Source organism: Pseudorhizobium halotolerans (assembly GCF_902153235.2).
GTDB lineage: Bacteria > Pseudomonadota > Alphaproteobacteria > Rhizobiales > Rhizobiaceae > Neorhizobium > Neorhizobium flavum.
Genome location: NZ_CABFWE030000011.1, coordinates 142,235 through 197,164, shown reverse-complemented (window position 1 = coordinate 197,164; position 54,930 = coordinate 142,235). Strand labels below are relative to the sequence as shown.

General features: G+C 62.2%; 59 protein-coding genes and 1 tRNA gene (2 of these 60 only partly in view). 29 read left to right on the top strand and 31 right to left on the bottom strand.

All coding sequences use genetic code 11. The annotated features are described in order from the left end of the window. On the top strand, nt 1-430 hold the 3' portion of the coding sequence (locus FN060_RS16350; RefSeq protein ID WP_142589014.1) for a c-type cytochrome. It extends 353 nt beyond the left edge of the window; only the last 430 of its 783 coding nucleotides appear in the window; the start codon falls outside the window, past its left edge; its stop codon occupies nt 428-430. Nucleotides 431-516: 86 nt separating this feature from the next. On the opposite strand, the gene FN060_RS16345 is transcribed toward FN060_RS16350, so the two are convergent. Continuing rightward, nucleotides 517-1,461, bottom strand: coding sequence for an AEC family transporter (locus FN060_RS16345; RefSeq protein WP_142589013.1), 945 nt, complete (start codon nt 1,459-1,461; stop codon nt 517-519). 157 nt (nt 1,462-1,618) lie between these two features. Here FN060_RS16345 and FN060_RS16340 point away from each other — a divergent pair, with 157 nt between their 5' ends. Then, nucleotides 1,619-2,611: an adenosine kinase gene (locus FN060_RS16340; RefSeq protein ID WP_142589012.1), complete on the top strand. Its 993-nt coding sequence runs from the start codon at nt 1,619-1,621 to the stop codon at nt 2,609-2,611. Nucleotides 2,612-2,621: 10 nt separating this feature from the next. Here FN060_RS16340 and FN060_RS16335 read toward each other — a convergent pair whose 3' ends face one another. Beyond that, a complete protein-coding gene (locus FN060_RS16335; RefSeq protein ID WP_052642398.1) occupies nt 2,622-3,158 on the bottom strand; it encodes an SH3 domain-containing protein in 537 nt (178 codons plus the stop codon). Between the two features lie 174 nt (nt 3,159-3,332). Here FN060_RS16335 and FN060_RS16330 point away from each other — a divergent pair, with 174 nt between their 5' ends. Next, nucleotides 3,333-4,337 carry a 2-hydroxyacid dehydrogenase gene (locus FN060_RS16330; RefSeq protein ID WP_052641162.1) on the top strand — a complete coding sequence of 335 codons (1,005 nt, stop codon included), beginning with the start codon at nt 3,333-3,335 and terminating at the stop codon, nt 4,335-4,337. On the opposite strand, the gene FN060_RS16325 is transcribed toward FN060_RS16330, so the two are convergent. The 3 genes from FN060_RS16325 to recF are packed head-to-tail and all read right to left on the bottom strand — an operon-like array spanning nt 4,334 to nt 6,777. Then, the gene (locus tag FN060_RS16325) at nt 4,334-4,849 is read right to left on the bottom strand and encodes a GNAT family N-acetyltransferase (protein WP_052641164.1); all 516 of its coding nucleotides are present in this window, start codon (nt 4,847-4,849) and stop codon (nt 4,334-4,336) included. The two genes, FN060_RS16330 and FN060_RS16325, sit on opposite strands and share 4 nt — an antisense overlap. Continuing rightward, nucleotides 4,846-5,613 (bottom strand): molybdopterin-synthase adenylyltransferase MoeB, encoded by a 768-nt coding sequence (locus FN060_RS16320; RefSeq protein ID WP_052641166.1) that lies wholly within the window; start codon nt 5,611-5,613, stop codon nt 4,846-4,848. The genes FN060_RS16325 and FN060_RS16320 overlap by 4 nt, the downstream gene beginning before the upstream one ends. A gap of 42 nt (nt 5,614-5,655) precedes the next feature. Continuing rightward, entirely contained in the window at nt 5,656-6,777 is a 1,122-nt protein-coding gene (gene recF, locus FN060_RS16315; RefSeq protein WP_142589011.1) for a DNA replication/repair protein RecF, read from the bottom strand. Between the two features lie 153 nt (nt 6,778-6,930). On the opposite strand from recF, the gene FN060_RS16310 reads away from it, so the two are divergent. The 3 genes from FN060_RS16310 to FN060_RS16300 all read left to right on the top strand — a co-directional run bounded on the left by FN060_RS16310 (nt 6,931) and on the right by FN060_RS16300 (nt 8,150). Continuing rightward, entirely contained in the window at nt 6,931-7,218 is a 288-nt protein-coding gene (locus tag FN060_RS16310; protein WP_052641168.1) for a hypothetical protein, read from the top strand. Between the two features lie 40 nt (nt 7,219-7,258). Continuing rightward, a complete protein-coding gene (locus FN060_RS16305; protein ID WP_077548519.1) occupies nt 7,259-7,468 on the top strand; it encodes a SlyX family protein in 210 nt (69 codons plus the stop codon). Between the two features lie 97 nt (nt 7,469-7,565). Then, nucleotides 7,566-8,150 carry a LysE family translocator gene (locus FN060_RS16300; RefSeq protein WP_142589010.1) on the top strand — a complete coding sequence of 195 codons (585 nt, stop codon included), beginning with the start codon at nt 7,566-7,568 and terminating at the stop codon, nt 8,148-8,150. A gap of 69 nt (nt 8,151-8,219) precedes the next feature. Here FN060_RS16300 and dnaJ read toward each other — a convergent pair whose 3' ends face one another. From dnaJ to FN060_RS16285, 3 genes are all read right to left on the bottom strand, one after another. Continuing rightward, a complete protein-coding gene (gene dnaJ / locus FN060_RS16295; protein WP_142589009.1) occupies nt 8,220-9,359 on the bottom strand; it encodes a molecular chaperone DnaJ in 1,140 nt (379 codons plus the stop codon). 92 nt (nt 9,360-9,451) lie between these two features. Then, on the bottom strand, nt 9,452-11,359 hold the full coding sequence (gene dnaK, locus FN060_RS16290; RefSeq protein ID WP_052641174.1) for a molecular chaperone DnaK: 1,908 nt from the start codon (nt 11,357-11,359) through the stop codon (nt 9,452-9,454). Nucleotides 11,360-11,563: 204 nt separating this feature from the next. Continuing rightward, nucleotides 11,564-13,867, bottom strand: coding sequence for a transglycosylase domain-containing protein (locus FN060_RS16285; protein ID WP_142589008.1), 2,304 nt, complete (start codon nt 13,865-13,867; stop codon nt 11,564-11,566). A 345-nt stretch (nt 13,868-14,212) separates the two neighbouring features. On the opposite strand from FN060_RS16285, the gene FN060_RS16280 reads away from it, so the two are divergent. After that, nucleotides 14,213-15,118, top strand: coding sequence for a purple acid phosphatase family protein (locus FN060_RS16280; protein WP_142589007.1), 906 nt, complete (start codon nt 14,213-14,215; stop codon nt 15,116-15,118). Nucleotides 15,119-15,210: 92 nt separating this feature from the next. On the opposite strand, the gene FN060_RS16275 is transcribed toward FN060_RS16280, so the two are convergent. Further along, nucleotides 15,211-15,462, bottom strand: a complete 252-nt coding sequence (locus FN060_RS16275) for a glycine zipper domain-containing protein (RefSeq protein ID WP_052641180.1) — start codon at nt 15,460-15,462, stop codon at nt 15,211-15,213. A gap of 155 nt (nt 15,463-15,617) precedes the next feature. Here FN060_RS16275 and FN060_RS16270 point away from each other — a divergent pair, with 155 nt between their 5' ends. The 4 genes from FN060_RS16270 (at nt 15,618) to FN060_RS16255 (ending at nt 16,950) form a co-directional block, all read left to right on the top strand. Further along, the gene (locus tag FN060_RS16270; RefSeq protein WP_142589006.1) at nt 15,618-15,818 is read left to right on the top strand and encodes a hypothetical protein; all 201 of its coding nucleotides are present in this window, start codon (nt 15,618-15,620) and stop codon (nt 15,816-15,818) included. A gap of 110 nt (nt 15,819-15,928) precedes the next feature. Further along, a complete protein-coding gene (locus FN060_RS16265; RefSeq protein ID WP_142589005.1) occupies nt 15,929-16,126 on the top strand; it encodes a hypothetical protein in 198 nt (65 codons plus the stop codon). A 216-nt stretch (nt 16,127-16,342) separates the two neighbouring features. After that, nucleotides 16,343-16,561, top strand: coding sequence for a hypothetical protein (locus FN060_RS16260; protein ID WP_052641186.1), 219 nt, complete (start codon nt 16,343-16,345; stop codon nt 16,559-16,561). Nucleotides 16,562-16,638: 77 nt separating this feature from the next. Further along, the gene (locus FN060_RS16255; protein WP_142589004.1) at nt 16,639-16,950 is read left to right on the top strand and encodes a hypothetical protein; all 312 of its coding nucleotides are present in this window, start codon (nt 16,639-16,641) and stop codon (nt 16,948-16,950) included. A 15-nt stretch (nt 16,951-16,965) separates the two neighbouring features. Here FN060_RS16255 and FN060_RS16250 read toward each other — a convergent pair whose 3' ends face one another. Then, complete coding sequence (locus FN060_RS16250) at nt 16,966-17,430, bottom strand: YbaK/EbsC family protein (RefSeq protein ID WP_142589003.1); 465 nt, start codon at nt 17,428-17,430, stop codon at nt 16,966-16,968. A gap of 431 nt (nt 17,431-17,861) precedes the next feature. Here FN060_RS16250 and FN060_RS16245 point away from each other — a divergent pair, with 431 nt between their 5' ends. Then, nucleotides 17,862-18,071, top strand: coding sequence for a cold-shock protein (locus tag FN060_RS16245; RefSeq protein ID WP_052641191.1), 210 nt, complete (start codon nt 17,862-17,864; stop codon nt 18,069-18,071). Between the two features lie 363 nt (nt 18,072-18,434). On the opposite strand, the gene FN060_RS16240 is transcribed toward FN060_RS16245, so the two are convergent. Together FN060_RS16240 and FN060_RS16235 are read right to left on the bottom strand one after the other, a co-directional pair. After that, nucleotides 18,435-19,826, bottom strand: a complete 1,392-nt coding sequence (locus FN060_RS16240) for a dipeptidase (protein WP_142589002.1) — start codon at nt 19,824-19,826, stop codon at nt 18,435-18,437. A 76-nt stretch (nt 19,827-19,902) separates the two neighbouring features. Further along, a complete protein-coding gene (locus FN060_RS16235; RefSeq protein WP_142589001.1) occupies nt 19,903-20,334 on the bottom strand; it encodes a MarR family winged helix-turn-helix transcriptional regulator in 432 nt (143 codons plus the stop codon). 363 nt (nt 20,335-20,697) lie between these two features. Here FN060_RS16235 and polA point away from each other — a divergent pair, with 363 nt between their 5' ends. Then, entirely contained in the window at nt 20,698-23,667 is a 2,970-nt protein-coding gene (gene polA / locus FN060_RS16230; RefSeq protein ID WP_142589556.1) for a DNA polymerase I, read from the top strand. On the opposite strand, the gene phnN is transcribed toward polA, so the two are convergent. The 10 genes from phnN to phnG form a co-directional block, all read right to left on the bottom strand. Next, entirely contained in the window at nt 23,664-24,260 is a 597-nt protein-coding gene (gene phnN, locus FN060_RS16225; RefSeq protein ID WP_142589555.1) for a phosphonate metabolism protein/1,5-bisphosphokinase (PRPP-forming) PhnN, read from the bottom strand. The genes polA and phnN overlap by 4 nt on opposite strands. Next, nucleotides 24,260-25,399, bottom strand: coding sequence for an alpha-D-ribose 1-methylphosphonate 5-triphosphate diphosphatase (locus tag FN060_RS16220; protein WP_142589000.1), 1,140 nt, complete (start codon nt 25,397-25,399; stop codon nt 24,260-24,262). Before FN060_RS16220 ends, phnN begins: the two co-directional genes overlap by 1 nt. Further along, nucleotides 25,396-26,109, bottom strand: coding sequence for a DUF1045 domain-containing protein (locus tag FN060_RS16215; RefSeq protein ID WP_142588999.1), 714 nt, complete (start codon nt 26,107-26,109; stop codon nt 25,396-25,398). The genes FN060_RS16220 and FN060_RS16215 overlap by 4 nt, the downstream gene beginning before the upstream one ends. Nucleotides 26,110-26,222: 113 nt before the next feature. Then, the gene (locus FN060_RS16210; RefSeq protein ID WP_142588998.1) at nt 26,223-26,873 is read right to left on the bottom strand and encodes a DapH/DapD/GlmU-related protein; all 651 of its coding nucleotides are present in this window, start codon (nt 26,871-26,873) and stop codon (nt 26,223-26,225) included. Further along, nucleotides 26,870-27,577: a phosphonate C-P lyase system protein PhnL gene (gene phnL / locus FN060_RS16205; RefSeq protein ID WP_142588997.1), complete on the bottom strand. Its 708-nt coding sequence runs from the start codon at nt 27,575-27,577 to the stop codon at nt 26,870-26,872. Before phnL ends, FN060_RS16210 begins: the two co-directional genes overlap by 4 nt. Nucleotides 27,578-27,586: 9 nt before the next feature. After that, nucleotides 27,587-28,363 carry a phosphonate C-P lyase system protein PhnK gene (phnK, locus tag FN060_RS16200; RefSeq protein WP_142588996.1) on the bottom strand — a complete coding sequence of 259 codons (777 nt, stop codon included), beginning with the start codon at nt 28,361-28,363 and terminating at the stop codon, nt 27,587-27,589. Beyond that, entirely contained in the window at nt 28,360-29,259 is a 900-nt protein-coding gene (locus FN060_RS16195; RefSeq protein ID WP_142588995.1) for an alpha-D-ribose 1-methylphosphonate 5-phosphate C-P-lyase PhnJ, read from the bottom strand. Before FN060_RS16195 ends, phnK begins: the two co-directional genes overlap by 4 nt. A gap of 135 nt (nt 29,260-29,394) precedes the next feature. Continuing rightward, nucleotides 29,395-30,504 carry a carbon-phosphorus lyase complex subunit gene (locus tag FN060_RS16190; protein ID WP_142588994.1) on the bottom strand — a complete coding sequence of 370 codons (1,110 nt, stop codon included), beginning with the start codon at nt 30,502-30,504 and terminating at the stop codon, nt 29,395-29,397. Between the two features lie 10 nt (nt 30,505-30,514). Then, nucleotides 30,515-31,111 (bottom strand): phosphonate C-P lyase system protein PhnH, encoded by a 597-nt coding sequence (gene phnH / locus FN060_RS16185; protein ID WP_142588993.1) that lies wholly within the window; start codon nt 31,109-31,111, stop codon nt 30,515-30,517. Further along, complete coding sequence (phnG, locus tag FN060_RS16180; protein WP_142588992.1) at nt 31,111-31,587, bottom strand: phosphonate C-P lyase system protein PhnG; 477 nt, start codon at nt 31,585-31,587, stop codon at nt 31,111-31,113. The genes phnH and phnG overlap by 1 nt, the downstream gene beginning before the upstream one ends. Before the next feature lie 81 nt (nt 31,588-31,668). Between phnG and phnF the strand changes: the two genes are divergently transcribed. After that, nucleotides 31,669-32,406, top strand: a complete 738-nt coding sequence (gene phnF / locus FN060_RS16175; RefSeq protein WP_142588991.1) for a phosphonate metabolism transcriptional regulator PhnF — start codon at nt 31,669-31,671, stop codon at nt 32,404-32,406. Nucleotides 32,407-32,432: 26 nt separating this feature from the next. Here phnF and FN060_RS16170 read toward each other — a convergent pair whose 3' ends face one another. From FN060_RS16170 to mepA, 6 genes are all read right to left on the bottom strand, one after another. Then, complete coding sequence (locus FN060_RS16170) at nt 32,433-33,068, bottom strand: 2,3-bisphosphoglycerate-dependent phosphoglycerate mutase (RefSeq protein WP_052641219.1); 636 nt, start codon at nt 33,066-33,068, stop codon at nt 32,433-32,435. Nucleotides 33,069-33,089: 21 nt separating this feature from the next. Then, on the bottom strand, nt 33,090-33,911 hold the full coding sequence (gene dapB, locus FN060_RS16165) for a 4-hydroxy-tetrahydrodipicolinate reductase (protein WP_142588990.1): 822 nt from the start codon (nt 33,909-33,911) through the stop codon (nt 33,090-33,092). A gap of 19 nt (nt 33,912-33,930) precedes the next feature. Then, a complete protein-coding gene (locus FN060_RS16160) occupies nt 33,931-35,715 on the bottom strand; it encodes an ABC transporter ATP-binding protein (protein WP_142588989.1) in 1,785 nt (594 codons plus the stop codon). A 111-nt stretch (nt 35,716-35,826) separates the two neighbouring features. Further along, complete coding sequence (locus FN060_RS16155) at nt 35,827-36,849, bottom strand: glucokinase (RefSeq protein WP_142588988.1); 1,023 nt, start codon at nt 36,847-36,849, stop codon at nt 35,827-35,829. Between the two features lie 12 nt (nt 36,850-36,861). Then, nucleotides 36,862-37,230 (bottom strand): methylglyoxal synthase, encoded by a 369-nt coding sequence (locus FN060_RS16150; RefSeq protein WP_425312183.1) that lies wholly within the window; start codon nt 37,228-37,230, stop codon nt 36,862-36,864. A gap of 74 nt (nt 37,231-37,304) precedes the next feature. Continuing rightward, nucleotides 37,305-38,327: a penicillin-insensitive murein endopeptidase gene (gene mepA, locus FN060_RS16145; protein WP_244665834.1), complete on the bottom strand. Its 1,023-nt coding sequence runs from the start codon at nt 38,325-38,327 to the stop codon at nt 37,305-37,307. Between the two features lie 196 nt (nt 38,328-38,523). On the opposite strand from mepA, the gene FN060_RS16140 reads away from it, so the two are divergent. The 7 genes from FN060_RS16140 to pncB all read left to right on the top strand — a co-directional run bounded on the left by FN060_RS16140 (nt 38,524) and on the right by pncB (nt 47,207). Then, entirely contained in the window at nt 38,524-40,368 is a 1,845-nt protein-coding gene (locus tag FN060_RS16140) for an extracellular solute-binding protein (protein WP_142588985.1), read from the top strand. A gap of 138 nt (nt 40,369-40,506) precedes the next feature. Then, a complete protein-coding gene (locus FN060_RS16135; RefSeq protein WP_142588984.1) occupies nt 40,507-41,601 on the top strand; it encodes a microcin C ABC transporter permease YejB in 1,095 nt (364 codons plus the stop codon). Further along, complete coding sequence (locus tag FN060_RS16130; protein ID WP_413037885.1) at nt 41,601-42,743, top strand: ABC transporter permease; 1,143 nt, start codon at nt 41,601-41,603, stop codon at nt 42,741-42,743. Before FN060_RS16135 ends, FN060_RS16130 begins: the two co-directional genes overlap by 1 nt. A gap of 4 nt (nt 42,744-42,747) precedes the next feature. Continuing rightward, nucleotides 42,748-44,376 carry an ABC transporter ATP-binding protein gene (locus FN060_RS16125; RefSeq protein WP_142588983.1) on the top strand — a complete coding sequence of 543 codons (1,629 nt, stop codon included), beginning with the start codon at nt 42,748-42,750 and terminating at the stop codon, nt 44,374-44,376. A 15-nt stretch (nt 44,377-44,391) separates the two neighbouring features. Further along, nucleotides 44,392-45,345, top strand: coding sequence for a 2-hydroxyacid dehydrogenase (locus FN060_RS16120; RefSeq protein WP_142588982.1), 954 nt, complete (start codon nt 44,392-44,394; stop codon nt 45,343-45,345). 81 nt (nt 45,346-45,426) lie between these two features. After that, nucleotides 45,427-45,738: a hypothetical protein gene (locus tag FN060_RS16115; RefSeq protein WP_142588981.1), complete on the top strand. Its 312-nt coding sequence runs from the start codon at nt 45,427-45,429 to the stop codon at nt 45,736-45,738. 164 nt (nt 45,739-45,902) lie between these two features. After that, nucleotides 45,903-47,207 (top strand): nicotinate phosphoribosyltransferase, encoded by a 1,305-nt coding sequence (gene pncB / locus FN060_RS16110; protein WP_142588980.1) that lies wholly within the window; start codon nt 45,903-45,905, stop codon nt 47,205-47,207. Between the two features lie 62 nt (nt 47,208-47,269). On the opposite strand, the gene FN060_RS16105 is transcribed toward pncB, so the two are convergent. The 3 genes from FN060_RS16105 to FN060_RS16095 form a co-directional block, all read right to left on the bottom strand. Continuing rightward, nucleotides 47,270-47,668 (bottom strand): DUF1236 domain-containing protein, encoded by a 399-nt coding sequence (locus FN060_RS16105; protein ID WP_077548551.1) that lies wholly within the window; start codon nt 47,666-47,668, stop codon nt 47,270-47,272. A gap of 119 nt (nt 47,669-47,787) precedes the next feature. After that, a complete protein-coding gene (locus FN060_RS16100; protein ID WP_183949751.1) occupies nt 47,788-47,949 on the bottom strand; it encodes a hypothetical protein in 162 nt (53 codons plus the stop codon). A gap of 172 nt (nt 47,950-48,121) precedes the next feature. Next, nucleotides 48,122-48,211 (bottom strand) — tRNA-Ser (locus FN060_RS16095). 208 nt (nt 48,212-48,419) lie between these two features. Here FN060_RS16095 and FN060_RS16090 point away from each other — a divergent pair. The 8 genes from FN060_RS16090 to FN060_RS16055 all read left to right on the top strand — a co-directional run. After that, nucleotides 48,420-48,737 (top strand): hypothetical protein, encoded by a 318-nt coding sequence (locus tag FN060_RS16090; RefSeq protein WP_142589554.1) that lies wholly within the window; start codon nt 48,420-48,422, stop codon nt 48,735-48,737. A gap of 53 nt (nt 48,738-48,790) precedes the next feature. Further along, nucleotides 48,791-49,441 carry a peptide-methionine (S)-S-oxide reductase MsrA gene (gene msrA / locus FN060_RS16085; protein ID WP_142588979.1) on the top strand — a complete coding sequence of 217 codons (651 nt, stop codon included), beginning with the start codon at nt 48,791-48,793 and terminating at the stop codon, nt 49,439-49,441. A gap of 240 nt (nt 49,442-49,681) precedes the next feature. Next, nucleotides 49,682-50,674 carry a BMP family lipoprotein gene (locus tag FN060_RS16080; protein WP_077548553.1) on the top strand — a complete coding sequence of 331 codons (993 nt, stop codon included), beginning with the start codon at nt 49,682-49,684 and terminating at the stop codon, nt 50,672-50,674. A 69-nt stretch (nt 50,675-50,743) separates the two neighbouring features. Beyond that, on the top strand, nt 50,744-52,267 hold the full coding sequence (locus tag FN060_RS16075) for an ABC transporter ATP-binding protein (RefSeq protein WP_244665833.1): 1,524 nt from the start codon (nt 50,744-50,746) through the stop codon (nt 52,265-52,267). 7 nt (nt 52,268-52,274) lie between these two features. After that, a complete protein-coding gene (locus tag FN060_RS16070; RefSeq protein WP_052642415.1) occupies nt 52,275-53,378 on the top strand; it encodes an ABC transporter permease in 1,104 nt (367 codons plus the stop codon). A 10-nt stretch (nt 53,379-53,388) separates the two neighbouring features. After that, entirely contained in the window at nt 53,389-54,360 is a 972-nt protein-coding gene (locus FN060_RS16065; protein WP_077548555.1) for an ABC transporter permease, read from the top strand. A gap of 3 nt (nt 54,361-54,363) precedes the next feature. Continuing rightward, entirely contained in the window at nt 54,364-54,756 is a 393-nt protein-coding gene (locus FN060_RS16060; RefSeq protein ID WP_052641345.1) for a cytidine deaminase, read from the top strand. After that, nucleotides 54,753-54,930 carry the beginning of a purine-nucleoside phosphorylase gene (locus FN060_RS16055; protein WP_142588978.1) on the top strand. It continues 623 nt past the right edge of the window, so 178 of the gene's 801 nt are visible here — the first part of the coding sequence; it begins with the start codon at nt 54,753-54,755; the stop codon falls past the right edge of the window. The genes FN060_RS16060 and FN060_RS16055 overlap by 4 nt, the downstream gene beginning before the upstream one ends.

The following is a 54,930-nucleotide window of genomic DNA, read 5'->3' as shown; positions in this document are numbered from 1 at the left end:
GATGAAGGATTTTTCTGAGGGCGGTTCTGTCGTCTGGGATTACGATCATCTCAACGGCTTCCTGCTGGCGCCGAAGCAGCACGTTCCTGGTACGGCCATGGGCTTTGCCGGCCTGAAGAAGGACGACGAACGGGCGAACGTCATTGCCTACCTGCGGTCGCTGTCTGACAACCCGGCTCCGCTGCCGGAGGCTGAAGCCGCTCCCGCCGAGGGTGAAGCCGCTGCTCCCGCTGCTGAAGGTGCTGCTCCTGCGGCGGACGCTCCTGCCGCTGGCGAAGGCGAAGGCGCTGCTCCGGCCGAAGCTCCTGCCGCTCCAGCTGCCGAGGCGCCCGCAGCCGAAGGTGCAGCACCTGCAGCCGAAGCGCCGGCCGCTCCTGCCGCGGAAGAGCCAGCCCCGGTAGGCCAGCAGCCTGCACCGGCCAACAACTAATTCTCTTTCACCAGAGATCAGTTTGAAGCCCGGCCTTGAGCCGGGCTTTTTCGTGGCAAGCCGATCTCCGCCCTATGATTGCTCGCCTAGGCGAGAAGCCATGCCCAGAAACTGACCGAAATGACCCCAAGCGCCGTGGTGACGCTGATGGTGGAGGCGGCGATGTTTTGTCCTGCCCGGAACCGTTGGGCGATCAGCCACGCATTGATGCCGGTCGGCACCGACGAGGTCAGCACAAGGGCCGCCGCCCATGCCGGGCTGAGGCCGAGCGCCTTGCCCATCAGGAACACGGCAGCAGGCAGGAGTAGCAGCTTCAGGGCAGCGATCGCGCCCGTCAGCCCGATATTGCCGCGTACCGGATAACGTGTGAGGGCCATACCGATCGAAATCAGCGCGGCCGGTCCTGCCGCGCTCGACAATTGCGTCACCACGGTAGAGAGGACCGGCGTTAGCGTCAGCCCGGAGAGGCTGAAGGCGAGGCCGGCGCCGAGTGCTATCACCAGCGGGTTGCGGACGAGGTTCCAACCGACCTGAGCGAGAATGGCCTTCAATCCGCGCCCCTTGCCCCCATCGACGATCACGGTGGCCCGTTCCATCAGGATGGTGCCGACGATCATCATAAGCGGCAGGTGGATCGCAAGGAGTATGGAAAGGGCGAGCAACCCCTCGGCTCCGACCGAGCGCCCCACGAGCGGCAGGCCGATGAACACATTGTTGGCGAAGGCAGCCGACATGCCGGCGATCACGCCGATCTTGTCATCTCGCTTGAAGACATGCTTTGCGACCAGATGACCGGCGGTCCAGGTGACCGCCACCCCTGCAAAATAGGCGGCCCACAGGCGGAAGGGGGAGACTCCGTCGAAATGGGCGTTAGCCAGGGTGCTGAAGATCAGCATGGGCACCGCGATCTTGAAGACGAATTCTCCAAGGGCATCCCCCGTCGCCTCGTTCAGGACTTTCGTTCGGGCAAGAATCCAGCCGATAAGGATGAGCAGGAAGACAGGGGCTACGTTGATGAGAACTGCGGACAAGTCACTGGCTTTCGAGGGATTGAATATGATCTAGAGGCTGGCCCCGTTTATGCCGAAAAACATCTGAGGCCGACAAGGAATCGACACCGAGCTCTGGGGTTTTTCCTTCGCCTATGCAAAAAGGTGCCGATGACGAGTTCGAGAAAGGTCTGGCAGCATGCCGCAGTTTGATGTTTTGACGGTAGGAAACGCGATCGTAGATATCATCGCCCGATGTGACGACCAGTTTCTAGCCGAGAATAGCATCATCAAGGGCGCGATGAACCTGATCGACGCCGATCGCGCAGAACTCCTCTATTCCAGGATGGGTCCTGCGGTCGAAGCTTCTGGAGGATCGGCTGGCAATACCGCGGCAGGCGTTGCCGGTATCGGTGGCAGGGCTGCCTATTTTGGAAAGGTTGCCGACGACCAGCTTGGCAGCATCTTCCAGCACGACATCCGCGCACAGGGCGTGCATTACGCGACGAAACCGCAGGGAACCAATCCTCCCACCGCGCGCTCGATGATCTTCGTCACCCCGGATGGCGAGCGGTCGATGAATACCCATCTCGGCGCCTGCGTCGAATTCGGTCCCGGCGACGTAGAGCCTGCGGTCGTTGCCGAATCCGCTGTCACCTACTTCGAGGGCTACCTCTGGGATCCGCCACGGGCCAAGGAGGCTATCCTGGAGTGCGCCCGGATCGCCCATGAGAACGGGCGGGAAGTCTCCATGACGCTGTCGGACCCGTTCTGTGTTGATCGTTATCGCTCCGAATTCCTGGACCTGATGCGCTCGGGAACCGTCGACATCGTCTTCGCCAACAAGCAGGAGGCACTGTCGCTCTACGAGACGGATGATTTCGAACTGGCGCTGAAGAACATTGCTGAGGACTGCAAGCTTGCCGCCGTCACCCTCAGTGAGGAAGGCGCCGTCATCCTTCGCGGCGAGGAGCGCGTGAAGATCGATGCCTACAAGGTCGACGACTTGGTCGACACCACCGGTGCAGGCGATCTCTTCGCTGCCGGCTTCCTCTACGGATACACGCAAGGCCGCTCGCTTTCCGATTGCGGTAAGCTCGGATGCCTCTCGGCGGCGATCGTCATCAAGCAGATCGGCCCGCGCCCCATGGTTTCACTGCGCGATGCCGCGGTCGGCGAGGGTCTGCTGTAGCCCGAGGCGGCTACCTGAACGCCTCTCCGGGATATGCTCCCCATATTTCCGCCTGGCTGACCCAGCCTTCGGCGCCATTAACCGACGCATGGCACCAGTCGCCATTGCACTCGTCGATCGAGATGACGACGCCGGGCTGGAGCTTTGCTGTCACGGTTGCGGAGGACTGTGGTTCGCGGCGCATATTGACGAAGACGTCCTCTGCCTTGCCGCGCATCCAGGGAGCCGCCACCGCCGTTCGTTCACCCGACAGGAGCGCCTGGTTGACCCAGCCTTCGGTACCATCGGCGTCCCGGACGCGCCGCCAGTTGTCGTATTCCTGGATGATCTCCATCGGCGTGCCCGATTTCAGATACATCCACGCGACTGCATAGTCGGTGCTGGGGCCGATGCGGATATTCACCCGCTTGGACTTCAGGCTGACAAAGCGGGGCAGGGGCAGGCCGCTTGGCCCCTTCGCGCCTTGTGCAAGGGAAGGAGTGGAATGGAGCGCCGGGATCGCTCCGATGGAGACTGCCAGCAGTAGGGTAAGGATGACGCTGCGCATGCGGGTTCTTCCGAGAGTGGGCGGTGCCTGCGGGCCGGCCGCCAGCGAGTTGGGCGACATCGACAACCCGGCTCCTGCGAGGTTTTGTTTGTCTTCGCCGACGGGTCTGGTAGAAACGCCCTCTATGCTCAGACTATCGCGCGACTTGGTTAAGGACCTCTGAATACAACGCCCATGACAGCGAAGAAGAAACCCAAGGTCTATATCACACGCAAGCTGCCGGATGCCGTTGAGACCCGGATGCGCGAGCTTTTCGACGCGGAGTTGAATGTCGACGATGTGCCGCGCACGCGCGAACAGCTCGTCGAGGCGATGAGATCCTCGGACGTGCTCGTGCCGACGGTGACGGACAGGATCGACGAGGCCCTGATCAACGAGGCAGGGCCGGATCTCAGGTTGATCGCCAGTTTTTCCAACGGCACGGATCACATCGATATCGAGGCTGCCGCCCGCAAGGGCATTACGGTGACAAACACCCCGAATGTCCTCACCGAAGACACGGCCGACATGACGATGGCGCTGATTCTCGCGGTGTCGCGCCGGTTGCCCGAGGGTGCGCGGATACTGACGGACCATCCGGGCGATTGGGCCGGCTGGTCTCCCACTTGGATGCTTGGTCGTCGCATCTGGGGCAAGCGGATCGGCATTGTCGGCATGGGCCGAATCGGCACCGCCGTCGCAAGGCGTGCCAAAGCCTTTGGCCTGTCGATCCACTACCACAACCGCAAGAGGGTTCATCCTGCGACGGAGGAGGAACTCGAGGCGACCTATTGGGACAGTCTCGACCAGATGCTGGCGCGCGTCGATATTGTCTCCGTCAACTGCCCGTCGACACCAGCCACGTTCCATCTTCTGTCAGCACGGCGCCTCGCGCTGCTGCAGCCCACCAGTCTCATCGTCAACACCGCGCGTGGCGACATCATCGACGAAGCGGCGATGATCCAGCTGCTGCGCGACGGCAAGATCGCCGGCGCCGGACTTGACGTCTACGAGAATGAACCTTCTGTGAATCCCAGGCTCGTGAAGCTGGCTAATGAGGGGCGCGTCGTTCTGTTGCCCCACATGGGATCAGCGACGATCGAAGGCCGGATCGACATGGGTGACAAGGTCATCATCAACATCCGCACCTTCTTCGACGGGCACAGGCCGCCGAACCGGGTTCTGCCGGGCCGAAGCTAGTCCCGCAGCAACTGGCTGGCTTCCGCTACCGGGGCGGCCAGCGTCTTTACCATCTCGATGAACGTGACGCGATCATAGCCGGGGTGAGACCTCTCCGCTGATTTGACGAAGCCCCAGCGTGAGAAGGTCGCGTGGTTGCCCGCAAGCTCGATACGCGTCTCCAGGCGAAGCCGGCTATGGCCGCTTGCGAAGGCGACACTTTCTGCGGCCTCCAGCAACTGCCGCCCCAAGCCTTGTCCTTGCATCTGCGGCCGTACCGCAAGCTTGCCGATGTAGAGTTCATCGGGTGGTTCGGGCCGACAGAAGATGCAACCCGAGATCTCGCTGCCCTGCATGGCGATGAAGCAGATTTCGCTCGCAGCCTTTTCCTTCAGAGACTGCAGATTGAGACGGTGTGCAGACGAGGGCGGATCGATGACGCCGTCCATGTAGAGGAACGCTGTCCGGATGAGGTGAAGAAGCTCATTCCAATGGTCGAACTCTTCCGGGATAATGCGGCGAACCTCGGTCATTCTGCAGCGCTCTCGGCTGGGCGCCGGTTGTATCGGATGGTGTCGAACCTGGCGGCGAGCGCGTCATACAGCAGAAGCCGTCCGATCAAAGGTTCACCGACACCCGTGATGACCTTGATGGTCTCCATCGCCATCAGCGTTCCGATCACGCCCGCCAGAGCCCCGATGATGCCGGTTTCTGCGCAGGCAGGTATCAGACCCTGCGGCGGTTTCTCGGGAAACAGGTCACGATAGCTGGGGTTCTGCATTCCATCCATGCCGACCTCATAGGGCTTCAGGACCGTCAGCGATCCGTCGAAGCGGCCCACGGCACCGGTTACAAGGGGAACCTGCGCCGCAAGCGCCGCATCCGCACATGCATAGCGGGTATCGAAGTTGTCCGATCCGTCCACCAGGAGATCGAAGAGCGGCAGATGCTCGCCGGCCCACCGTTCGGAAAAGCGCTCTTCGTAGGAGAGGACCCGGATGGTCGGATTCAACTGCGCGAGTGCCGCCCTCGCACTCTCCGTCTTCAGCTCGCCGATCGTGCCCGTATCGTGGATGACCTGCCGCTGCAGGTTCGAAAGCGAGACGACATCATCGTCGATGATGCCGATTGTGCCGATGCCGGCCGCCGCCAGGTAGAGGAGGATTGGAGCACCCAGGCCTCCGGCGCCGACGACCAGCACCCTAGCGTTCTTCAGCCGCTGTTGCCCATGGCCGCCGATCTCCGGGAGCAGGATGTGGCGTCGGTAGCGTTCGATCTCTTCAGGCGTCAGTTGCATGAGGGCAATCTAGCAGCCTAGGAGGAGGCGGAAAAGCGAGGATCAGCCGTGGATGCCGCCGCCCTCGACGCTGAAGAACTGCGCACGCTCGGCAAGCGCCGAAAACATCGACCGATCCGTGCCGGTCATGAAAGCCTGACCTCCCAATCCATCGACCAAGTCGAACAGGGCCGCACGCCGGCCTTCATCAAGATGGGCGGCAATCTCGTCAAGCAGCAGGACCGGCGCAAAGCCGGTCATGTTCGCAGTCAGCCGGGCATGGGCGAGAATGAGCCCGATCAGCAGTGCCTTCTGTTCGCCGGTGGAGCAGCGTCCGGCATCCATATCCTTCTCGCGGTGGCGAACCAGAAGGTCGCTCCGGTGGGGACCCTCCAGCGTGCGGCCAGCCGCGGCATCGCGATGACGCCCTTCCTGCAGCGCCGCCAGATAGCGCTCTTCCAGCTCCGCTGCCGGCTGATCGGCCGCATCATCCAGGAAGCCTTCGAGGTTCAGCGCCGGCGAGGGAAACGGCGTCTCCTCCATGGCGGCGGCCAAGCGGCGCAGCAAGCCCAGCATTTCCAGACGGGCTGCGGCCATGGCCACGCCAAGACCCGCCATCTGAGCTTCGACAGCCGAAACCCAGGCGGGGTCGTAGCGGCCCTCCGAAAGCAGTCGGTTGCGGCTGCGCATCGCCCGTTCGAAGTCGCTTGCGCGGCGGCCATGGGCAGGATCGATCGACAGAACCAGCCTGTCGAGGAAACGTCGTCGTTCCGACGCCGCACCCGTGAAGAGCCCGTCCATCGATGGCGTGAGCCATATCACGTTCAAGTGCTCGGAGAGCTCCTCGGTCGACCGTGCCGGGGTGCCATTGATGCGCAGCTTGCGGCTGACGGTTTCACCGAGGGTATCAATGCCGGTGCCCAGCGAGACCTCACCTTCCATGCCCTCCATGTCGACAAAGATGGAAAAGCCGCCACTCGCCCCGACGCGTGTCACGTCTGGGAGAACGGCGCGTCGGAGCCCGCGCCCTGGAGAGAGAAAGGAGACCGCTTCCAGAAGGTTCGTCTTGCCGGCGCCATTGTCTCCGGTCAGCACGACATGACGGCTGTCCAGCGAAAGGCCTGCTTCCGCATAGTTCCGGAAGTCGGTGAGCTTGAGACGGGAAAGGAATGCTTTCTGGGCCATGGACATCCGTGTCTGATAGGCAGGAGCTAAGGCTTCCGGGTGGCGATGGCAAGCAAAGTTCGACGCCTTGGAACCAAAGGGCGGTTGGGCAGTTTGTCGCGCGCGACAAATGAAGGAACCTGCTATCGTGTGTCCTGTCGCCGGGAGGCAACCATGCCCATACGCAAAGATGAAATGACGCCGGACGAAGCTCGCCGGGACCACGTCGATATGCTGAGGTTCCTTGCCATCAATGCTGCCTTTGGCATCATGCTGGGAATAGGCATCGCCTTCGCCCTTTACTGGTTCAACCTCTATGGCCTGGGCACCCACATCGCCCGATCGCAGACACCGATCCTGTCTTTCGTGATGATCGCCGCGCCACTTGCGCTGACCTTCGGGGGTGCGGTAACGGCATCGGCGATCATGCTGATGCCCTACAAGCGAAAGGGCGAGCTCTGAGGCTCGCTTTATATCGTAGGGCCCCGAGGGAGTGCGCGCGTTGGCCGCTGATGACGAACGTATCGTAACGCTGGAGGAGACCGTTGCCCACCAGGCGAAAACGATCGAGGAGCTTTCCGATCAACTGGCCGAACAGTGGAAAGTGGTCGAACAGACCCGCGCAAAGCTCGAGCGGCTTACGGAGCGTTTCCTGACGCTGGAGGAAACGTCGCTTGATGCACCGGCCATCACCAGACCGCCGCACTATTGATACGAACGCTTATCCGCTTGATCGGTGTCAATTACAGATGACGTCCCTGTGTTAGCACAATCTGCCTCATCAGTGGGGCAGAACGGACCAACCTACGATGCACATCCTGTCTTTCACAGCTGCTCTCCTTCTCCTGCTGCTGACGCCAGGCCCTACCAACACGCTCATGATGCTGGCCGGCTATGAACGCGGCTGGCGCAGTTCGCTCAGACTTATCGGGGCTGAGCTGACGGGATATTTGGCCGTCGTCCTGACGGTGCTTCTGGTGCTGGCGCCCGCATTCGCGGCCTATCCCTTCGTGCTCCTCTGGGTTCGTGGTGCGGCTGTCCTCTGGGTCCTCTTCCTGAGCTGGCGGCTCTGGGGTGCCTCGGCCCGCTCCCCCGCCGCAAACGGAGAAGTGAGTGGCCGGCACGTCCTCCTCACCACCGTGCTCAATCCGAAGGCGCCGATCATCGCCTTGGTCATCATGCCTCAGGTGGAACTGAACGCTGCTTTGCCGTGGCTGGTGCTGCTGTCGGCGATCATTGTTCTGGCGGCCAGTTTCTGGCAGCTTGTGGGCGCGCTGAGCGCCAGGGGCGGGAGTGGGCGGCTGACGAACGGGACGATCAGAAAACTCGCGGCAACGGGCACGTTCGGGTTCGCGGTGATGCTGGCTGCCCCTTCGGTCAATGCGATGATCTGACCCTCCAAAAGGAAAAGGCAGCGGGATTCGCTGCCTTTCAATGCGCACCTCGGAGGAGGAACCCAATTCTCAACCTTCGAAAAACTCCTTCATCCGTGCAAAGAAGCCGGTCGACTCGGGATTGTTTTCCTTCGAAGAGATGTCCTCGAATTCCTGCAGCAGTTCGCGCTGACGCTTGGTCAGCTTCTGAGGCGTCTCGATCTGAATCTGGATATACAGGTCGCCCGTCTGCGACGAACGCAGTACTGGCATGCCCCTGCCCTTGAGGCGGAACTGCTTGCCGGGCTGCGTGCCTTCCGGCACCGTCACCCGTGACTTGGTCCCGTCCAGCGTCGCAACGTCAAATGTTCCGCCCAGTGCGGCGGTCGTCATCGAGATGGGTACGGTGCAGAACAGGTCTGCGCCGTCGCGCTGGAAGAACTGGTGCGGCTTCACCGACAGGAAGATGTAGAGATCACCGGCTGGTCCGCCGCGCATCCCGGCTTCGCCCTCGCCCTGAAGGCGAATGCGGGTGCCGTCCTCGATGCCGGCCGGGATGTTGACCGACAGCGAGCGCTCTTCCGATACGCGCCCCTGACCATGGCACTTGGTACACGGATCGGTAATTGTCTGGCCGCGCCCGTGACAGGTCGGACAGGTCCGCTCGACGGAAAAAAAGCCCTGGCTGGCGCGCACTCGACCGGAGCCGTGGCAGGTACCGCAGGTTTTCGGCTGCGTCCCTGGTTTCGCCCCGGAGCCCGAACAGACATCGCAGGTGATGGAGGTCGGGACGCGGATCTGGGCGGTCTTGCCGCTGAAGGCTTCTTCCAGCGTGATTTCCATGTTGTAGCGGAGGTCGGCGCCGCGTTCGCGACCGCCGGAGGAGCGTCGTGCCCGTCCACCGCCCATCATCTCGCCAAAGATATCCTCGAAGATATCCGAGAAGCCGCCGGCGCCTGCCGCACCGAAGCCACCGCCCATACCGCCGGGCCCCATGCCACCTGCTTCGAAGGCGGCGTGTCCGAACCGGTCATAGGCGGCACGCTTCTGGGGATCCTTCAAGGTCTCGTAGGCCTCGTTGATCTCCTTGAACTTCTTTTCGGCTTCGGCATCGCCCGGATTCTTGTCAGGGTGGTACTTCATTGCAAGCTTACGGAAGGCGCTCTTCAGCTCCTTCTCGTCAGCGGACCTGCCGACACCCAAGGTTTCGTAAAAATCAGCTTTTGCCATGGAGGTAACGGCTCCCGAAAGGATTCCGGCTGCACGATGGCAGCCGGAGTTTCTAGTCGACTATCTTCATGAGGGTCGTCAACAGACGAGCCTCAGGCCGACTTCTTGTCGTCCTTGATTTCCTCGTAGTCGGCATCAACGACACCGTCGTCATTGTTGCCGCCCTCGGAACCTTCGGAAGCTTCCGCCTGCTGGGCCTCATAGATAGCCTGGCCGAGTTTCATCGACACTTCCATCAGCGTCTGGGTCTTCGCCTGGATGTCGTCGGCATCCGGCTCGGAAGCCTCGACGGCGGACTTCAGCGAGGCGATCGCGTCCTCGATGGACTTGCGATCGGTCTCGGAGACCTTCTCGCCATATTCCTGCAGCGACTTCTCGGTCGAATGGATCAGGCTTTCGGCCTGGTTCTTCGCCTCGACGCCTGCACGACGCTTCTTGTCTTCCTCGGCATGAGCCTCGGCGTCCTTGACCATCTTTTCGATATCGGCGTCGGATAGACCGCCGGAAGCCTGGATGCGGATCTGCTGCTCCTTGCCGGTGCCCTTGTCCTTGGCCGAGACCTGTACGATGCCGTTCGCGTCGATGTCGAAGGTGACTTCGATCTGCGGTACTCCACGCGGTGCCGGCGGCAGGCCAACGAGGTCGAATTGGCCGAGCAGCTTGTTGTCGGCAGCCATTTCGCGCTCGCCCTGGCTGACGCGGATGGTCACGGCCGACTGGTTGTCCTCGGCGGTCGAGAATGTCTGGCTCTTCTTCGTCGGGATCGTCGTGTTGCGGTCGATCAGGCGGGTGAAGACGCCACCGAGCGTTTCGATGCCGAGCGACAGCGGAGTCACGTCGAGCAGCAGCACGTCCTTGACGTCGCCCTGCAGCACGCCGGCCTGGATGGCAGCGCCCATGGCCACCACTTCGTCCGGGTTGACGCCCTTGTGCGGCTCCTTGCCGAACAGCTGCTTCACGGTCTCCTGCACCTTCGGCATGCGGCTCATGCCGCCGACTAGAACGACTTCGTCGATTTCACCGGCGGTCACGCCAGCATCCTTGAGCGCTGCCTTGCACGGAGCAACGGTACGCTGGATCAGGTCATCGACCAGGCTTTCGAACTTGGCACGGGTCAGCTTCATCGTCAGGTGCTTCGGACCGGAGGCATCCGCCGTGATGAACGGCAGGTTGATTTCGGTCTGCTGCGAGGACGACAGCTCGATCTTGGCCTTCTCCGCAGCTTCCTTGAGGCGCTGCAGGGCAAGCTTGTCGTTCTTCAGGTCGATGCCCTGGTCCTTCTTGAACTCACCGGCCAAGTATTCGACGAGACGCATGTCGAAGTCTTCACCGCCGAGGAAGGTATCACCATTCGTCGACTTCACTTCGAAGACGCCATCACCGATTTCGAGGACCGAGATATCGAAGGTACCACCGCCAAGGTCGTATACGGCGATCGTCTTGCCGTCCTTCTTGTCGAGGCCGTAAGCGAGTGCGGCAGCCGTCGGCTCGTTGATGATGCGGAGAACTTCAAGGCCGGCGATCTTGCCGGCATCCTTGGTTGCCTGGCGCTGCGCGTCGTTGAAGTAGGCAGGAACGGTGATGACCGCCTTCTCGACCTTCTCGCCGAGGTAGGATTCAGCCGTTTCCTTCATCTTCTGGAGGATCATCGCGGAGATCTGAGCAGGCGAGTAGCCCTTGCCCTGAGCCTTGACCCAGGCATCGCCATTGTCGCCCTTGGAGATTTCGAAGGGAACGAGACCCTTGTCCTTCTCCACCGTCGGGTCTTCGTAGCGGCGGCCGATCAGGCGCTTGACTGCGAAGAGGGTATTGGTTGGATTGGTCACGGCCTGGCGCTTTGCCGGCTGGCCGACGAGGCGCTCCCCGTCATCGGTGAAGGCGACCATGGAAGGCGTGGTGCGCGCGCCTTCAGCGTTCTCGATGACCTTTGCGTCCTTGCCGTCCATGATGGCGACGCAGGAGTTCGTCGTGCCGAGGTCGATGCCAATTACTTTTGCCATTTTTTTCTCTCCTTTAAGCGAACCGTCGGAACCCCGGTCAGGCATTCCGCTGACAGTTCCTCGAATGGGATGGTCTTGTGTATTCCGGCAGCATTCGCTGCCTCATGCGGCGTATATAAGGACGTGATTTTTCGACTGCAAGGCGCGCCGCCATGCCGACGCCGGTAAAAAAACACGCAATTGTGAATGCGGGCGCTATCGACCTCACTGGCCCATGATCAGGTCGTAGAGGGTTGTCTGCCGCGACGATCCCCTCCCGCTCGGCGAACCGACTTCGCCAGGTGGTATCGGGCCTTCAGCATAACCCTCGCGCGGCATGGGTGCATCTTCGAACCCGTCATAGGGACCGCGGTACTCGCGATAATCGCGGACGGGAATTTCGCCCTCGGGTGGATAGGCGTCGTGACGCGCAGCAGAGGGTGAGGCTGGATAGTCATCGGGCGCGGAAGATCCGGGAAGGACTCCCGATATAATATCACCGATCGTCGTTGGCTCCCTCTCCGGCTCGGCAGCCGGTGGCAGCGCAAAGCCGCCATGGCTGCCGAACAGCGGTGTCGGCGAGTAGCCTGCGTGGGCGGCCGTCATGTAATTCTTCCACGCCCTTGCAGGCAGGCCGCCCCCCGTCACCTTTTTCATTGAGGTGCCGTCGTCGTTCCCGAACCATATCCCCGTGGTCATGATGCTGGTAAAGCCGACGAAGATCGCGTCGCGGAAGGATTGGGTCGTGCCCGTCTTGCCGGCTGCCTGCCAGCTATCGAGCCTCGCCGCCTTGCCGGTGCCTTCCTGGATGACCCGCGTGAGCATGCTGTTCATCGTGGCGACGATGGTTTCGCTGAGCACCCGCGGCGGGTTGTCATAGCTGCTCTCGTGAAGAACATTGTCGTCCGTGTCGAGGATGCGGCGCACGATGTGCGGGGTCGCCTTGTAGCCTCCGTTCATGAAAGGGGCGTAGGCGGCCGTCAGTTCCACGAGCGGCACTTCTGATGTCCCGAGCGCGATGGACGCGTTCGGCTGCATCTCCTGCTCTATCCCCATACGGTGCGCCAGGCTCACCACCTCGTCCGGTCCGACCTCCATCACCAGTTGGGCGGCGATAGTGTTCAGCGACTGGGAAAGCGCCGAAGAGACCGTCACCTGACCCCGGTACTTCTGGTCGTAGTTCTCCGGCGTCCACTTGCCGATCCGGACCGGTGCGTCGTTGCGCACGGAGTCCGGCCGTATCCCGGCTTCGAGGGCGGCGGCATAGACGAACGGCTTGAAGGCGGATCCCGGCTGACGCTTGGCGGTCACGGCGCGGTTGAACTGGCTCTGCGCGTAATCCCTGCCGCCCACCAGCGCGCGAATGGCGCCCGTGGCATCCATTGAGACCAGGGCCGCCTGGCTGGCATTGAGCTTGGCGCCCTCGTCGTCAAGAATATCCGTGAGGGCCTCTTCTGCCTTGCGTTCGAGCGAGAGGTCGATGGTCGTCTCGACCACGACGTCCTGCTTCACCTCGCCAAGCAGCTTCTTGACCTCGTCCATGACCATGTCGGCAGCGTAGTGTTCGGCACCCGACCAGTAGCTGCGGGCCTTTGTAGGCGGCTGGGACATGGCCGTCTTGATCTCGTCTTCCGTGACGTAGCCCTCCTCCAGCATCGCCCGGAGTACCACCTGGGCACGCTCTTCAGCCGCTTCCGGGTCACGCGCGGGAGACAGGCGGGAGGGCGCCTTCAGCAGTCCTGCGAGGAGTGCCGCCTCGCCCAGGTTCACGTCGCGAGCGGACTTGTTGAAGTACCGTCGCGATGCTGCTTCCACACCATAGGCGTTGGAGCCGAAGAAGACCCGGTTGAGATACATCGCCAGGATCTGGTCCTTGCTGAACTTGTGTTCCAGCCAGAAGGCGAGCAGCACCTCCTGGATCTTCCGCTCGAAGGTTCTTTCGGGGGAGAGGAACAGGTTCTTGGCAAGTTGCTGAGTGATGGTGGAGCCGCCCTGGATCGGTTGGCCGGTAACATTGTTGATGAAGGCGCGCGTCAGCCCCAGCGGGTCGACCCCGAAATGCATGTAGAAGCGGCGGTCCTCGATCGCCATGACCGCCTGCGGGATAAAGGGCGACATCTCCTCCAGCGCCAGTGCTTCGCCGCCCGTGGCACCGCGATTGGCGATCACGGAGCCGTCGGTGGAGACGATCTTGATGTTTGGAGGCCGGTCCGGGATCGCCCAGGTGCTCGCGGCGGGCATCTGCGCACCGAAGTACAGCACGAGGCCACCGACTCCGATCCCGACCCATATGCCGAGAACAAGGCACCAGTAGAGAAGGGAACGAAGAGGGGCGAGAAAGCCGCGAGACTGACGGGTGGGTTTGCCCTTGCGAGGTCGGCGCGGCGCGTCCTTCCTCGCTGGCGACGGGCGCTTCCTGCCACCGCCGGCTATCCGGTCTTCGGAACGAAGCCGGAAATCCTCGTCGACGTATTCGTCGTCGTCGAAGGAGGGCTCAACCCTTTGTCCCGATTTCCGTTTCGCCGCCATGTCGCGTTGGTCACCCCCGCTGCGCCGGCCGCGACCGGCGGTTGCATATCGCCCGCGCATTCCGCTGGACTCTAAATACGGCGATTTAAGGGGGGGTTAAGACCTCAGGACTGCGAGGCTGGCAGATATCCTTTCCGGGACATCCCGACATCTCCTCATCCGGCAACTGCCGGCGGCCATTTGACGCGGTTCTGCGGACGCGTGCCCGGCGCGCGGGATGATAGGCGCAGCAACGCGCGACGATGGCGAGGTACGGGGCACCTGCTTGCCATAAACTTGCCATGTTGAAGGAAGCCTCGTGCGGACGATGTCACCATCTGATGGCCTTCACCGACGAGGGATCATATGACGCTTTCCCGTAGAAGGTTCCTGATCGGAGCCTCAGCTCTTGCCTTCTGTACGACCTCCCGAGCCGCGGAGACTGCTTCGCTTTCGTTTCTGGTACTAGGGGACTGGGGAAACCCCGCCCGCCGCGAAGACCAGATGCGGGTGGCGAAAGCAATGGCCGACAAGGCGCAAGCGGTACCGCAGCAGTTCGTGCTTTCGGTGGGCGACAACTTCTACGGCAGCGGTGTGGATGGGATTTCAGATCAGCAATGGCTTACCTCGTTCGAGGAAATCTACGCGTCACCCGCGTTGCAGTGCCCGTGGTATGTGGTGCTCGGCAACCACGACCACCGCGGCAACCAGCAAGCCGAAATTGATTACGGACTGACCAGCCCTCGTTGGCGGATGCCCAGCCGCTACTATTCATTCGTCCATGATGTGTCCCGAACCGCTCAGGCCGAGTTGTTCTGCCTGGATACGCAATCGCTTGTCGCACAAACCCTGCTGGAAAAACTCACCGGCTATGGGCTCGATCGCGGCGCTCAGATCCAGTGGCTGGATCAGGCACTTTCCAGGAGCACGGCAAGATGGAAGATTGTCGTCGGACACCATCCAGTCTTCAGCGCTGGTAGCCATGGAGATACTGCCGACCTCATTGCACTTCTAAAGCCGCTCCTGCTCGAGCACGGTGTGCATGCCTATCTCAACGGTCATGATCATAGCCTGTCCTGTATCGAGGATGAAGGCATTGCCTATTTCACGTCCGGAGCCGGAGCCGAAGCTCGTCCGGTTAAGCCTCATCCCGGTACAGTCTTCAGCGAGGCGCGCACTGGCTTCCTCGCAGCCTGCCTGAAGGACGAAAGCGCAGAGTTCGATTTCATTGGAGACGACGGTTCCGTCCTGTTCAAGAAGACGATCGCTTAAGTCGGTGGAACCCGTCCCCTCGGGTCGCTGTCGTGGGGAAAGGTGAGGAAAATGAAGCGGCCGGCCCGATGGATCCAGACCGGCCGTCGACATCAGCAGTCGTCGATGTAGCGGTTTCCGTAGCGGTCGCGATAGTAGCAGCGGCCCGGTTGGTCCTGCACGCTTCCGATCAGGGCGCCGGATGCGCCGCCCACAGCAGCGCCGACAGCGGCACCGCGAACATCTCCGGTCACGGCACCGCCCACGACGGCTCCGGTCGCCGCACCGATGCCGGCGCCACGTTCAGTTGCCGTGCATGCGGCCAGCGAGAGGGTGACGCAGCCGATGGCGAGTATCTTTTTCATGAGTGATCTCCCTTGTTGTGACGAAGGGTGAACCCGTGGCCTCCGCGGTGGTTTCATGCCGTGGCCAGGAAATTGGGCTCAGGGAGCGGATTTGTGATTTTGCCTTCTCACAGTTCGAACGTACCCTGCAGCCGCAACCAAGGAAGGAGAATGCCATGAAGCTAATTCTCGCGACCCTTTCGGCGCTCGGCCTGATGACATCCGCGGCGTTGGCTGACTGTGCGGGACACCCCAAGGTGACCGCTTCGACATCTGTCGACTACTCCACCACGACCGCAAGCGTCGCCTCTGATGATCAGACGCTCGTTGCGTCGAAGAAAAGGCCTGTCGAAGAGCAGAGCGTGGCAACCGAGTAGGTTCTCTGAAAGGCGTGACAGGCGAACAGAGCGACTACGGTCTCCTCCCTTGGAGGGGAACAATGTCGCGCGCACTCCGTTGCGCTTCTGAACGATGAACGGAGTAAGCCATGCCGAACAGAGATCCAATTCCGACACCGGCGTCCGAAACTCCTCGGGGCCCGACCTCCACCCCCGGCATTCCGGATAGGACGCAGGGGAAGCCACCTCTGACGCCGGTTCAGGATCCGGGAGATACAAAGAACCCACAGGATCCCAATCTCGATCCGGCGCTTCTGCCGATCGGCGATCCTACCGGCGCAGCGTAAGGCGGGAGCCGTGAACGACCATGAGCGAGCGCCATCCCCCGGCGCTCGCTCAACGTCTTTTTCGGATCGTTAGCCCCGCAGCTCCGTGCGCGCAACCTGCCTCGACGCAAGCCCTGCACAAGTCCGCCTTCATAAAGCCAAAGTTTATGCGATCAATCCGCTCTAGGGAACAGGGGTGGAACTTTGATTTGGGCCGCAACAGCAGGGGAGGTTCGTGTGCCGACTAAGACGGTTCGCAATCCGGTAGGCCCGGACCAACTGAGCATGTTGCAGAAAGTGTTCGACCAGGCATGTGTCGAGCACAACATCAGCAAGTCGAGCCCGGACGGGGAGGCGCTTGCCCTGATCCTTGTCCATTCCATGCAGAAGGGCCTGAGCGAGCAGGAGAAGCTCGAATCGCTCGCCCATATCCTCGCCGAAAGCCGCGGCACCTGAGCATCCCAGCTGGCTCCGGGACGGAACCTATCGCAGCGCGAAAAGTTGATCCGGCACGAGCAACGATGGAGGCTGCTATGGTCGAATCTGCAGGAAGCGTGAAGCCGATGGGCGAGACTGATCCCGATCGGAACGGAAAGATCGGCGAAGAGATTGCCGGGTTGAGGGCTGAGGTCGCGGCATTGAGGGACCGCCTCGCGGACCGCGCCGGAAGCGCGGCATCCTACGTCCAGGAAGAAGCGAGCTCGGTCGCCGGAGCGATCCGCGAGCATCCGGCCACCGCAACCACGCTCTTCACGCTGGTAGGGGCGATCGGCTTCGCCATTGGCTATCTCGTCGGGACTCAGGCACTCGAAAACCGTAGCCCCTGGTACCGCCGCTATTACTGACGCCCAGATAAATCGTCAGGCCGTCTGGCAGACGTCGATCCATTTGGCATTGCTCAGTTCGGCCATCCGCTCCGGAGATATTCGGACGGCAGAATTCGCCGCGCCCGCTGCCGGGATGACTTCCGGCAGCGCAAGAAGCGACGCGTCGCAGAAGACTGGCACGTCCGAGATCAGTCCGAATGGACAGACGCCTCCGACAGGATGGCCGGTGAGTTGCGTTACGTCTTCGCCACCCAGCATCCGCGGCTTTGCGCCGAAGTGATCCCGAAATTTTCTGTTGTCCAGGCGGGCCGTTCCAGCCATGACGACCAATACTGCGGTCGGGCCTGCCTGAACGCCAATCGTCTTTGCGATCTGCACTGGCTCGACACCGTGGGCCGCCGCGGCGAGAGCAACCGTGGCGGAGCTCTCCTCGGTGACGATGACTTCTATATCGGGTGCGTAGCGGGAAAAGAACTGGCGGACGGTGTCGAGGCTCATGTCGGATGAATAGAATTTAGCCGAGTCAGAGGCAACTCCATTTCTGCTATGCATATGATGCAATGCTGCGCTGCGAAAAGATCGCTGTTCTCCAAGCGCGGTCGGTGTATATTTCAACCATCGAAGGACGCACTCCTCCTCCCAGCGTTCCTTGGATGGGACCGGCAACACCTCCTCCTCCCAGTTGCTGGTCAGTATCGGAAACCCGGCGCTCCTCCTCCCGCGCCGGGTTTTCTGCTTTTGGAGGGTAGTCGATCGGCCGCTCATTCTTGACAGGGATGGGTCCCGCTTCTATCTCCTTCACGTCGCTATTTGTTTGATAAGCCTGCTCTAAGCGCCCCGGTGCTCTCGACGATCTTTCTGCAAATACGAACTTCCCCGTTCCGGCCTGGCCGGGACATCGCCGATATTTGCATAAGAAAGGCATCGATATGGCTACTGGTACTGTTAAGTGGTTCAACGCAACCAAGGGCTATGGCTTCATCCAGCCGGATGATGGCAGCGCCGACGTTTTCGTCCACATTTCCGCTGTTGAGCGCGCCGGCATGAGCTCGTTGAACGACGGGCAGAAGCTCTCCTACGAACTGGTTACCGACCGCCGCTCCGGCAAGGTTGCTGCTGACCAGCTGCAGACAGCCTGATTCAGGTCTGAATTCTGACGAGAAGGCCGGCCTGTCCGGCCTTTTTGTATTTTAGCTCTTGCAAATAGAGATCTTCCTTCCCATCTCTCGGTCTATCGGCATTTCCGGCGCAGTGAGCAAATGCGGGAAACCGCGCCATCGCGCCGATGGTTGGCATATTCGTTGTTTACGAAATGTTAACCAGCAGGGGCGATGATGATCGCCAGAGCCGCGGTTGGCCTCAAGCGCCTGAAGCGGACGCGCCGGAAATGCCAGTCCCGATTCCTGGGTGACCACGGATGTACTGGCACTGAAAGAATCGGGAATTAGAAAGGTCGGGCTAGCCCGACCTTTTTTGTGCGTAAAGTTGGAGCCGAGCTTCGGCTACCGGGCCGCCAGGGCGGCGATGATGCGCACCCATGAGCGAATGCCCTTGTGGAACGACTTCAGGTCGTATTTCTCGTTCGGCGAATGAATCCGGTCGTCGACGAGGCCGAAGCCCACCAGCAAGGATTCCATGCCGAGCATCTTCTGGAAGTCGCCGACGATAGGTATCGAACCACCCATGCCGATAACGACGGCCGGATTAGCCCACTCGTCCGACAACGCAGTCTTCGCCTTGGCGAGAACCGGGGAGTCATACGACAGCTGGATCGCCGGAGATCCTCCGTGCTCGTGGAACTCAACGGAGCAATCTGCTGGAACTCTGGAGCGGACATAGGCACGGAAGCTCTCGCGGATCTTCGCCGGATCCTGTTGTCCGACAAGACGGAACGAGACCTTGGCGGACGCCTTGGCGGCGATCACGGTCTTGAAGCCTTCCCCTGTATAGCCGCCCCAGATGCCGTTGACCTCGCAGGTGGGGCGGGCCCAGGTGAGTTCCAAGACGGATCGTCCCTTCTCGCCGGCAGGTATCGACAGCCCGACGTCGCCAAGGAAGTTCTCCGCGCTGCGGCCACGGCTCTCCCAGCCCGCCTTGATGTTTGAGGGCGTCTCCTCGACACCATCGTAGAAGCCCTCAAGGGTAATGCGGCCGGTCTCGTCGCGCAGACCTGCCAGGATATCCGTCAGGATATGGATCGGGTTTGCTGCCGCTCCGCCAAACAGCCCCGAATGCAGGTCTCGATCTGCCGCCGAAATGATGATCTCTTCTCCGACCAAGCCGCGAAGAGCAGCGGCGATCGCCGGCGTGTCGCCATCCCACATGCCCGTATCGCAGACGAGCGCACAACTCGCCCTCAGCTCTTCCGCATTCGCTTCCAGGAACGGCTTCAGCGAAGGCGAGCCCGATTCTTCCTCGCCCTCGAACAGGATGGTGACCCGGAGCGGCAGGCTGCCATTGACCTCCTTGTAGGCGCGGCAGGCTTCGACGAAGGTCATCAACTGGCCCTTGTCGTCGGCCGTGCCGCGGCCGGTGATCACCTTGCGTCCGTTGCCCAGATCCTTAACGGAAGGAGCGAAGGGATCGTTCTCCCAAAGCTCGACCGGATCGACCGGCTGGACGTCGTAGTGGCCGTAGAACAGGACGTGCGGTGCGTCATCCGTGGCGCCCGCATGATGGGCAACCACCATCGGATGGCCGGCTGTATCACGGATCGATGCGTCGAAACCGATATCGGCTAGGGTCGCAACCAACCATTCGGCTGCGGCTCGGCAATCCGCCTTGAAGGCCGGGTCGGTGGAGATCGACTTGATGCGTACCAACCGGAAAAGGCGGTCGAGGCTGTCGTCGAGGTTCCGGTCGGCGCGGTCGAGTACGGGGGAAAGTTCGGTCATGGGAAAATCCTGTCTGGGAGAACAGGGGCGACCTTATTGCAAAGATGCGCTTGTTTCGAGCCCAGAGCCGCCCGGTTCAGGCCTTGCGGGCATTCTCGATCGCCATGCGCATGTATTCCAGCATCAGTTCCCGTTCGAACTGGCGAAAACCCTCGAAAAGTGCGGCATCGGCCTCGGCTGCCGCATCGATCGCCCTTTTTTCAAGGTCCCTGGCGCTTTCCGTCAACTGGATGATCTGTGCCCGCCCGTCATGGGGATGCGGCTCGCGACGGATCAGTCCGTCACGTTCCATGCGCGTAAGCGTATTAGCCAGTGTCGCCTGTTCGACCTCCAGTCGATCCAGCAATTGCTTCTGCGTCAGACCGTCCTCCTGCCACAACTCCAGGAGAACCGGAAATTGGCCGGGAGAGAAACCGAGACCCGCTGCCCGATTCTGCAGCGATCGCGCGAAGCACTTGGCGAGCTGGCCGGCGAGATAAGTTGCGCTATGGGAGCGGTCGAACGGCATGAAGGGAGCCCTGTCGGCAGAACTACGCGAATATATAGCAGCGCATGCTTTCGCCAAGCCTGCGGTGGGAGGCCTGACAAGAGAAAACCGCCACGGCCGGGAGGGGAACGGCCATGGCGGTTTCAACAGGAGGACAAAGGCCCGGAGAGGGGGTGAGGCCTTTGTCCGGTCCGGCGCGGCGGGGGACGAGCCAGCTGCCGGACTGCGGCGTGATCAGTCGCCGGTAAGCTGGAGATGATAAGTGAAACCGGGATTTTCAAGGGAATGCAGAATTACAAATCGGTAACGTTCGGGTGATGCCGAGCCGCTAGGCGCGGCCTGATTTTCATGGACGACGCGGGTGCCCCACGCTATTCCATAGCCATGAAAAAAGGTGATCACCTCTTCCTTGTCGATGGCTCCGGCTTCATCTTCCGGGCGTTCCACGCCCTTCCCCCACTGACCCGCAAGTCCGACGGCCTGCCCGTGGGGGCGGTCTCGGGCTTCTGCAACATGCTCTGGAAGCTGCTCACCGATGCGCGCGACACCTCGGTCGGGGTGACGCCCACGCATTTTGCCGTGATCTTCGACTATTCCGCGAAGACCTTCCGCAAGGACCTCTACAACGCCTACAAGGCGAACCGTTCCGAGCCGCCGGAAGACCTGATCCCGCAGTTCGGGCTGATCCGCCAGGCGACGCGCGCATTCAACCTTCCCTGTATCGAGACCGAAGGCTTCGAGGCGGACGACATCATTGCCACCTATGCCAGGCAGGCGGAAGCGATCGGCGCTGACGTCACGATCATCTCGTCCGACAAGGACCTGATGCAGCTCGTGACCCCGAATGTCCACATGTATGACAGCATGAAGGACAAGCAGATAGGCATCCCAGAAGTCATCGACAAATGGGGCGTGCCGCCGGAGAAGATGATCGACCTGCAGGCCATGGTCGGGGATTCCGTCGACAATGTTCCCGGCATCCCCGGGATCGGCCCGAAGACCGCAGCCCAGCTTCTCGAGGAATTCGGTGACCTCGATACGCTTCTCGCCCGTGCTGCGGAGATCAAGCAGGTCAAGCGGCGTGAGAGCATCGTTGCCAATGCGGAACTGGCACGCCTGTCACGCCGGCTCGTTGAACTGCGGACGGATGCACCCCTTGATATGCCGCTGGATGCTCTCGTGCTGGAGCCGCAGAACGGACCGAAGCTGATCGGTTTCCTGAAGGCCATGGAATTCGGGACGTTGACGCGCCGTGTTGCGGAGGCCTGCGACTGCGATGCCAGCGCGGTCGAGCCGGCGCACGTGCAGGTCGAATGGGGAGCGGCGGCGCGGGGGCCGGATCTCGATGCCGGCACCAGCAGTGCCGAGTCCAGGGTAGCGACGCCTGCCGGTGGCAAGGCCGGCACAACTGATCCCTACGGCAACAGTACCCCGGCGGAACTTGCCAAGGCGCGAGCTGAGGCCTTCGCGACCGCGAAGATCGACAAGAGCTGCTATGTCACGATCGACGATCTGGAGGACCTGGACGATTGGCTCCGGTCAGCCCGGGAAACCGGACTGGTGGCCTTCGAAGCCGAGGGAACGTCCATCGACCCGATGCTGTCGGATGTCGTGGGATTCTCGCTGGCGCTCGCGGACAATAGCCGTGATCCGTCCGGTCTCGACGTCCGGGCCGCCTATATCCCCTTCGGCCACAAGACTGGAAGCGATGATCTGCTCGGCAATGGCCGTGCCGACAATCAGCTGACCGCCGCCGAGGTGATGGAGCGGATGAAGCCCCTGCTCGAGGATGCTTCCGTCCTCAAGGTCGGGCACAACCTCAAATACGCCTATCTGCTCCTCAAGCGGTACGGGATCGAGATCGCGGCCTATGACGACGTGATGCTGATGTCCTACGTCCTGGAAGCAGGCAGGGGCGGCCAAAGCCTCGAGTCGCTCTCCGACCGCTGGCTCGGCCATATGCCGGTTTCCTTCAAGGATGTCGCGGGGACGGGCAAGTCCGGCGTGAGCTTCGATATGGTCGAGATCGACCGGGCTACGGTCTACGCCGCCGAAAAGGCGGATCTCACCCTCAGGCTTGCCATGGTCCTCAAGCCGCGGCTGGTCGCCGACCGCTTGGTGCGGGTCTATGAACGGCTGGAGCGGCCGATGGTCTCCATGCTCGCCCGGATGGAGGAGCGCGGCATCACGGTCGACCGCCAGATACTGTCTCGGCTGTCCGGGGAGCTCGCGCAAAAGGCCGCGGCGATAGAGGACGAGATCTACGAGATCGCCGGCGAGCGCTTCACGATCGGCTCACCGAAGCAGCTGGGCGACATCCTGTTCGGCAAGATGGGCCTGCCGGGCGGTGCCAAGACCAAGACGGGGCAGTGGTCCACCTCTGCGCAGGTGCTGGAAGACCTGGCTGCGGCCGGGCACGAGTTTCCGCGCAAGATCGTCGACTGGCGGCAACTGACCAAGCTCAAGTCTACCTATACGGACGCTCTGCCGGGCTACATCCACCCGCAGACAAAGCGCGTTCACACCTCCTATTCGCTGGCATCGACGACGACCGGGCGTCTTTCGTCGGTCGAGCCGAACCTGCAGAACATCCCGATCCGTACGACCGAAGGACGGAAGATTCGCACCGCCTTCATCGCCACATCCGGCCACAAGCTTGTCTCTGCAGACTACAGCCAGATCGAACTGCGGGTACTCGCCCATGTCGCTGACATCCCGCAACTGCGCCAGGCGTTTGCGGACGGCATCGACATCCACGCGATGACTGCCTCCGAAATGTTCGGGGTACCGGTTGAGGGCATGCCAAGCGAGATCCGCCGCCGCGCCAAGGCGATCAACTTCGGCATCATCTACGGCATCTCCGCCTTCGGTCTGGCCAACCAGCTCTCCATTGAGCGCTCGGAGGCGGGAGAGTACATCAAGAAGTATTTCGAGCGATTCCCCGGCATCCGCGACTACATGGACAGCACCAAGGAATTCGCCCGCGAGCACGGCTACGTCGAAACCATCTTCGGTCGCCGGGCGCACTATCCGGAGATACGGTCCTCCAATCCGCAGGTGCGCTCCTTCAACGAACGGGCTGCCATCAACGCGCCCATCCAGGGGTCGGCTGCCGACATCATCCGCCGGGCCATGGTCAGGATGGAACCGGCTCTTCAATCTGCGAACCTGTCTGCCCGCATGCTCCTGCAGGTCCATGACGAACTGATCTTCGAAGTGGAAGACGGTGAGATCGAGAAGACGCTGCCCGTCATCACGGCGACCATGGAGCAGGCGGCTATGCCGGCGATCGCCATGAAGGTGCCGCTGAAGGTCGATGCGCGCGCAGCCTCAAACTGGGACGAGGCGCACTAGCGACACGAGAAAGCGGGAAGATACCTCGTCAGGGCATCGACCATGGCCTGACCTGCTTCTTCGATCGATCCGCTGTTGTCGATCGTTAAAAGCTCGTAGGGCCCGACGAGCTGCGGTGAACTGCGCTGCAGCCGTTGGAGAATCTCGTCGCGCGTTTCCCGTCCGCGTAATTCCAGCCGGGTAGCCAGAACCTCAGGTCGCGCCGTGACGTTGATGACGGTCATTGCCGGAAATGCGGCGCTGAAGTGGGGCAGGGCAGCACGCGAGCCGTTCGCCACCACGACATGGCCTAGGTCGATTTGATGTCGCGTTTCGATCGGGATTCCGTAACAGAGGCCGTGCGCTTCCCACCAGACGGTGAAGCCGCCAGATTGGGCCATCCGGCGGAATTCCGCATCGGACACAGCGTCGTGATCCTCTCCACCGGAACCTCCGTCGCGCGTGATCACGCGCCGCACGAAGACCACCTCCGGCCGCTCCTTTAGGTGCTGGGCGGCATAGGACATCAGCGTGTCCTTGCCGGCGCCGCTCGGCCCGACGACGACGATCAGCCTGCCGGCAATGGTAGGCCGGGCTGGAGAAGCGTCGCCCATCACGCCACCCGCCGGCCTTCCCGCCATGTCGCGCGTGCTACCGGCACACCATTGTCGCGCTTGACGCGAACGAGGTCGGCGCGAAGACCGGGTGCGATCCGGCCGCGGTCTTCCAGCCCCACGGTTCGTGCGGGCGTGGAGGTGACCATTGCGATCGCCTGGGGAAGCGAGATGGCATCGATATCGTCGGCGAGCACGAAGGGCGCATGCAGCAGGCTGAGCGGCACGTAATCCGATGAAAGCACGTCCAGCACGCCGCGTTCAGCAAGCTCACGCGCCGCAATGTTGCCGGAGTGCGATTTGCCTCGAACGATGTTCGGGGCGCCCATCAGCACGCTCATCCCCGCCTTGTGTGACGCCTCTGCGGCATCGAAGCTGGTGGGGAATTCCGCCAGCCGCACACCGTGACCGATTGCCTCGTCGACGTGATCGAGCGTTGCGTCATCATGGCTCGCGACGGTGATGCCGCGCTCGGCGCAGATGCGTGCCAATTCGTTTCGGTGGCCGGCGGCGTATTTGGCCGAGGCCGCCTGGCGCCGTGCCACGAAGTGAGCGAAGGCCTCGTCACTCAGGCCGCGCTTCTCCTTGTAGTAAAGGACGTACTGGTCCATCGACTGGAACTGCCGCTGGCCCGGCGCATGGTCCATTAGGGAGACGAGGCGGACATAAGGATCGTGCTCGAAGTCGGCGAAATGCTCGAGCACGTTGTCCGAGGAAACCTCGCAGCGCAGGTGGAAGAGGTGCTCTGCCCGCAGCCGTCCTTCGGTCTGGGCAGCCTGGATGGCATCGGCGAGGCTGCGCATCTCCCCCTTTTCGAATCCACCATCCTCGTCCGCACCCATTCGCAGGCAGTCGAAGACCGTCGTGATGCCTGAGGTCGCCACCTGAGCGTCATGCGCCTGTATGGCAGCCGTAGTGTTCCAGCGGACGCCCGGACGCGGCGAGTAGTGCTGCTCGAGATGGTCCGTATGCAACTCGATTAGTCCGGGAATGAGGTAGTCGTCCTCGAGATCCTCGCCGGTCCGGGACGCCCCCGCGGAAATCTCGGCGATCCGTCCGTCGCGGATGACCAGAGATCCGGAAATGATCTCGTCACCGACGATGATGCGGGCATTCGACAGAACGGTTTCTACGCTCATGGGAGGATCTTTCTGTTGTCCTGCGGCATGCCAAGGGGCCGCCATCGATGGATCGTGAAGGGCTCGCCGCGGCTGCGTTCGACGAAGAGCGCAAGACCGTCGATGGCGAGCGGTGCATTTGCATAAGGTGCAAAACGCTGCCGCAACTCGGCATGAACATGCGGAGCAAGAGAGCCATCGACCGGCCCCGTCAGCGTCATGTGGAAGTGGAACTCGTTCATGACATAAGGATAGCCCCACTGGTCGAGGTTCTGCCGCTCCGCCGGAGTCAGGCGCTCCGGTCTGCGGCGGGCGACGTCGGCTTCGGAAAGGGGTGCCCGGAACGGTTCGAATGCTTCGACTAGGGAAGCGGCAAATGCCTGCAGCGGCGGATAGAGGTCATCCGGAACGAGGGCGAAGAAGGGCCCGAGCTGCCCGACAACGATACGGGGAATGGCAAGGGTCTCCGTGGCGGCCGCGAAGCGATCGAACGCATCGATGAGATCTGCCTCCGTGCGTCCCTCGTGAAGCGCGAACGGTGCCTTCAGCGTGGCGTGAAACCCATATCGCCGCGGCTCGGCAACCAGGTCCTGCCACTGCGCCACCGGCAGGGAAAGCGACGCCGGCGGATCGAGCATCTGCCCCGAAAACGCATCGCGCCCCAGCCATTCGCTGGCGGTCGCGGCCAGCGGGTCATCGGGAGCGGGTGAGAAATAGATGGCGTAGCGCATGAACTCGATCTGCGTTCAGGTGAAGGCTGATGGGTTGCAGGTTGGGTCCGGGTTCCGAGACCGGCCCTGCGCTAGGCGATTTGCGTGACAGAATGATGATGGCATTCTTCCGTTCATCCTGCCTCAAGCGTTCTCGCCGCCTGCGAATGGCTGCCATGCCGGCTGAGAAAATCTTCTGCCGTCAGACTGCGGAAATCATCCAGTGCAGCGCGCAGCATGCGATGGTCCCAATCCCACCAGGCAAGGTCCTCCATCCGCTCGGCCACCTCTTTCGTGAAGCGCTCGCGGATGAGCTTCGCGGGAACGCCGCCAACGATGGTGTAGGGTGCCACGTCTTTGGATACGACCGCACCGGCTCCGATGACCGCGCCATTGCCGACGGTGACGCCGGGAAGGATGGTGGCGCCATGACCGATCCATACGTCGTGGCCGATCGTGACCCTATGCTCCCGGCGCCATTCGAAGAACTCCTCCTCGTTCTCCGCATCGTCCCAGTAGTTGGCGGCACGATAGGTGAAATGGTGGAGCGTCGCCCGCCATGTCGGATGGTTGGTTGCGTTGATCCTGACCGAAGCTGCAATGTTGACGAACTTACCGATCGTGGCGCACCACACCGTGCCATCCTGCATGATGTAGGAATAGTCGCCGATCTCCGCCTCCTCGATGCGGCAGCGCTCCGCCACCTCCGTGTAGCGTCCGAGCACCGAGCTCCTCACATTCGCACTCGGGTGGATGGATGGTTCAAGTCCGACCTTGACGCTCATGCGGCGGCCCTTCGTGGCGAGAACTGCATCACATCCAGAATGCGATCTGCGACGGCCTCGCGCACTTCCTCGTCGTGGAAGATGCCCAGGAGCGCCACGCCCTTTTCTTTCTTCTCGGCGATCATCTCCACGACGACACGCCGGTTGCGGGCGTCAAGCGAGGCGGTCGGCTCGTCGAGCAGCAGGATGCTGTGATCGGTGATGAAGCCGCGCGCGATGTTGACGCGCTGCTGCTCGCCTCCGGAAAAGGTTGCCGGCGGCAGGCTCCAGAGTTCCTTGGGGAGGTTGAGCTGCGATAGCAGTGCCGATGCCGTTTCCCTCGCCTCATCAGGACCGACACCACGCGCCAGCAGCGGCTCTGCGACGACATCAAGCGCCGAGACACGGGGAACGGTACGCAGGAACTGGCTGACATAGCCCATGGTATGCCGGCGCACATCCAGCACCGTGCGAGGATCGGCGCTGGCGATATTGACCGTCCGGCCGCGGTGGGCGACCAGGATCTGGCCCGCATCGACGGCGTAGTTGCCGTACAGCATCTTGAGAATGGAGCTCTTGCCGATGCCTGAAGGACCGCCAAGCACGACGCATTCGCCGCTGGCGACCGAAAAGTTGACATCGTTGACTACGGGCAGGCGGATGCCGTCGCGCAGGTGCATGGTGAAGCTCTTGAAGACTTCCGAGACGACGAGGGGAGTTGCCATGATGCTCTCCTATACCTGCAGAATGGAGGAAACGAGGAGCTGCGTATAGGGCTCGCGCGGATCGTCCAGCACACGGTCGGTCAGACCATGTTCGATGACGTGGCCGTCCTTCATCACCATCATCCGGTGCGACAAGAGCCGTGCAACCGCCAGATCGTGGGTGACGATGATGGCGGCGAGCCCCAGGTCGTTGACGAGGCCGCGGACGAGGTCGAGCAGACGCGCCTGCACGGAGACGTCGAGACCGCCGGTCGGCTCATCCATGAAGACGAGGCGCGGGCCTGTGACAAGATTGCGTGCGATCTGCAGCCGCTGGCGCATGCCGCCGGAGAAGGCGCGGGGCGCATCGTCGATACGGTCCGTGCCGATCTCCACCCGCGTCAGCCAATCAAGGGCCGTTGAGCGGATGTTGCCGTAGTGACGATTGCCGATGGCCATCAGCCGCTCTCCGACATTCGCGCCGGCCGAGACCGTCATCCGCAGCCCATCCGCCGGGTTCTGGTGGACGAAGCCCCAGTCGGTGCGCATCAGGAAGCGGCGCTCCGCCTCACCCATGTGGTAGAGGTCCCGGATGCTGCCGTCGCGCATGGCATATTCGACGCTGCCGGTCGACGGCATGAGACGGGTCGAGATGCAATTCAGCAGCGTCGTCTTCCCGGAGCCGGATTCGCCGACGATGGCCAGCACCTCGCCGGGCCACAGTTCGAACGTGACTTCCTTGCAGCCGATGCGCCGGCCGTAGAACTTCGAGACGTCCTTGACCTTCAGTAGCGGTGCCTCGCTCATTCTGCGGCCTCCTGACGTGCAAGCAGTTCCCCGGCATGCCCGTGGTCGCGGCGTTCCTCGCAATGATCCGTGTCTGAGCAGACGAACATCCGGCCGCCCTTATCGTCGAGGATCACCTCATCGAGATAGACATTCTCCGCGCCGCAGAGTGCGCAGGGTTTTTCGAAGCGCTGGATCTCGAAGGGGTGGTCCTCGAAATCGAGACTGACCACCTCCGTATGGGGCGGGATGGCGTAGATGCGCTTTTCGCGCCCGGCGCCGAAGAGCTGCAGCGCGTCCGACATGTGCATCTTGGGATTGTCGAACTTCGGCGTCGGCGAGGGGTCCATGACGTACCTGCCGGCAACCTTGACCGGATAGGCGTAGGTCTTGGAGATCCGGCCATTATGCGCGATGTCCTCGTAGAGCTTCACATGCATGAGCCCGTATTCCTCCAGCGCGTGCATCTTGCGCGTCTCCGTCTCGCGAGGCTCCAGGAAGCGCAGGGGCTCCGGGATCGGCACTTGGTACACAAGTACCTGTCCTTCGGTCAGCGACTGCTCGGGAATACGGTGGCGCGTCTGGATGATGGTCGCCTCTCCGGTATGGGTCGTCACGGCCACCTTAGCGACCTTCTGGAAGAACGCCCGGATCGATACCGCATTGGTCGTGTCGTCGGCGCCCTGATCGATCACCTTGAGCACGTCATCCGGCCCGATGATGGAGGCTGTCACCTGCACGCCGCCGGTGCCCCAGCCATAGGGCATGGGCATTTCGCGCGAAGCGAACGGGACCTGATAGCCGGGTATGGCGATCGCCTTGAGGATCGCCCGGCGGATCATCCGCTTCGTCTGCTCGTCGAGATAGGCGAAGTTATAAGTCGCCAGACCCTGGTCGGACGGAACCTCAGGAGACATGATGAGTTTCTCCAATGCAAAAGGAGACGATAGTCATGGATACTGGCCTTCTGATCACGATGTTCTTCTCGGTCTTCGCAGCGAGCGGCCTATGCTGTGCCTACTGGTACAGCGAAACCGGCCGCGACTGATCATCTATTCCGCACCGTCTCGAATGGCGCTGTTACCACTTTCGGCTGCCGCCTCGATGTCGGCGCGCATCTTCCTCACCAGCGCAAGTTCCGCCTGGAAATCCACGTAGTGCGGCAGCTTGAGATGTTCGACGAAGCCTGTCGCCTGCACGTTGTCTGCATGCGAGATCACGAACTCCTCGTCCTGGGCCGGCGCCGTGACATCCTCACCCAGTTCCTCCGCCCTCAGCGCCCGGTCGACCAGCGACATGCTCATGGCCTTCCGCTCGCTCTGGCCAAAGACCAGGCCATAGCCGCGGGTAAACTGTGGCGGCGCCTTGGAAGAGCCCTTGAACTGGTTGACCATCTGGCATTCCGTCACCTGAATGCGGCCGAGGGAGACTGTGAATCCGAGTTCTGGCACCTCCATCTCGACTTCAACTTCGCCAATACGAATTTCGCCGACGAACGGGTGGTTGCGGCCATAGCCGCGCTGCGTCGAATAGCCGAGTGCCAACAGGAAACCCTCGTCGCCGCGGGCAAGCGCCTGCAGTCGCAGATCGCGCCCCATGGGGAATTCCATCGGCTCGCGCGTGAGGTCCCCGGGCGGCTCGTCATCCGGCAGGGCGCTGTCCTCCTCGATCAGCCCCTCGGTGGCGAGAATGTCGGAGACACGCGTCGTCGTGTCGGGAAGCGGCTCCTTCCGCGATGGTGTCGGAACCGGTTCATCAGACAGAAGGGAGGGATCGAGCAGGCGGTGGGTGTAGTCAAAAGTCGGCCCGAGTACCTGCCCGCCCGGCAGGTCCTTGTAGGTGGCGGAGATACGCCGTTCGATCGCCATCCGCGCGGTGTCTATGGGAAAGGAGGTCCCGAAGCGGGGCAGCGTGGTCCGGTAGGCGCGAAGCAGGAAGATGGCCTCGATCATATCTCCACGAGACTGCCGTACGGCAAGAGCCGCCAATGCTCGGTCGTAGAGGGAGGCTTCCGCCATGACGCGGTCGACGGCGAGCGCCAGCTGCTCGACGATCTGGTCGATCGTCACGGAAGGCAGCGACCGGTCGCCTCGGCGGCGGTCTGCGAGGAGGCTGTGGGCGGCGTTGATGGCAACCTCGCCACCCTTGACGGCAACATACATGGCGTTCTCCTCAGCCGATCCTGGTTGTGCGGGGAAGGCAGAGCAGGCGGTCGCCGGTTGTCAGGATGACGTCGACTCCGCGCGGGAAGATCGAGCGATTCCCCTTCCAGATTTCGTCGAAAACATCCGGGAGGCCCGCGACGCTGACGGTCCGCTGCTCCTTGATGCCGGGCCCGCTGAGAACGAGCTCGCTGCCTTTGCCGATCGATGAAACTTCGATCACGATGGTTGCCGAGCGGTCGGGATATTCCTGCGTCCCGGATGCAAAGAGGTCGAAGGAATAGAGCCCGGAGGCTGCCTGAAGGAAAACGAACCTTGCCTCGCTTTTCTCCTGCGCGAGAAGAGCACCGGTGTGGAAGCCGATCCAGTCGGCTACGCCTGATTTGGCAAAGTAGGGCTGGAGCCAGATGGGGGTATCCGCGTCGCATAACGCAAGTGCAACCGCCCCCGCAGCCTTCCCAAGGGGCGACGGTTGTCCGATCTTGGTAGTGATCGATTGAACCACCCCCGGACGGGCCATCCCGTCCATCAGCGAGCGGAACACGGCTTGTGAATCGAACACCGGGGCGGAGAAGCCGCCGGACAGCGCCTGGACGTTCATGCTCATCAATCGTCTCCGCGGACCATGGTGAAGAAGTCGACGCGCGTCGCCGCCGTCTCTTCCGCCTTCTGCCGATCTTGCTGCGCGATCCGTACCTCGATCGGGCCGAGGATTTCCGCCTCGACAAAGGCACGTGTCTGATCTTCCTGCCAAAGGGCATCGAAGATCGCTGCCATGCGGACCTTCGCCTTGTCCGTACCAAGGGCATGGGCATGGCCGGCAGTGCCGGAGGCGAGCAAGACGGTGGCTCGCGTGACAGTCGCCTCGCCGAGGTTGAAGGGGTCGCCGCCGCCTCCGATCCGGCCCCGGACCATTACCAGTCCCGTTTCCGGCCCGCGGACCGGGTCGACCTCCGGCTTCTCGGCAATCTTTTGCCAGGCGGCGTTCAGTTCATCGAAGGTTGCGCGAGCAAGCAGTGCAGCGGTTCGCTGGCGGCCCTGGCGCGGCCCATCCGAAATGTCGGTCGAGGGGTCTGTCATCATCTTCCCATCAAATGTCTATTGTTATAGACAACCATACAAGTTACTCTACAGCTAACGGCAGGATGTAACAAGAGTATGACGATGGCGGCGGGATCTCAGGTTCAACGGCAGAGCGGCGTGGCCCTGTGGCGGCAAATCGCCGATCGCATCCGTGCATCCATTGCAAACGGCGAATATGACGAGACGGGGAGGGTGCCGCCGGAGATCGTCCTGGCGACGCAATTCGGCGTCAACCGCCACACGGTGCGCAGTGCACTGGCGGCACTCGCCCAGGAAGGCATCGTCCGAGCTGTTCAGGGATTGGGTACGATCATTGAGCGAAAGGAACGGTTGAATTTTCCGATCTCGCGCCGGACGCGGTTCATAGAAGGTCTTGGTGCACAGGCGAGGGAGACGGAAGGACTGCTGCTGGAAAGTGGTGCGGAGCCCGCGTCGGAAGATCTGGCGCAAAGGCTCCGGCTTGCAGAAGGTGCGCCGCTCATCCGGCTTGAGACCTTGCGCAAGGCGGATGGCCGGCCGGTTTCCCGGGCGACGGCCTGGTTTCCGGCGTCACGCTTCGCCGGGATCGACGAAGCCTATCGCAACAGCGGTTCCATCACGGCAGCGCTGGACGCCCTAGGACTACCCGACTACCTGCGCGTCACGACCGAGATCACCGCAAGCCATGCGGATCGTTTCGACATGGAAGACCTCGGTCTGTCGGCAGGGGCAGTCCTGCTGGTGACGCGGTCACTGAACGCGGACACGAAAGGGACCCACATCCAGGATGCAGTCAGCCGCTTCCCCGCCGATCGGGTTCAGTTCACGATCGAGAACTGAACAACATTCGCCGGACCCGTACCGGCTCAGTGCGCGCCGGACATGTCCCCGAGGATTTGCTTCGAGGCCACGGTCGAATCCGCATTGAGCCTGTAGACCATCGGCACCCCCGTCGCGAGGTTCAGCTTCAGGATCTCTTCCTTGCTCAGCCGGTCGAGGACCATGACCAGCGCTCTCAGCGAGTTTCCATGGGCCGCGACAAGGACCGTTTCGCCGCGCAGGACGCGGGGCAGGATCTCAGTCATGTAATAGGGCCAGACGCGCGCGCCCGTATCCCGAAGGCTCTCGCCGCCTGGCGGCGGGATATCATAGGAGCGGCGCCAGATATGCACCTGCTCCTCGCCCCACTTCTTGCGGGCATCATCCTTGTTCAGGCCGGAGAGATCGCCATAGTCACGCTCATTGAGCGCCTCGTCGCGGATCGTCTCGAGGTCCGGCTGGCCGACCTTGTCGAGGACGATCCTGAGCGTGTCCTGGGCGCGCTTGAGTACCGAGGTGAAGGCAATATCGAACTTCAGCCCCGCATCCGCCAGCGCCTGACCGCCGATCTCCGCCTCCTGGATGCCGAGCTCCGTCAGGTCCGGATCGCGCCAGCCGGTGAAGAGGTTCTTCAGGTTCCATTCGCTCTGGCCGTGGCGAACAAGGACTAGGGTACCGCTCATGAAGTAAATTCCTCCGGATCGTCAGTTGTTGAGCCCGAGCACGTCGAGCATGTCGTATAGGCCGGGCTTGCGGTCACGGCCCCAAAGCGCTGCCGTCACTGCGCCGCGTGCGAAGATGGAGCGGTCGAGGGCGTTGTGCGAGAGCGTGACCAGTTCGCCTTCACCGGCAAACAGGACGGAATGGTCGCCGACGACGGAGCCACCGCGCAGCGTGGCGAAGCCGATCGTGCCGGCCTCCCGTGCACCCGTATGGCCGTCGCGGACCTTGACTGCATTGGGCAGCATCTCGATCCCACGCCCCTGCGCAGCAGCCTGACCCAGCAGCAATGCGGTTCCCGAGGGGGCATCGACCTTGTGCTTGTGATGCATTTCGAGCACTTCGATGTCCCACTGGGCGGGATCGAGCGCGCGCGCAGCCTTTTCCACGAGTACGCCGAGCAGGTTCACACCAAGGCTCATATTGCCGGACTTGATGATGCGCGCATGGCGGGCCGCAGCCCTGATCTTCTCCTCGTCGCCCGAAGAACACCCGGTTGTACCTATGACGTGGACGATCCGCGCCTGTGCCGCGAGCCCAGCGAACGCCACCGATGCGGCCGGGCTGGTGAAATCAAGGACGCCGTCGGCATCGACGAAAGCCTGCAGCGGATCGACGGTCATGGGAACGCCCAGATTGCCGACGCCGGCGATCTCGCCTGCATCCTTCCCGACCAAGGGTGAGCCCTCTCGCTCGATAGCAGCATGGAGCACGGCGCCGCCGGTTTCATGGATGACCCTGATCAGCGTCTGGCCCATGCGTCCGGCCGCGCCCACCACCACGAGTTTCATCGGATTGTCGCTCATGCCGGCAATGCTTTCATCTTTATGGGCTTGTATCCGGAGATTGCAGATTGTTGAGGCGAGCGTAGAGACCGTCCTCACGCTGTGCAAGGGTCTCGTGGGTCCCCTCCTCGACAGCCCGTCCCTCGTGCATGACGATGATCTTGTCGGCATTGACCACCGTCGACAGCCGGTGGGCGATCACGATCACGGTGCGGCCGCTCATCGCGGTCTCGAGAGCTTTCTGAACAGCCGCTTCGGATTCGTTGTCGAGGGCGGACGTCGCCTCGTCGAGCAGCAGGATCGGTGCATTGCGAACCAGCGCGCGAGCAATCGACAGGCGCTGGCGCTGACCTCCGGAGAGCGTCACCCCGTTTTCCCCGACGGGCGTCTCGTAGCCGAAGGGCTGGGCGAGGATGAAGTCGTGCGCGAAGGCGAGCCTGGCTGCCTCCTCGACCTCCGCATCGGTGGCCTCGGGGCGGCCGTACCGGATGTTGTCGCGGATCGTTCCCTCGAACAGATAGGGTTGCTGCGACACGTATGCGATGTGCTGGCGCAGCGACATCTTGGTGACGTCGGTAATGTCCTGCCCGTCGATCAGGATGCATCCTTCCGAAGGATCGTAGAAGCGCGGAATGAGATTGATGATCGTCGACTTGCCGGCGCCGGAGGGCCCGACCAACGCGGTCGTCTTGCCCCCGTCGGCCACAAGGTCGACGCCGCGGAGGACCGGGTCGCCGCTCGCATAGGCGAACGAGACGCCGCGGAACTCGATCCTCGCCTCTGTGACCTTGAGGTCCTTGGCGTCCGGCTTTTCCCGTTGCTGCGGCTGCAGATCGAGAAGGGCGTAGATCATCCGCGCATTGACCACCGCCCGCTCCAGGTGCACCTGCAGCTTTGCCAGCCGGCGGGCTGGATCATAGGCCATCAGCAGCGCCGTGACAAAAGCGAAGAACGCGCCTGGCGGCACGCCGTCATAGATCGACCGGAAGGCGGCATAGGCCAGCACGCTGGAGATGGCGAACCCGGCAAAGGTCTCGGTAAGAGGTGCCGTGCGCTCCGTAAGCCGGGCAATCCGGTTGGCACGGTTTTCGGCCTGGCTGATCAGTTTCTCGACCTTGTCTCCGAGCTCCTTCTCCATGGTGAAGGCCTTGACGATGGAAATGCCCTGGATTGTCTCCTGCATGGCGCCGAGCACGTGGCTGTTCAGCTCCACGGATTCGCGCGTCGCACTCCGCAATCGGCGCGATACGTAGCGAAGGGCGAGGATGAGCGGTGGCGCGACGACGAATACGATCAGCGACAGGATGGGATCCTTGCTGATCATCACGCCGATCAGCGCGATCAGCGTCAGGAGATCGCGCGCGGTCGAGGTAACGGTGAGATTGAGGACGTCGCGGACGCCATTGACGTTCTGGCTGATCTGCGCGGCAAGATGCGCTGACCGGGCCTCGCTGAAGAAGCCGACCGACAACCCCATGAGATGGCTGTAGAGCCGGCGCTGGTAGCGCGCCACGATATTGTTGCCGATCTTCGAAAGTGTCACCGACTGGCCATAGGTGGCAAGTCCGCGCAGGACGAATGCCACGAAGATCGCACCGCAGATGAGCCAGACAATGTCGGCGCGCTGATTGGCGAACGCCTCGTTGACCACCGCCTCCATAATCCAGGCAGTGAACGCCGTCGTCGCTGCCACGACCACCAGGCAGAAGATCGCAAAGGCGTAGCCCTTCACGTGGTCACGGCCGTTCTCCGCAATCACGCGCTTGAGCACGCTTGTCACGGTGCCGGAATCGAGATGCGGCTTCTTGTCTTTCGCTGAGCCCAACAGGCGCTTTCCCGTGTGTGAACGGCCAAGGGCCAGTGGCCCTTGGCGGGTCTATAGCGAGCGAGGGCCGGCTTGGCTAGTGCGGGTGGGCTGCGGGCAAGGAAGGAACGGTCAACGCTGCCAGCGCCGGCCTTGTGTCGAAATCCCGTAGGCCGCAGGTGTTCGCGCATAGCTCCCTAGGCCGGCGAGCGCTGCCAGCGGATGGGTGACGACGAAGGTCGGGATGTGGCGCATCAGCTCTGAATGCGGCGCCTTGTCTTCGAAGGCCGCACGAAATTCCGGTTGCTTGAGCGCCGGAATGATCTTCTGGGAGATACCACCAGCCAGATAGACGCCGCCCTTGGCCATGAAGACTAATGCAAGGTCGCCTGCCAGTCTTCCGAGGTAGGTCGAAAACAGCGAAACCGTCTCCATCGCCTGGCGGTTGCTGCCGGACTGCCAGCCTGCGGTGACGTCCGAGGGAAGAGCGAGTGTCGGCGGGACCCTGTCGGCCGCGCAGACAGCACGGTAGATGTTTACCAGGCCGCGACCACAGAGCAGTTGCTCCGCCGAAATGCGTCCCTCAATGGGTTCCAGATGCGGAAAAATGTCGAAGTCGCGCGGCGATCGGGGGCCAATATCGACATGGCCGCCTTCGCCCGGCACGGGAAACCAGGTGTCGCGGGCGTGAACCAGCCCGGCGACGCCAAGCCCGGTTCCAGGGCCGAGTACCACGCGCGATGCCGTCAGGGCCGTGGACGAAGGTCCGATGACATCGCGATAGTCTTCCGTCAGGCATGCCACCGCCAGCGCCTGCGCCTCGAAATCGTTGAGCACCAGGATATCGTCGAAGCCGAGTTCGGCGATCAGGGAACTCGGCCTGACGACCCAGTCGCAGTTGGTTAGGTCGATCTCGTTACCCTCGATCGGGCCCGCAACCGCCAGAATGGCAGAGCGGGGTCGCACGGCAGTCTTCTCCAGCACGTCCTGGCGGATTGCCTCGTCGATCGTTCCGTAGTCGGCCGTCTGCACGTTCGGAAACCGGATCGGTTCGGCGTCCTCGTCGACCAGAATGGAAAAGCGGGCATTGGTGCCGCCGATGTCACCGAGCAGGATCGGGAAGGGCAGGCGCTCGTTCTCGGTGGCGTGGTGCATGCTTGCGTCCATCTATTGGAAGTCGATCAGTTTTTCCGCGGTCGCGCGATTGAGCGCCATGGGAATATCGTAGACCGTCGCCAGCCGCGTCAGTGCCTTGACATCGACGTCGTGCGGCAGGGCGGTAAGCGGATCGATGAAGAAGAGCAGCATGTCGACCTCGCCAGTGGCGATCATCGCCCCGATCTGCTGGTCGCCGCCCAGGGGACCGCTCTTCAGCCGGGTGACGTCAAGGCCGGGGCAGGCATCCTGGACCCTACCGCCCGTTGTTCCCGTCGCAATGATCCGGAAGCGGGACAACGCGTCCTGGTGCTGCCGCGCGAACTCCGCCATGTCGTCCTTCTTCTCGTCATGTGCGATCAGCGCGATGCAACCGGCCACGGTCTGCTCCCCCTGCAGAGCTTAAATCGATTTACATGGCTTCTACAGTGACTGCCGGCTATTGGAAAGCCCGCCTACGGGAAGGGTCGCGGCTGCGGCATCGGCCCATGGTCCGGAAGCACGGTGCCGTTGATGATGGCTTCGATGTCCTGAACCGGCGCCGCCACCGCCATGGGCGCGGAATAAGCGGCCATGCCCGATCCCAGGACGGCCTCTTCCGCGGGCCGGGCCGGCGCGGCGAGAACGGCGGCGCAGGCCTTCGGTAGATCCGAAAGGATCACCGGCCTTGGCTTGACTGGCTTCTTGTTTGGATCCTTCTTGGGTTTCGCCCAGGGCTCGTCAGTGAACCACCAGGCAAGCGACTTGTCGCAGCCGTCGCCGCTCGGAACCCGGGCCTGCGGCTTGCAGCCAGCTGCGCCCGTCGGGCAATGGATGCGGATGTGAAAATGCTCGTCATGGCCATAGACAGGCCGCACCTTGCCGAGCAGGGACCGGTCGCCACGCCAGGTGTCGCAGAGCTTCCTCTTGATGGCGGGGTTGACGAAGACGCGCTCCACCTGCGGATAGCTCGCAGCCTGCATGACCACCCGTGCGTGGGTGTCGGTCCAGCGCCTGGAATCGACGGTTAGGAACTTGCTCTTGTCGAGCATGGAGGTGAACGGAAGATCCTCGCGCTGCTGCGGCGAAAGCGGCTGCGGGGGCTTCGGCGTGAACCAGATATCCGCGTCGAGGCCGATCTGGTGCGAGGCGTGCCCGAACAGCATCGGGCCTCCGCGTGGTTGCGAGATGTCGCCCACCAGGATCCCAGTCCCCCAGCCGAGGCTCGCCGCATCGCGGGAGAAGCGTTCGAGGAGGGTGATCATCTGAGGGTGGCCCCAGCGGCGGTTGCGGGAAAGGCGCATCGCCTGCCAGGTGGGCCCGTCGGTCGGGATGGCGACCGCGCCTGCTATACATCCCTTGGCATAGGAGCCATGGGGAGCGGGCTCGGTACGGCTCGGCAGCTTTGCTCCTCCGAACAGCTCCTTTGCCGGCGTCTCGGCCACCGCCTGGCCGGCGACCAGGAGAAGTCCCGCTCCTGCCGCCAGGAGCCGGGTCATGAATCGTGTCGTGCTGTGCATGCCTGCCGTCGTCCCCGCAAATCACTTCACCCGAATCTAGCGTGAAAGACGATTTTGTTGAAACGGAGATGCAGGATCGCGTCGAGCGATAATGCGGATGTGAGCGCTCTACGCCTGTATTTTGCCGCGCTTTGCCCTATGCTCCCGGTCAACAAGAACACAAAAGGGATTCCGCATGTTGGCTCGCCGGTTCGCTACCCTGATTTTCTCGTTGGCATTCGCGTCATCAACCCTCTCCGCAGGAGCGCTCGCGCAGGAGCCGGATCGTCGTTGGCAGCATGGTATCGCCACGGTAGGCGAACTGAAGTACCCGGAAGGCTTCCCGCATTTCGACTACGTCAACGCGGAGGCGCCAAAGGGGGGCGCGCTGCGCCTAGCTGTGGAGGGGAGCTACGACACGCTCAACCCGCTGCTGGCGCGCGGCGAGCCGGCCGCCGGCATCGGGCATGTCTACGAGCCCCTGCTCGTTACCGCAGATGATGAACTCAATTCCATGTACGGACTGCTGGCGGAGTCCCTGAGCTATCCCGCGGACTATTCCTCGGTTACCTTCCGCTTGAGGGCCGAGGCGAAGTGGGCCGACGGAAACCCGGTCACGCCGGAAGACGTCATCTTCAGCTTCGAGAACGCAAAGAAGAACGTCCCCCAGATGGAGTTCTACTATCGCCATGTAGTGAAGGCGGAAAAGACGGGGGAGCGCGAAGTCACATTCAGCTTCGACGAGCCGAACAACCGCGAACTGCCCCAGATCGTTGGCCAGTTAACGATCGTGCCGAAGCACTGGTGGGAGGGCACCGGCCCGAACGGCCAGCCACGCGATATCACCCGCACGTCGCTTGAGGCTCCGATCGGTTCGGGTCCTTACAAGGTGGCCTCCGTGACACCAGGCTCCGTCGTTTCCTACGAATTGCGCGACGACTACTGGGGCAGCAAGCTCAACGTCAATGTCGGCCAGCACAACTTCGGCACCATCACCTACCGCTATTATGCCGACCGCGACGTGATGTTTGAATCCTTCCGCTCGGGCAACGAGGACTATTGGTGGGAGAATACCGCCCGCCGCTGGGCGACTGCCTATGATTTCCCGGCGGTGAAGGATGGCCGCGTCAAGCTCGAGGAGCACGAGAACGAGCTTCGCAAGGTCGGTGTCATGGTCGGCTTCGTCTTCAACACGCGCCGTGAGAAGTTCTCGGATCCGCGGGTGCGTGAGGCGCTCAACTACGCCTTCGATTTCGAGGAATTGCGGCGCACCATCTTCTACGACTCCTACGACCGCGTCGACAGCTTCTTCTTCCGCACGGAGCTTGCTTCGTCCGGCTTGCCGGAGGGACGGGAACTGGAAATCCTGAACGAGGTGAAGGACCTCGTCCCGGCCAAGGTCTTCACGACGCCCTACGAGAACCCGGTGAATGGTGATCCGCAGAAGTTGCGTGAGAACCTGCGGAAGGCCGTGAACCTCTTGCGCGAAGCAGGGTATGAGCTTCGAGGCAACCGTATGGTCAACGCCAAGACGGGCGAGCCCTTGAGCTTCGAGATCATGCTCGGCGGGCCGACCATTGAGCCTGTCGCGCTGGCATTCTCGCGAAACCTGAAGATGATCGGCGTCGAAGCCACGGTCCGTAGCGTCGAGCAGTCGCAGTTTACCAACCGCTGGCGTTCGCGGGATTTCGACGTCATGTACAATGCCTGGAGCCAGAGCATGAACCCAGGCAACGAACAGGCCGAGTATTGGGGTTCCGACGCCGCGAAGCGCGAAGGGTCGCAGAACTACAGCGGCATCAGCGATCCGGGCGTCGACGCTCTCATCCGCAAGGTGATCTTCGCCAAGGACCGCGATGAGCAGATTGCCGCCGTGCGGGCCCTCGACCGGGTTCTGCTCGCGCATCATATCATTGTGCCGAGCTACAGCTCGAAGACATCGCGCATCGCCTATTGGGCCACGATCGCACACCCGGAAGAACTGCCGGAGTATTCCCTGGGCTTTCCGGCGATCTGGTGGTCCACCAGAGCCGCGAACTAGCCTCCCGCCGGGCACTGTGGCATCACTAGTCGTGCGAATCACCAAACATGCGGCCCTGGCCGTGAAGGAAGGACGATATCGGTTGACGCTGACCATGCCGAGCGCTCGTGCTCCCGCCGTCTCCGGAGCTAGCTGCTGATGGGTGCCTATATCCTTCGACGCCTGCTGCTGATGATCCCGACCATGATCGGCATCATGGGCATCTCCTTCCTGGTGGTGCAGTTTGCGCCGGGCGGCCCTGTCGAACAGGTGATCGCGCAGTTGACCGGTCAGGGGGACAGCGCCTCCGACAGGCTCTCCGGTGGCGGAGATCTTCTGGGCTCCCAGGGCGGCGGTTTTGAGGACAATTCGCGCTATCGCGGGGCGCAGGGACTGGATCCGGAGTTCATAGCCAAGCTCGAGCAGCAGTTCGGCTTCGACAAGCCGCCGCTCACCCGCTTCCTCGACATGATGTGGGACTATATCCGCTTCGATTTCGGCGAGAGCTTCTTCCGCAACGCTTCGGTGATGGATCTGATCATCGACAAGCTGCCGGTCTCCATCTCGCTCGGCTTCTGGATCCTCATCATCTCCTATCTGATCTCGATCCCGCTCGGGATCCGAAAGGCGGTCAAGGACGGGTCCGCCTTCGACATCTGGACGTCAGGGATCATCATCGTCGGCTACGCAGTCCCGAGCTTCCTTTTCGGCATCCTGCTGATCGTCCTGTTTGCCGGAGGCTCCTTCTTCGACTGGTTCCCGTTGCGCGGGCTGGTGTCGGAGAATTTCGCGCAGCTTACCTGGTGGGAAAAGATCATCGACTACTTCTGGCACCTGACATTGCCGCTGATCGCCCTTTCGCTGTCGGCCTTCGCGACGACGACGCTGCTGACCAAGAACTCCTTCCTGGACGAGATACGCAAGCAGTACGTCGTCACCGCGCGCGCCAAGGGCCTTCCGGAGCGGCGCGTTCTCTACGGACACGTCTTCCGCAACGCCATGCTGATCGTCATCGCGGGCTTTCCCGGTGCCTTCATCTCCGCCTTCTTCACCGGCTCGCTCTTGATCGAGAACATCTTCTCGCTCGATGGCCTGGGCCGCCTCGGCTACCTCGCCATCGTCAACCGTGATTATCCGATAGTCTTCGGCACGCTCTACATCTTCTCGCTCATGGGCCTCGTCGTCAGCCTTGTCTCCGACCTGATCTACACCTGGATCGACCCGCGGATCGATTTCGAGCGGAGGGATGTGTGATGGAGGCGCCCGCGACCATGCCGGCCGCAACGTCGCGCCCGCGACGCGATTGGCTGTCGCCTACCAATCGCCGCCGTCTGCAGAACTTCAAGGCGAACGGGCGCGGCTACTGGTCCTTCTGGATCTTCATGGTGATCTTCACTCTCAGCCTGTTTGCGGAGTTCATCGCGAATGACCGGCCGATTGTAGCGTCCTACAAGGGCGAGATACTGTTTCCGGTGCTGGTGGACTATCCGGAAGAAAAGTTCGGTGGCTTCCTCGCCACCACCGACTACCGGTCCTCCTTCATTGCCGACGAGATCGAGGCGAATGGCTGGATGATCTGGCCGCCGATCCGCTATTCCTACCAGACGGTCAATTCCAACATCCCGCATTCTGCTCCCACGGCGCCCTTCTGGTTGATGGAAGAGGAGCAGCGTTGTGCGGGCTATCCGCTCGGACCGGAGGACCCGGCCTGCATCCTCGGCAATCTCAACTGGCTCGGCACCGACGATCAGGCTCGGGACGTCACCGCCCGCATCATCTATGGCTTCCGCGTCTCGGTTCTCTTCGGCCTGGCTCTGACCATCGCCTCCGCCGTGATCGGCGTGACGGCCGGCGCCATCCAGGGCTATTTCGGGGGCTGGACAGACCTTTTGTTCCAGCGCTTCATCGAGATATGGTCGTCGATGCCGGTCCTCTACATCCTGCTGATCATCGCCGCGATCCTGCCTCCCGGCTTCTTCGTCCTGCTCGGGATCATGCTGCTCTTCTCCTGGGTCGGCTTTGTCGGCATTGTCCGCGCCGAATTCCTGAGGGCGCGAAACTTCGAATATGTGAACGCGGCGCGCGCACTCGGTGTCGGCAACTGGACCATCATGTTCCGCCACCTGCTTCCCAACGCCATGGTCGCGACGCTGACCTTCCTGCCCTTCATTCTCTCGGGATCGATCGCAACCCTGACCTCGCTGGACTTCCTCGGCTTCGGCATGCCGCCTGGCTCGCCCTCGCTCGGGGAGATGATCGCCCAGGGCAAGAACAACCTGCAGGCACCGTGGCTGGGGCTCACCGCCTTCTTCACCATGTCGATCATGCTGTCCCTGCTGATCTTCATCGGCGAGGCGATCCGCGACGCCTTCGATCCGCGCAAGACCTTCCGGTGAACCGATGACCGAACCTCTTCTCTCCGTTCGCGATCTGTCGGTTGCCTTTCACCAGGGGAAGGAGACGTCGCGCGCAGTGGACGGGGTCTCCTTCGACATCATGCCGGGCGAGGTCGTCGCTCTGGTCGGTGAATCGGGCTCCGGAAAGTCCGTCACGGCCAATTCGATCCTGCGCCTCTTGCCCTATCCGGCCGCCAGCCATCCCTCCGGAGAGATATTCTTTGGCGGGCATGACCTGTTGAAGACCTCCGATCAGATGTTGAGGCAGGTGCGCGGCAACGACATCACGATGATCTTCCAGGAGCCGATGACGTCGCTCAATCCGCTTCACACGATCGAGAAGCAGATCGGCGAGATCCTCGATCTCCACCAGGGATTGACCGGTCAGGCGGCGAGGGCGCGCATCCTGGAATTGTTGAACCAGGTCGGCATCCGCGAGCCTGAGAAGCGGCTGCAGGCTTATCCGCACCAGCTATCCGGCGGCCAGCGGCAGCGTGTGATGATCGCCATGGCACTCGCCAACCGACCGAAGCTCCTGGTCGCGGATGAACCGACGACGGCGCTCGACGTCACGGTTCAGGCGCAGATCCTCGAACTCCTGAGCCGGCTGAAGGGCGAGCACGGCATGTCCATGCTCTTCATTACCCATGATCTCGGCATCGTCCGCAAGTTCGCGGACCGCGTCTGTGTGATGACCGGGGGGAGGATTGTCGAAACCGGCAATGTCGAGGACGTGTTCACACACCCGCAGCACGAGTACACGCGCCACCTCTTGGCGTCCGAACCCCGGGGCGAACCGCCGGTGGCGGACCCCACCAAGCCGATCGTGATGGAAGGGCAGGATGTCCGTGTCTGGTTCCCGATCAAGGCGGGCCTGATGCGGCGGGTCGTGGACCACGTCAAGGCGGTCGACGGCGTCAGCCTGTCGCTGCGGGCCGGCGAAACGCTGGGCGTGGTGGGGGAATCCGGATCGGGCAAGACGACGCTCGGCCTCGCGCTGGCGCGCCTGATCTCGTCGAAGGGCAGGATCGCCTTCATAGGCAATGACATCGGCAACTACTCGTTCAAGCAGATGCGGCCGCTGCGTGATCGCCTCCAGGTCGTCTTCCAGGATCCCTACGGATCGCTCAGCCCGCGCATGTCCGTGGGGGAAATCATCGCGGAGGGGCTTAAGGTCCATGAGCCGTCGCTCTCCCCGGAGGAGCGCGACGAACGGGTGCGCTGGGCCCTGACCGAGGTCGGGCTCGATCCGGACACCCGCTGGCGCTACCCCCACGAGTTCTCCGGCGGGCAGCGGCAGCGCATCGCCATTGCTCGAGCCATGGTGCTGAAGCCACGTTTCGTGATGCTGGACGAGCCGACTTCAGCGCTCGACATGACGGTGCAGGCGCAGGTGGTCGACCTTCTGCGCGACCTGCAGAAGAAGCACGAACTCGCCTACCTCTTCATCAGCCATGACCTGAAGGTCGTGAAGGCGCTCGCCAACCATGTCATGGTGATGCGCGGTGGCAAGGTGGTCGAGGAGGGGCCGTCGGAGCAGATTTTCCAGGCGCCTCAGCAGGACTATACCAGGGCGCTGATGGCCGCGGCCTTTGATCTCAGGGCGGTCGACACGGCTGCCATCAGTCAGTAGTGCGACGAGGATTCCATGTCATCTTCCAAACCGGCTGTCGCCATCGATCTGAAATTCGAGCGCCGCGAAATCGACGCCGCCCTCAGCCACGCCTTGCCGGGGCGTAAGGTAATGCTGGCGGCCGACAAGCATCAGGATCTGTCGTCGGCGCAATACGCAGTCGTATGGAAGTCCGATCGCGACCTGTTTCTCCGGGCGCCCAATCTCCAGGTGCTGTTCTCCGGCGGCGCCGGCGTTGATCACATCCTCACCATACCTGATCTGCCTCCGCTCACCATTGTCCGCTTCGTCGACGAGAGCCTCACCACCCGCATGAGCGAGTGGGTGGTGCTGCAATGCCTCAGCCATCTGCGCCAGGCTCCGGCCTATCGGAGGCAGCAAGGCGAGCATTTGTGGCGCGAACTGCCGCAGCCGGAGGCGAAAGATGTCACGGTCGGGATCATGGGCCTTGGGGTGCTCGGGCGGGATTCGGCAGCAAAGCTGAAGATGATGGGCTTCAATGTGATCGGCTGGTCGAGAACGGCGAAAGACATCGAGGGGATCGAAACCTTCGACAGGTCCGGGCTCGACGATTTCCTGTCGAGAACGGATATCCTGGTCGGGCTTCTTCCCCTGACGCCGGATACCCGAGCAGTCTTCGACGCAAGCCTGTTTCACAAGCTTCGCCGGGATGGCGCACTTGGCGGTCCGGTGTTCATCAATGCCGGGCGGGGCGGAAGCCAGGTGGAGCGAGACCTGCTGGAAGCCCTCGGCGACGGGACGCTACGGGGCGCCTCGCTGGACGTCTTCGAGGTCGAGCCGCTACCGGCGGACAGCCCATTCTGGAACCTGGAGAACGTCATCATCACGCCGCACGCCGCCTCTGCGACCGATGTGCGAGCACTCCTGCGTCACGTCGAGCAGCAGATCGACCGCTATGAGGCGAACCAGCCGATGCAGCATATCGTCGACCGCACCGTCGGCTATTGACCCGACGGAACTTCGCTGGGCGCAGATCGTTCCCCTGCCAACAGATCGGCCGAGACCGGCTGTGCAGAGGAGCGACATCAGATGAATACCCGATTTGATCCCAATGACCCCGGTACCGGCAGCAGGCGTCCGGGTAGCACCGAAAAGCCGTTGAGCGGCACCGAGGCGCGGCAGGGGCGCGCGGGTTTCCCGGTCCTGAAGGTACTGATCGCCGGCATCGTTCTCGTCATGATCGCCTGGGGCGTTGCCGAGATCTGGGGCCAGTCGACCGAGCCACCTGCAGAACAGACGGCGACGCCGCCTGCCGGAGACACGGCGCCCGCCACGCAGGATGCACAGCCGTCCGCGAATCCGGCGGCTGCTCCGCCGGCCGCCAACGCACCGGCCAACTGACGACAATTCCATTCTGATACCTTCGGCCGCGACCTGCCGCGGCCGAATTGGCGTGTGGACTTGCCCGACATTTTTCCCTAAGTCTTGCGACCCGGAGGCGGTTCGCGGACTGGCCTTCGTTCCGATGAGTCGAGCCGGCCCTCCTGGGCCAAGGCAGGACAGGCATGACGAAGACCGATATCGCCACCCGGGTTTACAATCACACCTGGAAGCTCGACCCGATCATTCGCAGCCTGATCGATACCGATTTCTACAAGCTCTTGATGCTGCAGATGATCTGGAAGCTCTATCCGGACGTCGACGCGACCTTCTCCCTTATCAACCGGACGAAGACGGTACGCCTGGCGGAGGAGATCGACGAGGGGGAACTGCGTGAGCAGCTGGACCACGCGCGCAGCCTCCACCTGTCGAAGAAGGAGATGATCTGGCTTGCCGGTAACACCTTCTATGGACGCAAGCAGATCTTCGAGCCGGAGTTCCTGAACTGGCTCGCGACCTTCCAGCTGCCGGAATACGAACTCTCAAAGCGCGACGGCCAGTATGAGCTGAACTTCCACGGCCGCTGGATGGAAACCACGATGTGGGAGATCCCGGCGCTCGCCATCATCAACGAGTTGCGCTCTCGCGCAGCCATGCGGCACATGGGCCCCTTTGCTCTCGACGTGCTCTATGCGCGGGCCAAGGCCAAGATGTGGGAGAAGGTCGAGCGTCTGCGGGCGCTCCCGGGGCTGCGGATATCCGATTTCGGGACGCGCCGGCGTCATAGTTTCCTTTGGCAGCGCTGGTGCGTGGAGGCCCTGAAGGAAGGGATCGGTGCCGGCTTCACCGGCACCAGCAACGTGCTCCTCGCCATGGATTCCGACCTGGAAGCGGTGGGAACCAATGCCCACGAACTCCCCATGGTAATGGCAGCCCTAGCTGATTCGGACGAGGAACTGCGGGCTGCGCCCTACAAGGTCCTGAAGGACTGGAACCGGCTCTATGGTGGCAACCTGCTCATCGTCCTGCCAGACGCCTTCGGAACCGCGGCCTTCCTGCGAGATGCGCCGGAATGGGTTGCGGACTGGACGGGGTTTCGACCCGACAGCGCACCGCCCATCGAGGGCGGAGAGAAGATCATCGACTGGTGGCAGCGCATGGGACGAGATCCGAGAAGCAAGCTTCTGATTTTTTCGGATGGACTGGATGTCGATGCGATCATCGACACCTACCGCCATTTCGAGGGTCGGGTTCGGATGAGCTTCGGCTGGGGTACCAACCTCACCAATGACTTTGCCGGCTGCGCCCCTCAATATGTGGAGAGCCTGAAGCCGATCTCGCTTGTCTGCAAGGTGAGCGAGGCGAACGGCCGTCCCGCCGTCAAGCTGTCCGACAACCCGCGCAAGGCGACCGGCGATCCGGCGGAGGTGGAGCGTTATCTTCGCTTCTTCGGTGCCCAGGATCGCGTCGATCAGGTCGTGCTGGTCTGACAAGATCTAAAAAAGAGCCCCGCCGGTGAGCGGGGCTCTAGATCAACATTCTGATGCCAGGATTACTGAATGACCTGCACTACCGTGCGGGTCTGCGGATCGACGATCACGCGTTGCTCGTTCACCACGGCATAAGCGTAAGTCTCATGCTCGGGCACCGGCGTCAGGACGACGGTCTCGGGCAGGGGCTTGCCGACGACGATTTCCTCTTCAACGACGACACGTGCCGAAGGAGCAGGCTGCGTCTCGACGTAGCGGATGACTTCCTGCGGCGGCGGGTCGATGGCCGTACCCAGGGCTGCACCGGCAATTCCGCCGACGGCAGCACCGACAGGCCCGCCGATGATGGCGCCGGTTACGGCCCCACCGGCTGCACCGCTGGCGGTTCCTTCCTGGGCGGAGGCGCCGGTTGCGAACATGGCTGCGAGAATAGCGCTAGAAGCAATGAGGATCTTTTTCATGTCTTTCTCCTTTCGTTGCCCTTCCGCGCAGAAGAACCCCCAGGGAGGAAGCTTGTTCCGGTTTTTCTTATAACCGTTCTTAAACTGACGTCATTTTTCGCGAGGCCTTGGCTCGGCCGTCAGTGCAAAGTCTCGCCGCTGATTTCTTCCTGCAATATCGCAAGCGCCTCCTCCAGCGCCTCGACGAGAACATCCGTCAACGTGTCGAGGTCGTTGTCTTCTAGGAAGAGGCTGAGCATTTGTTCGGAAATGGCGCCCGGAAGGTCGAGATCGTGAGACATGTTCATTGCCCTCTTTGGAACCCGTTCATCGGGCCACCAAAGCTATGCCCGCCCTTCCTTGCGCGGGCCTAGTCACGCCGCGCCATTCCTGGCCCGACATAGCCGGCCTTGACCCAAGAGCCACGAAAATGGGCCTGATGCCTGAACTAGAGCAAATGATCTCGTTGGGGAGTGGCGGACAGAGAGGGATTCGAACCCTCGATACGGTTTCCCGTATACACGCGTTCCAGGCGTGCGCCTTCAACCACTCGGCCACCTGTCCTTGGAGTAAGGGCTGCCTGCGCAGGCGCGAAGCAGCGGTCGGGCGCGATATATAACGAGGATTTCGCGTCGATCAACCGGAATTTGCGTGCCCACCCCAGAAGGCGCTCTGAGCGGTGCCTGTTGCACCGCAAGGCGGCCCGCGTTATCGCTTGGCGCAACACCTTGTCCCGCCCTTCCCGTTCGCGACTTCAGGAAAACAGCCGTTGATACGCAGCTTCTTCCGCCTTTTCAGTCTGCTGGCGCTCGTGGCGGCAATATTCGCTGGGACGCTCGATTCCATTCAGTCGGTGGCTTCCTCGTCCGTAGTGGTGACGTCGCTTGGAAATCACTGGCAGAACCTCGATGTCGTCAGCCTCGCTATGGCGGAGGCCGCCTTTGCACACTATATCCATGACGATGCCTGGCGGTGGGCCATCGCGCCGGTTCTGTCGCAGCCCGCCTTTGCCGTTTTCCTCGTGCTTGCCTTGCTGTTCTGGATGATCGGCTACCGGCGCCCGCGATTTGCCGGCCGCTTCTCAGCCTGATCGAACATCCGGTTCCCGCAGGCAGGCACTCCCTCTTACGCCAGGAGGCGATGATGTTCGTGATCGACATGTTCAACAAGAAGACTGCCATGCCGACGCCGGAAACGGCGCTCCCTGGCCGGGAGCAGCCCATTCCGACCTCCGACAACCACTTCGTCAATGGGCATTCACTCCATGAACCCTATCCCGGGGGTATGGAGATCGCCTATTTCGGCATGGGATGCTTCTGGGGGGCGGAGCGCCTCTTCTGGAAGATCCCCGGCGTACATGTGACGGCCGTCGGTTATGCTGGAGGGATCACGCCCCACCCCACCTATCAGGAGACGACGACGGGGCTCACCGGCCACGCGGAGATCGTCAAGGTGGTCTTCGACCCCGCGGTTGTATCCTATCGCGTCTTGCTGAAGACGTTCTTCGAGGAACATGATCCTACCCAGGGCATGCGGCAGGGCAACGACATCGGCACCACCTATCGTTCTGCCGTCTACACCACGAACGAGGCGCAGGCGGCCGAAGCGAGGGAGGCAATGGCGGCTTTCCAGGCAGCGCTCGACTCGGCGGGAAAGAAGGGGCGCATCACCACGGAGATCGCGCCGCTCGACATCTTCTACTACGCAGAGGATTACCATCAGCAGTATCTGGCCAAGAACCCCGGCGGTTATTGCGGCCTGCGCGGCACCGGCGTGAGCTGCCCGGTCGGGTAGTCACCTCTGGCCTTCAGGACATCTTCAGGATGCCGCGCCCGTTTCGTGCGCGGCATTTTTTGTGTCATCGGGTGCCGGCACCAGAATTTTACCAGATGAAAAAAATCGGGTGAATTTTTCCACCACCCATGCAAAAGTGCTTAAAGCCAGTCTGTTGCGGGGAAGACCGGTTGCCGCAGCTTGCCATCGAACGGCATGCGGGAGGACCCAGCTAACAACATTCTGAAACAGGGCTGAACGATGAAGAAAACCCTTTTGACCCTCATGGCCGTTGCAGCAATGTCGGCGACCGCGCTGGCAGCGGAAATCAAGCCGGCGCTCGTCTACGGCACCGGCGGCAAGTTCGACAAATCCTTCAACGAGGCAGCCTTCGGTGGCGCCGAACAGTTCAAGAAGGAGACGGGGGTCGAGTATCGGGATTTCGAGCCTACGAGCGACACGCAGGGCGAGCAGGCGATCCGCAACTTTGCGAGCCGCGGCTTCAACCCGGTCGTGGCCGTCTCCTTCGCCTGGACCTCGGCCATGGAAAAGGTCGCAGCCGAGTTCCCGGACACCAAGTTCGTGATCGTGGATTCCGTCGTTGACCTGCCGAACGTCCGTTCAGTCGTCTACAAGGAAGAGGAGGGCTCCTACCTCGTCGGCCTCCTGGCCGGCATGGCTTCGCAGACCGGCAAGGTCGGCTTCGTCGGCGGCATGGATATTCCGCTGATCCGCAAGTTCGGCTGCGGCTATGTCCAGGGCGTCAAGGCGGCAAAGGCTGACGCGACGGTCTTCCAGAACATGGTCGGCACCACGGGTGCAGCCTGGAACGACCCGGTCCGCGCCGGCGAGCTTACCAAGAACCAGATCGACCAGGGCGCAGACGTCGTCTACGCGGCAGCCGGCGCCAGCGGCCTCGGAGTCCTTCAGACCGCAGCCGACAATGGCAAGCTCGGCATCGGCGTCGACTCCAACCAGAACCACCTGCATCCCGGCAAGGTGCTGACCTCCATGGTCAAGCGCGTCGACCTCGCCGTCTACAACGCCTTCAAGGACACACAGGACGACAAGTTCACCGCGGGCGTTGAGGCACTAGGCGTCAAGGAAGACGGCGTCACCTACGCCGTCGATGAGAACAACAAGGCGCTGATCACGCCGGAAATGTCCGAGGCGGTCGAGAAGGCCAAGGCCGACATCATTGCGGGAACCGTCAAGGTTCACGACTACATGTCCGACAATTCCTGCCCGAAGTAATCGAACCAAGGGCGCCTGCAGCAGTGCTGCAGGCGCCCTTGCCATATGCGCGATTTGAAAGGCGGACGCTTGAGCCTAGACCCTTCAGCCGTACCGGCGATCGAACTTGTGGGCATCGACAAAAGCTTCGGTCCCGTTCACGCCAACAAGAACATCAATCTCAACATCGCCAAGGGGACGATCCACGGCATTATCGGCGAGAATGGCGCCGGCAAGTCGACATTGATGTCGATTCTCTATGGATTTTATCAGGCAGACCAAGGCGAAATCCGCATTTCGGGAAAGCCCATACTGATCCGGGACAGCCAGGCTGCTATTGCCGCAGGGATAGGCATGGTTCACCAGCACTTCATGCTGGTCGAGAACTTCACCGTTCTGGAGAACGTGATGCTCGGCGTCGAAGGCGGACAGTTCCTGGGACGGTCTGCCGACAAGGCGAGAGCCGAACTTGAGCGCCTGGAGAAGGAGTATGGGCTGGAAGTCGATCCGGATGGGATCATCGAGGAGCTTCCTGTCGGGGCGCAACAGCGCGTCGAAATCCTGAAGGCGCTCTATCGGGGTGCTGATATCCTGATCCTCGACGAGCCGACAGGCGTACTGACGCCGGCAGAGGCCGACCACCTGTTCAACGTCCTGCGCGTTCTGCGGGAGCAGGGAAAGACGATCATCCTGATCACCCACAAGCTGCGTGAGATCATGGCCATCACCGACTCGGTCTCCGTCATGCGCCGGGGCGAAATGGTCGCGACCCGCAAGACGGCGGAGACGACTGTGGAGGAACTCGCCGAGCTCATGGTGGGCCGCCATGTCCTCCTGCATGTGGAAAAGGGTGAGGCGAGGCCGGGCCCTGTCCTGCTGTCGGTGCGCAACCTGACGGTCAAGGATGCCCGCGGCGTTACGATGGTGGACAATGTCTCGTTCGATGTTCGAGCCGGCGAGATCGTCGGGATTGCCGGCGTTGCCGGCAACGGGCAGTCGGAACTGCTGGAGGCGATTGCCGGAATACGCAAACCCTTTTCAGGCGAAATCATCATGGACGGCCAACCGGTGGCCGGACTTGATGCGGCTCGGCGCCGCGATCTCGGCCTCGCGCACATTCCGGAAGACCGGCATCACATGGGGCTCGTCCTGAAGTTCGAAGAGTATGAAAACTCCATCCTCGGCTATCACCGTGACCCGAAATACGGCCGCGGTGCCTTCCTCGATCTGAACGCGATCCGCAAGGATGCCGAAGACAAGATTGCAAAATACGATATCCGCCCGCCCAATGCGCGTCTGAGGACGGCGAACTTTTCCGGAGGCAACCAGCAGAAGATCGTGGTGGCGCGCGAGATCGAGCGGGACCCAAAGCTGCTTATCGTTGGCCAGCCCACACGCGGCGTCGACGTCGGTGCAATAGAATTCATCCACCGCCGGATCATCGAGACGCGCGACGCAGGCAAGGCCGTCCTTTTGGTTTCTGTCGAACTGGACGAGATCCGCTCGCTTTCGGACCGCATCCTCGTCATGTTCGCCGGCCGCATCGTTGGCGAAAAGACCGGCGAAACCGAAGAACAGACACTCGGCCTGATGATGGCCGGTATTGCGGCGTGAGGTCGACATGACGACAGCATCCGTGCCGCTTCCCAACTGGATCAGCTATGGCCTGATCCCCCTGATCAACCTTCTCCTGGCTTTCTTCTTCTCCGGGCTGGTGGTCTGGTGGATCGGCGAGAGTCCCTGGGAGGCTCTGAAGTTTCTGATCCAGGGCTCGCTCGGTCGTGGCGACGCCATAGGTTTCACCCTCTTCTATGCCACCAGCTTCATCTTTACCGGGTTATCGGTCGCCGTCGCCTTCCATGCCGGCCTCTTCAACATCGGTTCGGAAGGGCAGGCCTATGTCGGTGGGCTTGGTGCCGCGCTGGCTGCACTTGCCCTCGACCACTACGTGCCATGGTACGTGACAATGCCCTTCGCCGTCGCAGGGGCTGCGATCTTCGGCGCCGCCTGGGCCTTCATTCCTGCCTGGCTGCAGGCCAAGCGCGGCAGCCACATCGTCATCACCACGATCATGTTCAACTTCATCGGCGCAGCGCTGATGGTCTACCTGCTGGTCAATGTGCTGATCGTGCCAGGCAAGATGGCGCCCGAAACGCGCACTTTCCTGGAGGGTGGCCAACTGCCCAAGCTCGACTGGCTGATGGCACTCTTCGGTCTGAAGCTAGGGCCGGCGCCCTTCAACGTGTCGTTCCTGATCGCGCTGGTGATGTGTTACCTCGTCTGGTTGCTGATCTGGCGTACCAAGCTCGGCTATGAGATGCGCACGCTCGGGATCAGCCCGTCGGCAGCGATCTATGCCGGGGTTCCCTACGTCCGTACCGTCATCATCGCCATGCTGATCTCCGGCGCGCTGGCCGGCATGATGGCGTTGAATGCCGTCAATGGCGCTGCAGCCCGGTTGCAGGTGGAATTTGTCGCCGGCGCGGGTTTCGTCGGGATCGCCGTCTCGCTGATGGGGCGCAGCCATCCGGTGGGGATCATCCTGGCAGCCATCCTGTTCGGCATCCTCTACCAGGGCGGCGCCGACCTGTCCTTCGAGATGCCGACCATCACGCGCGACATGATCGTCGTCATCCAGGGCCTCGTGATCCTGTTTGCCGGTGCGCTGGAGCACATGCTGCGTCCCGCGATTGTGCGTGTCTATCAACAGATTGCCAGAGCCTGAGGAGGGACGGATGGAGTTCTTTGATATTCTCGTCAGCATCCTCGGCTCCGCCTTGCGACTGTCGATCCCGCTCCTGTTCACCGCGCTTGCCGGCCTGTTTTCCGAACGTGCCGGGGTCTTCGACATCGGCCTTGAGGGGAAGATGCTGGCGGCCGCCTTTGCTTCCGCCTGTGCCGCCTATGTGACCGGATCGGCCTGGCTTGGCCTGCTGGCCGGCATTGGGGTGTCGATCGTCTTCTCCCTCGTCCACGGTTTTGCCTCGATCACCAATCGCGGCAACCAGATTGTCTCGGGCGTGGCGCTGAACTTCGTCGCCATGGGACTGACGGTGGTTCTTGGCCAGGCATGGTTCGGGCAGGGGGGACGTACCCCGCAGGTGCCGGGCGACGGACGATTTTCTCCGATCATCCTGCCCGGGGCCGATGCAGTGCGCGACGTGCCGATCATCGGCCCGCTCTATGCCAATGTCATCTCCGGCCACAACATCCTCGCCTACATGGCGTTCCTGGCGGTTCCCATTGCCTGGTGGGTCCTGTTCCGCACCCGATTCGGCCTGCGTCTCCGTGCCGTTGGCGAAAATCCCGGAGCCGTGGATACGGCTGGCATCTCGGTGACATGGATGCGCTACCGCGCCGTGATCGTCGCCGGCTTTCTCTGCGGTTTTTCCGGGACATACCTCGCGATTGCCCAGTCGGCCGCCTTCATCAACAACATGTCGGCGGGCAAGGGCTATATCGCACTCGCCGCACTGATCTTCGCGAAGTGGAAGCCGGTGCCGGTGATGTTCGCCTGCCTGCTCTTCGGCTTTCTGGATGCGGTCGCCAATTTCATGCAGGGCAAGTCGGTCCCGGGGATCGGCGAAGTGCCCGTCCAGATATTCCAGGCACTGCCCTACATCCTCACCATCGTCCTCCTCGCCGGCTTCATCGGTGTGGCCCATGCGCCGAAGGCGGGCGGCGTCCCCTATGTGAAGGAACGCTGACGCATGTCCCACGAGCTTTTCGAGGCTGCCCGGGAAGCAATGGCGAGAGCCTATGCACCCTATTCGAAATTCCCGGTGGGGGCGGCGATCCGTGCCGATGATGGCAGTGTCTATGTAGGCGCCAACATCGAGAACATCTCCTTCCCTCAGGGCTGGTGCGCCGAGCCGACTGCGATCGGTGCGATGATCATGGGCGGCGGCAGCCGCATCGAGGAGATCGCCGTCATCGCCGAGAAACTGCCGCTCTGCACTCCCTGCGGTGGCTGCCGGCAGAAGATTGCTGAGTTCGCGTCAGCGGATACACGGATATATCTCTGCGACGATCAGGGGGTCCAGAAGACCGTGACCATGGCTGAACTCCTTCCCTACGCCTTCGAGACGGACGTGATCGGATGAGGGATGTCGCGGATATTCTGGTCGATCGGTTGAACGGGTTGATGCCGCGTTGCGCGGTCGTGCTTGGCTCCGGTCTCGGCTCATTGGTCGAAAATGTCTCTGATCCGGTTCGCATCCCCTATCGCGACCTGCCGGGATTCCCGGTCAGCGGCGTGACAGGGCATGCGGGCGAAC

What these genes read in the sequence shown, in the direction of transcription:
- FN060_RS16340 (WP_142589012.1), top strand. Translation starts at nt 1,619, where the DNA reads ATGCCGCAGTTTGATGTTTTGACGGTAGGAAACGCGATCGTAGATATC.
- FN060_RS16335 (WP_052642398.1), bottom strand. Translation starts at nt 3,158, where the DNA reads ATGCGCAGCGTCATCCTTACCCTACTGCTGGCAGTCTCCATCGGAGCG.
- FN060_RS16330 (WP_052641162.1), top strand. Translation starts at nt 3,333, where the DNA reads ATGACAGCGAAGAAGAAACCCAAGGTCTATATCACACGCAAGCTGCCG.
- FN060_RS16325 (WP_052641164.1), bottom strand. Translation starts at nt 4,849, where the DNA reads ATGACCGAGGTTCGCCGCATTATCCCGGAAGAGTTCGACCATTGGAAT.
- FN060_RS16320 (WP_052641166.1), bottom strand. Translation starts at nt 5,613, where the DNA reads ATGCAACTGACGCCTGAAGAGATCGAACGCTACCGACGCCACATCCTG.
- recF (WP_142589011.1), bottom strand. Translation starts at nt 6,777, where the DNA reads ATGGCCCAGAAAGCATTCCTTTCCCGTCTCAAGCTCACCGACTTCCGG.
- FN060_RS16310 (WP_052641168.1), top strand. Translation starts at nt 6,931, where the DNA reads ATGCCCATACGCAAAGATGAAATGACGCCGGACGAAGCTCGCCGGGAC.
- FN060_RS16300 (WP_142589010.1), top strand. Translation starts at nt 7,566, where the DNA reads ATGCACATCCTGTCTTTCACAGCTGCTCTCCTTCTCCTGCTGCTGACG.
- dnaJ (WP_142589009.1), bottom strand. Translation starts at nt 9,359, where the DNA reads ATGGCAAAAGCTGATTTTTACGAAACCTTGGGTGTCGGCAGGTCCGCT.
- dnaK (WP_052641174.1), bottom strand. Translation starts at nt 11,359, where the DNA reads ATGGCAAAAGTAATTGGCATCGACCTCGGCACGACGAACTCCTGCGTC.
- FN060_RS16285 (WP_142589008.1), bottom strand. Translation starts at nt 13,867, where the DNA reads ATGGCGGCGAAACGGAAATCGGGACAAAGGGTTGAGCCCTCCTTCGAC.
- FN060_RS16280 (WP_142589007.1), top strand. Translation starts at nt 14,213, where the DNA reads ATGACGCTTTCCCGTAGAAGGTTCCTGATCGGAGCCTCAGCTCTTGCC.
- FN060_RS16275 (WP_052641180.1), bottom strand. Translation starts at nt 15,462, where the DNA reads ATGAAAAAGATACTCGCCATCGGCTGCGTCACCCTCTCGCTGGCCGCA.
- FN060_RS16270 (WP_142589006.1), top strand. Translation starts at nt 15,618, where the DNA reads ATGAAGCTAATTCTCGCGACCCTTTCGGCGCTCGGCCTGATGACATCC.
- FN060_RS16265 (WP_142589005.1), top strand. Translation starts at nt 15,929, where the DNA reads ATGCCGAACAGAGATCCAATTCCGACACCGGCGTCCGAAACTCCTCGG.
- FN060_RS16255 (WP_142589004.1), top strand. Translation starts at nt 16,639, where the DNA reads ATGGTCGAATCTGCAGGAAGCGTGAAGCCGATGGGCGAGACTGATCCC.
- FN060_RS16250 (WP_142589003.1), bottom strand. Translation starts at nt 17,430, where the DNA reads ATGAGCCTCGACACCGTCCGCCAGTTCTTTTCCCGCTACGCACCCGAT.
- FN060_RS16245 (WP_052641191.1), top strand. Translation starts at nt 17,862, where the DNA reads ATGGCTACTGGTACTGTTAAGTGGTTCAACGCAACCAAGGGCTATGGC.
- FN060_RS16240 (WP_142589002.1), bottom strand. Translation starts at nt 19,826, where the DNA reads ATGACCGAACTTTCCCCCGTACTCGACCGCGCCGACCGGAACCTCGAC.
- FN060_RS16235 (WP_142589001.1), bottom strand. Translation starts at nt 20,334, where the DNA reads ATGCCGTTCGACCGCTCCCATAGCGCAACTTATCTCGCCGGCCAGCTC.
- polA (WP_142589556.1), top strand. Translation starts at nt 20,698, where the DNA reads ATGAAAAAAGGTGATCACCTCTTCCTTGTCGATGGCTCCGGCTTCATC.
- phnN (WP_142589555.1), bottom strand. Translation starts at nt 24,260, where the DNA reads ATGGGCGACGCTTCTCCAGCCCGGCCTACCATTGCCGGCAGGCTGATC.
- FN060_RS16220 (WP_142589000.1), bottom strand. Translation starts at nt 25,399, where the DNA reads ATGAGCGTAGAAACCGTTCTGTCGAATGCCCGCATCATCGTCGGTGAC.
- FN060_RS16215 (WP_142588999.1), bottom strand. Translation starts at nt 26,109, where the DNA reads ATGCGCTACGCCATCTATTTCTCACCCGCTCCCGATGACCCGCTGGCC.
- FN060_RS16210 (WP_142588998.1), bottom strand. Translation starts at nt 26,873, where the DNA reads ATGAGCGTCAAGGTCGGACTTGAACCATCCATCCACCCGAGTGCGAAT.
- phnL (WP_142588997.1), bottom strand. Translation starts at nt 27,577, where the DNA reads ATGGCAACTCCCCTCGTCGTCTCGGAAGTCTTCAAGAGCTTCACCATG.
- phnK (WP_142588996.1), bottom strand. Translation starts at nt 28,363, where the DNA reads ATGAGCGAGGCACCGCTACTGAAGGTCAAGGACGTCTCGAAGTTCTAC.
- FN060_RS16195 (WP_142588995.1), bottom strand. Translation starts at nt 29,259, where the DNA reads ATGTCTCCTGAGGTTCCGTCCGACCAGGGTCTGGCGACTTATAACTTC.
- FN060_RS16190 (WP_142588994.1), bottom strand. Translation starts at nt 30,504, where the DNA reads ATGTATGTTGCCGTCAAGGGTGGCGAGGTTGCCATCAACGCCGCCCAC.
- phnH (WP_142588993.1), bottom strand. Translation starts at nt 31,111, where the DNA reads ATGAGCATGAACGTCCAGGCGCTGTCCGGCGGCTTCTCCGCCCCGGTG.
- phnG (WP_142588992.1), bottom strand. Translation starts at nt 31,587, where the DNA reads ATGATGACAGACCCCTCGACCGACATTTCGGATGGGCCGCGCCAGGGC.
- phnF (WP_142588991.1), top strand. Translation starts at nt 31,669, where the DNA reads ATGGCGGCGGGATCTCAGGTTCAACGGCAGAGCGGCGTGGCCCTGTGG.
- FN060_RS16170 (WP_052641219.1), bottom strand. Translation starts at nt 33,068, where the DNA reads ATGAGCGGTACCCTAGTCCTTGTTCGCCACGGCCAGAGCGAATGGAAC.
- dapB (WP_142588990.1), bottom strand. Translation starts at nt 33,911, where the DNA reads ATGAGCGACAATCCGATGAAACTCGTGGTGGTGGGCGCGGCCGGACGC.
- FN060_RS16155 (WP_142588988.1), bottom strand. Translation starts at nt 36,849, where the DNA reads ATGCACCACGCCACCGAGAACGAGCGCCTGCCCTTCCCGATCCTGCTC.
- mepA (WP_244665834.1), bottom strand. Translation starts at nt 38,327, where the DNA reads ATGACCCGGCTCCTGGCGGCAGGAGCGGGACTTCTCCTGGTCGCCGGC.
- FN060_RS16140 (WP_142588985.1), top strand. Translation starts at nt 38,524, where the DNA reads ATGTTGGCTCGCCGGTTCGCTACCCTGATTTTCTCGTTGGCATTCGCG.
- FN060_RS16135 (WP_142588984.1), top strand. Translation starts at nt 40,507, where the DNA reads ATGGGTGCCTATATCCTTCGACGCCTGCTGCTGATGATCCCGACCATG.
- FN060_RS16130 (WP_413037885.1), top strand. Translation starts at nt 41,601, where the DNA reads ATGGAGGCGCCCGCGACCATGCCGGCCGCAACGTCGCGCCCGCGACGC.
- FN060_RS16125 (WP_142588983.1), top strand. Translation starts at nt 42,748, where the DNA reads ATGACCGAACCTCTTCTCTCCGTTCGCGATCTGTCGGTTGCCTTTCAC.
- FN060_RS16120 (WP_142588982.1), top strand. Translation starts at nt 44,392, where the DNA reads ATGTCATCTTCCAAACCGGCTGTCGCCATCGATCTGAAATTCGAGCGC.
- FN060_RS16115 (WP_142588981.1), top strand. Translation starts at nt 45,427, where the DNA reads ATGAATACCCGATTTGATCCCAATGACCCCGGTACCGGCAGCAGGCGT.
- pncB (WP_142588980.1), top strand. Translation starts at nt 45,903, where the DNA reads ATGACGAAGACCGATATCGCCACCCGGGTTTACAATCACACCTGGAAG.
- FN060_RS16105 (WP_077548551.1), bottom strand. Translation starts at nt 47,668, where the DNA reads ATGAAAAAGATCCTCATTGCTTCTAGCGCTATTCTCGCAGCCATGTTC.
- FN060_RS16100 (WP_183949751.1), bottom strand. Translation starts at nt 47,949, where the DNA reads ATGTCTCACGATCTCGACCTTCCGGGCGCCATTTCCGAACAAATGCTC.
- msrA (WP_142588979.1), top strand. Translation starts at nt 48,791, where the DNA reads ATGTTCGTGATCGACATGTTCAACAAGAAGACTGCCATGCCGACGCCG.
- FN060_RS16080 (WP_077548553.1), top strand. Translation starts at nt 49,682, where the DNA reads ATGAAGAAAACCCTTTTGACCCTCATGGCCGTTGCAGCAATGTCGGCG.
- FN060_RS16070 (WP_052642415.1), top strand. Translation starts at nt 52,275, where the DNA reads ATGACGACAGCATCCGTGCCGCTTCCCAACTGGATCAGCTATGGCCTG.
- FN060_RS16065 (WP_077548555.1), top strand. Translation starts at nt 53,389, where the DNA reads ATGGAGTTCTTTGATATTCTCGTCAGCATCCTCGGCTCCGCCTTGCGA.
- FN060_RS16060 (WP_052641345.1), top strand. Translation starts at nt 54,364, where the DNA reads ATGTCCCACGAGCTTTTCGAGGCTGCCCGGGAAGCAATGGCGAGAGCC.